Annotated in this window: 52 protein-coding genes and 1 pseudogene (2 of these 53 cut by a window edge); 18 read left to right on the forward strand and 35 right to left on the reverse strand. The window is 36.4% G+C overall.

What is annotated here, in order from left to right; all coding sequences use genetic code 11:
* Positions 1-394 carry the 5' portion of an aminomethyl-transferring glycine dehydrogenase gene (gene gcvP, locus B9Y84_RS14655; protein ID WP_085518142.1) on the reverse strand. Its footprint begins 2,519 nt before the window's first position, so only the first 394 of its 2,913 coding nucleotides appear in the window; it begins with the start codon at positions 392-394; its stop codon lies beyond the left edge, outside the window.
* A 137-nt stretch (positions 395-531) separates the two neighbouring features.
* Between gcvP and B9Y84_RS14660 the strand changes: the two genes are divergently transcribed.
* A complete protein-coding gene (locus B9Y84_RS14660; protein ID WP_085518143.1) occupies positions 532-1,998 on the forward strand; it encodes a M28 family peptidase in 1,467 nt (488 codons plus the stop codon).
* 7 nt (positions 1,999-2,005) lie between these two features.
* Positions 2,006-2,206: a hypothetical protein gene (locus B9Y84_RS20435; protein ID WP_139828051.1), complete on the forward strand. Its 201-nt coding sequence runs from the start codon at positions 2,006-2,008 to the stop codon at positions 2,204-2,206.
* 32 nt (positions 2,207-2,238) lie between these two features.
* Here the strand turns inward: B9Y84_RS20435 and B9Y84_RS14665 are convergent, their stop codons facing one another.
* The 14 genes from B9Y84_RS14665 to B9Y84_RS14730 form a co-directional block, all read right to left on the reverse strand.
* Positions 2,239-2,736 carry a hypothetical protein gene (locus B9Y84_RS14665; RefSeq protein WP_085518144.1) on the reverse strand — a complete coding sequence of 166 codons (498 nt, stop codon included), beginning with the start codon at positions 2,734-2,736 and terminating at the stop codon, positions 2,239-2,241.
* A gap of 103 nt (positions 2,737-2,839) precedes the next feature.
* Positions 2,840-3,349, reverse strand: coding sequence for a hypothetical protein (locus tag B9Y84_RS14670; protein ID WP_085518145.1), 510 nt, complete (start codon positions 3,347-3,349; stop codon positions 2,840-2,842).
* A gap of 44 nt (positions 3,350-3,393) precedes the next feature.
* Complete coding sequence (locus B9Y84_RS14675; protein ID WP_085518146.1) at positions 3,394-3,894, reverse strand: hypothetical protein; 501 nt, start codon at positions 3,892-3,894, stop codon at positions 3,394-3,396.
* Positions 3,876-4,676 (reverse strand): inositol monophosphatase family protein, encoded by an 801-nt coding sequence (locus B9Y84_RS14680; protein ID WP_085518147.1) that lies wholly within the window; start codon positions 4,674-4,676, stop codon positions 3,876-3,878. The genes B9Y84_RS14675 and B9Y84_RS14680 overlap by 19 nt, the downstream gene beginning before the upstream one ends.
* A 93-nt stretch (positions 4,677-4,769) precedes the next feature.
* Entirely contained in the window at positions 4,770-5,933 is a 1,164-nt protein-coding gene (locus tag B9Y84_RS14685; protein WP_085518148.1) for a lipoprotein N-acyltransferase Lnb domain-containing protein, read from the reverse strand.
* Complete coding sequence (gene rsmI, locus B9Y84_RS14690; RefSeq protein ID WP_085518149.1) at positions 5,930-6,613, reverse strand: 16S rRNA (cytidine(1402)-2'-O)-methyltransferase; 684 nt, start codon at positions 6,611-6,613, stop codon at positions 5,930-5,932. The genes B9Y84_RS14685 and rsmI overlap by 4 nt, the downstream gene beginning before the upstream one ends.
* Before the next feature lie 19 nt (positions 6,614-6,632).
* On the reverse strand, positions 6,633-6,863 hold the full coding sequence (locus B9Y84_RS14695) for a 4a-hydroxytetrahydrobiopterin dehydratase (protein ID WP_085518150.1): 231 nt from the start codon (positions 6,861-6,863) through the stop codon (positions 6,633-6,635).
* A 57-nt stretch (positions 6,864-6,920) separates the two neighbouring features.
* The gene (locus B9Y84_RS14700) at positions 6,921-7,187 is read right to left on the reverse strand and encodes a DUF493 domain-containing protein (protein ID WP_085518151.1); all 267 of its coding nucleotides are present in this window, start codon (positions 7,185-7,187) and stop codon (positions 6,921-6,923) included.
* 69 nt (positions 7,188-7,256) lie between these two features.
* The gene (locus B9Y84_RS14705) at positions 7,257-9,368 is read right to left on the reverse strand and encodes a peptidylprolyl isomerase (RefSeq protein ID WP_085518152.1); all 2,112 of its coding nucleotides are present in this window, start codon (positions 9,366-9,368) and stop codon (positions 7,257-7,259) included.
* 77 nt (positions 9,369-9,445) lie between these two features.
* Positions 9,446-10,720 carry a hemolysin family protein gene (locus tag B9Y84_RS14710; RefSeq protein ID WP_085518153.1) on the reverse strand — a complete coding sequence of 425 codons (1,275 nt, stop codon included), beginning with the start codon at positions 10,718-10,720 and terminating at the stop codon, positions 9,446-9,448.
* A gap of 211 nt (positions 10,721-10,931) precedes the next feature.
* Positions 10,932-11,585 carry an LPS export ABC transporter periplasmic protein LptC gene (gene lptC / locus B9Y84_RS14715; protein ID WP_085518154.1) on the reverse strand — a complete coding sequence of 218 codons (654 nt, stop codon included), beginning with the start codon at positions 11,583-11,585 and terminating at the stop codon, positions 10,932-10,934.
* 68 nt (positions 11,586-11,653) lie between these two features.
* Positions 11,654-12,958, reverse strand: a complete 1,305-nt coding sequence (locus tag B9Y84_RS14720) for a tetratricopeptide repeat protein (protein ID WP_085518155.1) — start codon at positions 12,956-12,958, stop codon at positions 11,654-11,656.
* Between the two features lie 12 nt (positions 12,959-12,970).
* Complete coding sequence (locus B9Y84_RS14725) at positions 12,971-14,266, reverse strand: BamG family beta-barrel-assembly machinery protein (RefSeq protein WP_085518156.1); 1,296 nt, start codon at positions 14,264-14,266, stop codon at positions 12,971-12,973.
* The gene (locus tag B9Y84_RS14730) at positions 14,253-14,969 is read right to left on the reverse strand and encodes a type III pantothenate kinase (protein ID WP_085518157.1); all 717 of its coding nucleotides are present in this window, start codon (positions 14,967-14,969) and stop codon (positions 14,253-14,255) included. Before B9Y84_RS14730 ends, B9Y84_RS14725 begins: the two co-directional genes overlap by 14 nt.
* 29 nt (positions 14,970-14,998) lie before the next feature.
* Here B9Y84_RS14730 and B9Y84_RS14735 point away from each other — a divergent pair, with 29 nt between their 5' ends.
* The 3 genes from B9Y84_RS14735 to B9Y84_RS14745 all read left to right on the forward strand — a co-directional run bounded on the left by B9Y84_RS14735 (position 14,999) and on the right by B9Y84_RS14745 (position 18,961).
* Positions 14,999-16,081 carry an anhydro-N-acetylmuramic acid kinase gene (locus B9Y84_RS14735; protein WP_085518158.1) on the forward strand — a complete coding sequence of 361 codons (1,083 nt, stop codon included), beginning with the start codon at positions 14,999-15,001 and terminating at the stop codon, positions 16,079-16,081.
* Positions 16,082-16,167: 86 nt separating this feature from the next.
* Entirely contained in the window at positions 16,168-17,394 is a 1,227-nt protein-coding gene (locus B9Y84_RS14740; RefSeq protein WP_085518159.1) for a Glu/Leu/Phe/Val dehydrogenase dimerization domain-containing protein, read from the forward strand.
* Between the two features lie 76 nt (positions 17,395-17,470).
* Complete coding sequence (locus B9Y84_RS14745; RefSeq protein WP_085518160.1) at positions 17,471-18,961, forward strand: sodium:proton antiporter; 1,491 nt, start codon at positions 17,471-17,473, stop codon at positions 18,959-18,961.
* Between the two features lie 50 nt (positions 18,962-19,011).
* Here B9Y84_RS14745 and hemE read toward each other — a convergent pair whose 3' ends face one another.
* Positions 19,012-20,043, reverse strand: coding sequence for a uroporphyrinogen decarboxylase (hemE, locus tag B9Y84_RS14750; RefSeq protein ID WP_085518161.1), 1,032 nt, complete (start codon positions 20,041-20,043; stop codon positions 19,012-19,014).
* A gap of 98 nt (positions 20,044-20,141) precedes the next feature.
* On the opposite strand from hemE, the gene sdaAA reads away from it, so the two are divergent.
* Entirely contained in the window at positions 20,142-21,050 is a 909-nt protein-coding gene (sdaAA, locus tag B9Y84_RS14755) for an L-serine ammonia-lyase, iron-sulfur-dependent, subunit alpha (protein ID WP_085518162.1), read from the forward strand.
* Positions 21,051-21,061: 11 nt separating this feature from the next.
* Here the strand turns inward: sdaAA and B9Y84_RS14760 are convergent, their stop codons facing one another.
* A complete protein-coding gene (locus tag B9Y84_RS14760) occupies positions 21,062-22,018 on the reverse strand; it encodes a calcium/sodium antiporter (RefSeq protein ID WP_085518163.1) in 957 nt (318 codons plus the stop codon).
* 8 nt (positions 22,019-22,026) lie between these two features.
* A complete protein-coding gene (upp, locus tag B9Y84_RS14765) occupies positions 22,027-22,677 on the reverse strand; it encodes a uracil phosphoribosyltransferase (protein ID WP_085518164.1) in 651 nt (216 codons plus the stop codon).
* A gap of 133 nt (positions 22,678-22,810) precedes the next feature.
* On the opposite strand from upp, the gene B9Y84_RS14770 reads away from it, so the two are divergent.
* The 3 genes from B9Y84_RS14770 to B9Y84_RS14780 all read left to right on the forward strand — a co-directional run bounded on the left by B9Y84_RS14770 (position 22,811) and on the right by B9Y84_RS14780 (position 24,997).
* Positions 22,811-23,731, forward strand: coding sequence for a M20/M25/M40 family metallo-hydrolase (locus tag B9Y84_RS14770; protein ID WP_085518165.1), 921 nt, complete (start codon positions 22,811-22,813; stop codon positions 23,729-23,731).
* Between the two features lie 2 nt (positions 23,732-23,733).
* Positions 23,734-24,261 (forward strand): hypoxanthine phosphoribosyltransferase, encoded by a 528-nt coding sequence (hpt, locus tag B9Y84_RS14775; RefSeq protein ID WP_085518166.1) that lies wholly within the window; start codon positions 23,734-23,736, stop codon positions 24,259-24,261.
* A gap of 157 nt (positions 24,262-24,418) precedes the next feature.
* A complete protein-coding gene (locus tag B9Y84_RS14780; RefSeq protein ID WP_085518167.1) occupies positions 24,419-24,997 on the forward strand; it encodes an adenylate kinase in 579 nt (192 codons plus the stop codon).
* A gap of 400 nt (positions 24,998-25,397) precedes the next feature.
* Here B9Y84_RS14780 and B9Y84_RS14785 read toward each other — a convergent pair whose 3' ends face one another.
* Positions 25,398-25,883, reverse strand: coding sequence for a hypothetical protein (locus tag B9Y84_RS14785; protein WP_085518168.1), 486 nt, complete (start codon positions 25,881-25,883; stop codon positions 25,398-25,400).
* Entirely contained in the window at positions 25,883-26,263 is a 381-nt protein-coding gene (locus tag B9Y84_RS14790; RefSeq protein WP_085518169.1) for a RidA family protein, read from the reverse strand. Before B9Y84_RS14790 ends, B9Y84_RS14785 begins: the two co-directional genes overlap by 1 nt.
* 49 nt (positions 26,264-26,312) lie before the next feature.
* Here B9Y84_RS14790 and B9Y84_RS14795 point away from each other — a divergent pair, with 49 nt between their 5' ends.
* Both B9Y84_RS14795 and B9Y84_RS14800 read left to right on the forward strand, forming a co-directional pair.
* A complete protein-coding gene (locus B9Y84_RS14795) occupies positions 26,313-26,981 on the forward strand; it encodes a 3-hydroxyacyl-CoA dehydrogenase family protein (RefSeq protein WP_085518170.1) in 669 nt (222 codons plus the stop codon).
* Between the two features lie 36 nt (positions 26,982-27,017).
* A complete protein-coding gene (locus B9Y84_RS14800; RefSeq protein WP_085518171.1) occupies positions 27,018-28,436 on the forward strand; it encodes a Glu/Leu/Phe/Val family dehydrogenase in 1,419 nt (472 codons plus the stop codon).
* A 110-nt stretch (positions 28,437-28,546) separates the two neighbouring features.
* Here B9Y84_RS14800 and B9Y84_RS14805 read toward each other — a convergent pair.
* From B9Y84_RS14805 to B9Y84_RS14830, 6 genes and pseudogenes are all read right to left on the reverse strand, one after another.
* Positions 28,547-30,127: pseudogene (locus tag B9Y84_RS14805) on the reverse strand (amidohydrolase family protein).
* A gap of 304 nt (positions 30,128-30,431) precedes the next feature.
* Entirely contained in the window at positions 30,432-32,246 is a 1,815-nt protein-coding gene (locus B9Y84_RS14810) for a MutS-related protein (protein ID WP_085518172.1), read from the reverse strand.
* A 144-nt stretch (positions 32,247-32,390) separates the two neighbouring features.
* Positions 32,391-33,311: a Brp/Blh family beta-carotene 15,15'-dioxygenase gene (locus B9Y84_RS14815; protein WP_085518173.1), complete on the reverse strand. Its 921-nt coding sequence runs from the start codon at positions 33,309-33,311 to the stop codon at positions 32,391-32,393.
* A gap of 41 nt (positions 33,312-33,352) precedes the next feature.
* Positions 33,353-33,796, reverse strand: a complete 444-nt coding sequence (locus B9Y84_RS14820; RefSeq protein ID WP_085518174.1) for a hypothetical protein — start codon at positions 33,794-33,796, stop codon at positions 33,353-33,355.
* A complete protein-coding gene (locus B9Y84_RS14825; RefSeq protein WP_085518175.1) occupies positions 33,793-34,464 on the reverse strand; it encodes a hypothetical protein in 672 nt (223 codons plus the stop codon). Before B9Y84_RS14825 ends, B9Y84_RS14820 begins: the two co-directional genes overlap by 4 nt.
* A 40-nt stretch (positions 34,465-34,504) precedes the next feature.
* Positions 34,505-35,458 carry a threonine ammonia-lyase gene (locus B9Y84_RS14830; protein WP_085518176.1) on the reverse strand — a complete coding sequence of 318 codons (954 nt, stop codon included), beginning with the start codon at positions 35,456-35,458 and terminating at the stop codon, positions 34,505-34,507.
* Positions 35,459-35,546: 88 nt separating this feature from the next.
* Here B9Y84_RS14830 and B9Y84_RS14835 point away from each other — a divergent pair, with 88 nt between their 5' ends.
* Positions 35,547-36,797, forward strand: coding sequence for a lipase family protein (locus tag B9Y84_RS14835; RefSeq protein ID WP_139828053.1), 1,251 nt, complete (start codon positions 35,547-35,549; stop codon positions 36,795-36,797).
* A gap of 36 nt (positions 36,798-36,833) precedes the next feature.
* Positions 36,834-37,235 carry a response regulator gene (locus B9Y84_RS14840; RefSeq protein WP_085518178.1) on the forward strand — a complete coding sequence of 134 codons (402 nt, stop codon included), beginning with the start codon at positions 36,834-36,836 and terminating at the stop codon, positions 37,233-37,235.
* Between the two features lie 6 nt (positions 37,236-37,241).
* On the opposite strand, the gene B9Y84_RS14845 is transcribed toward B9Y84_RS14840, so the two are convergent.
* The 3 genes from B9Y84_RS14845 to B9Y84_RS14855 all read right to left on the reverse strand — a co-directional run bounded on the left by B9Y84_RS14845 (position 37,242) and on the right by B9Y84_RS14855 (position 40,524).
* Entirely contained in the window at positions 37,242-37,901 is a 660-nt protein-coding gene (locus tag B9Y84_RS14845; RefSeq protein ID WP_085518179.1) for a Tll0287-like domain-containing protein, read from the reverse strand.
* A gap of 86 nt (positions 37,902-37,987) precedes the next feature.
* Positions 37,988-39,907, reverse strand: coding sequence for a GAF domain-containing protein (locus B9Y84_RS14850; protein ID WP_085518180.1), 1,920 nt, complete (start codon positions 39,905-39,907; stop codon positions 37,988-37,990).
* A gap of 98 nt (positions 39,908-40,005) precedes the next feature.
* A complete protein-coding gene (locus B9Y84_RS14855) occupies positions 40,006-40,524 on the reverse strand; it encodes a YfiR family protein (RefSeq protein ID WP_085518181.1) in 519 nt (172 codons plus the stop codon).
* Positions 40,525-40,779: 255 nt separating this feature from the next.
* On the opposite strand from B9Y84_RS14855, the gene prfA reads away from it, so the two are divergent.
* Together prfA and B9Y84_RS14865 are read left to right on the forward strand one after the other, a co-directional pair.
* Positions 40,780-41,850, forward strand: coding sequence for a peptide chain release factor 1 (prfA, locus tag B9Y84_RS14860; RefSeq protein ID WP_085518182.1), 1,071 nt, complete (start codon positions 40,780-40,782; stop codon positions 41,848-41,850).
* Positions 41,834-43,213, forward strand: coding sequence for a choice-of-anchor Q domain-containing protein (locus B9Y84_RS14865; RefSeq protein ID WP_139828054.1), 1,380 nt, complete (start codon positions 41,834-41,836; stop codon positions 43,211-43,213). The genes prfA and B9Y84_RS14865 overlap by 17 nt, the downstream gene beginning before the upstream one ends.
* A 91-nt stretch (positions 43,214-43,304) precedes the next feature.
* On the opposite strand, the gene B9Y84_RS14870 is transcribed toward B9Y84_RS14865, so the two are convergent.
* Together B9Y84_RS14870 and B9Y84_RS14875 are read right to left on the reverse strand one after the other, a co-directional pair.
* Positions 43,305-45,455, reverse strand: a complete 2,151-nt coding sequence (locus B9Y84_RS14870) for a glycoside hydrolase family 97 protein (RefSeq protein WP_221406434.1) — start codon at positions 45,453-45,455, stop codon at positions 43,305-43,307.
* 134 nt (positions 45,456-45,589) lie between these two features.
* On the reverse strand, positions 45,590-46,714 hold the full coding sequence (locus B9Y84_RS14875) for an NAD(P)/FAD-dependent oxidoreductase (RefSeq protein ID WP_085518184.1): 1,125 nt from the start codon (positions 46,712-46,714) through the stop codon (positions 45,590-45,592).
* 156 nt (positions 46,715-46,870) lie between these two features.
* Here B9Y84_RS14875 and B9Y84_RS14880 point away from each other — a divergent pair, with 156 nt between their 5' ends.
* The 3 genes from B9Y84_RS14880 to B9Y84_RS14890 are packed head-to-tail and all read left to right on the forward strand — an operon-like array spanning position 46,871 to position 53,276.
* The gene (locus B9Y84_RS14880; RefSeq protein WP_085518185.1) at positions 46,871-49,309 is read left to right on the forward strand and encodes an efflux RND transporter permease subunit; all 2,439 of its coding nucleotides are present in this window, start codon (positions 46,871-46,873) and stop codon (positions 49,307-49,309) included.
* Between the two features lie 2 nt (positions 49,310-49,311).
* Positions 49,312-52,674 carry an isoleucine--tRNA ligase gene (gene ileS, locus B9Y84_RS14885; RefSeq protein WP_085518186.1) on the forward strand — a complete coding sequence of 1,121 codons (3,363 nt, stop codon included), beginning with the start codon at positions 49,312-49,314 and terminating at the stop codon, positions 52,672-52,674.
* A 2-nt stretch (positions 52,675-52,676) separates the two neighbouring features.
* Complete coding sequence (locus tag B9Y84_RS14890) at positions 52,677-53,276, forward strand: lipoprotein signal peptidase (RefSeq protein ID WP_085518187.1); 600 nt, start codon at positions 52,677-52,679, stop codon at positions 53,274-53,276.
* A 63-nt stretch (positions 53,277-53,339) separates the two neighbouring features.
* On the opposite strand, the gene B9Y84_RS14895 is transcribed toward B9Y84_RS14890, so the two are convergent.
* The 4 genes from B9Y84_RS14895 to B9Y84_RS14910 form a co-directional block, all read right to left on the reverse strand.
* Positions 53,340-54,821 carry an aminotransferase class V-fold PLP-dependent enzyme gene (locus tag B9Y84_RS14895; protein WP_085518188.1) on the reverse strand — a complete coding sequence of 494 codons (1,482 nt, stop codon included), beginning with the start codon at positions 54,819-54,821 and terminating at the stop codon, positions 53,340-53,342.
* 348 nt (positions 54,822-55,169) lie between these two features.
* Positions 55,170-55,850 carry a tetratricopeptide repeat protein gene (locus tag B9Y84_RS14900; RefSeq protein ID WP_085518189.1) on the reverse strand — a complete coding sequence of 227 codons (681 nt, stop codon included), beginning with the start codon at positions 55,848-55,850 and terminating at the stop codon, positions 55,170-55,172.
* Positions 55,851-56,068: 218 nt separating this feature from the next.
* Positions 56,069-57,097, reverse strand: coding sequence for a carboxypeptidase-like regulatory domain-containing protein (locus B9Y84_RS14905; protein WP_085518190.1), 1,029 nt, complete (start codon positions 57,095-57,097; stop codon positions 56,069-56,071).
* Between the two features lie 253 nt (positions 57,098-57,350).
* Positions 57,351-57,671, reverse strand: partial view of a zinc-dependent peptidase gene (locus B9Y84_RS14910; protein ID WP_085518266.1) — the 3' portion only. 369 nt of this gene lie beyond the right edge of the window; 321 of the gene's 690 nt are visible here — the last part of the coding sequence; its start codon lies beyond the right edge, outside the window; the stop codon is at positions 57,351-57,353.

The following is a 57,671-nucleotide window of genomic DNA, read 5'->3' on the forward strand; positions in this document are numbered from 1 at the left end:
TTACCATGGTTTGGAAATTAACTAGAGCTTCTAATCTTCCTTGAGCAATCTCCGCCTGATAGGGGGTGTAAGCAGTATACCATCCTGGATTTTCTAATATATTTCTTTGAATAACACCAGGGGTATGCGTGTTATAATAACCTAATCCTATGTAAGATCTGAAAATCTGATTTTTATCAGCCATATCTCTAAAAGATTCTAAGAATTCAAATTCGGTTTGTTCCTCTGGGAGGTTCAAATCCTTCTTCAATTGAATGGCTTTCGGGATGGTCTCATCGATTAAATGCTCTAAAGAATCGGCCTTTACCGTTTTCAGCATCTCTGATATTTGCTGATTATCCGGTGCATTATGCCTCACATCAAATCTTTCTTGGTACAAAGGGTTTAATTTCATAATATTAGAAAGTATCTTTAATAAATATTTTAAATATTCATGGACTGTTTCGTGCCACAAAAGTACAATATATTATTTAGGAATTTTGTTCACATAACAGTAAAAAAATTAAATAAATTTACTTTAAACCTTTAATTATGAAGACATTTTTCTCAACTCTGTTTATGAGTTTTCTAGCTGTTAGCTTACTATCAGCTCAAGTAATGGAAAAGCAAGCAAGAAAGTATGCAAGTACTATTACTGATGATGACTTAACACGTCATTTAACATTATTAGCTTCTGATTCTCTAGAAGGAAGAGAAACTGGAAAAAAGGGTCAGAAAATGGCCGCTGAATATATTAAAAATCATTTTGAATCATTGGGACTCCAAGCTCCTGTTGATGGCTCGTATTTCCAGAAGTTTAATTTATATCAGACTTACCGAGGAGATGCAGAAATGGTCGTGAATGAGAAGACAGTCAAAAATCTTGATCAAATGGTCTATTGGGCAAATGTTCCTTTTGAAAAAGCCGACATTGAGATTGTTTATGTAAACAAAGCGCAGGAGGAAGATTTGAAGGCGATTGATGCAGAAGGCAAATTTTTAGCCTTTAAAGCAGAAGGTCAATTTACACCCACATTAAAAGTGCTAGAAGATATGGGCGCAAAGGGAGCGCTTGTTTTTGCTGAAGACAGTGGTAGAATGAATATGGTATTAAGGTACGGTCAATACTATGCTACACATGGTTCTTTATCTAGAACAGAACCTTCAAAAGACGGATTAGCCAGCGTGGTACTGTATCAGGAACTAGCAGAAGAAATATTTGGAAAGCCTCTTTCAGAATTGACTATAGGTGATAAGGCAACAGCCGAGCTTTTTGCAGAGATCAATACAGAAATAATGGAAACAGAGAATGTATTGGGTTATTTGGAAGGTACAGACAAAAAAGATGAACTCGTAATTTTAACAGCTCATTATGACCATGTGGGAGTGCAAGACGGAAAAGTATACAATGGCGCAGACGATGACGCTTCAGGCACTACGGCAGTACTAGAAATAGCGGAGGCTTTTGTAAAAGCAAAAAAAGATGGTAAAGGTCCAAAAAGAAGCATACTGTTTATGCCAGTAACTGGTGAAGAAAAAGGGCTACTAGGTTCCGCTCATTACGCTGACAATCCAGTATTTCCTTTAGAAAATACTGTCACTAATCTTAATATAGATATGATCGGGAGAGTAGATTCTGCTCACATGGACAACAGAGAATTTGTTTATTTAATAGGCTCTAACAGGATTTCAACCGAATTGCACGAAATCAGCGAGGCAATGAACGAGAATTATACTAAACTGGAACTTGACTATACTTACAATGCAGAAGATCATCCAGATAGAATTTATTATCGTTCTGATCATTGGAATTTTGCGAAAAATGGTGTTCCCATCATATTTTACTTTAATGGGACTCATCCTGATTATCATCAGCATACAGATACAGTGGAAAAGATTGAATTTGATGTCTTAAAGAAAAGAACTGATTTAGTTTTTTACACTGCTTGGGAAATAGCCAATAGAGATAATCGTTTGGCTATTGATGAAGTAGAAGAAACCGAGGAATCGGATAAATAAGAATAATATGAAAAAACTATCAACCCTTTTAATGATTTTAATGATTTCAGCATGCGGGCTTGTGGAAGTTTGCGTGGTGTGTACTGAAGCCAATACTGGCATTGAAGAAGATTTTTGTGGGTCGCCTGATGAAGTTCAGCAACATGAGGACGATCTAGAAAAGACTGGAAACCAATATGGGCAAGATTGGAATTGTGTTGGTGGGTAAAACTTTGAAAAGATAAGCTGATTTGAATTGGGTCAGCTTATCTTTTTAACTTCTATTCCTTTTGAAGCAGTTACCGCCTCAATGGTTCTTTTTGTCTGCTCTAAAGCAGATTTTTTTTGCATTTGGTGTTTGTAGTAAATTAAGCGTTGTGACTCTTTCATTTTTACTCCAATCTTTGTGCTACCCAATTCTATTTGTACTATCTCATCCCACGTAAAGAACTCAGCTTTACTAAAAACAGTTGTTTTGATTCCAAGTCCCTCTCCGTAAACCATTAAATGAGGCGCGTATTTTGATGTTGAGGACAGTTCAAACCTGTTTTTGAAAAAGAACAAAATTGCTGCTAATAAATGTGTTGCGCTGATTAAGAGATGTCTGGCTAATTCAGTTCCTTCTATATAGTAATCAATTAGATTAAATACTGCACCAAGCATAAAAAGCGCACTTGCAACATAAGTTAACCTTTTTGCACTAGTTCCTCCAGTGCTCAAATCAGTTGGACCCAAATTAATTCTTTGGATTTGTTCCATTTCCTTTCATGATTTGTTTTCGATTAAAGATAATAGCCCTTATCATACGAATTTAGTTATTGATGCATTAGCAAGAATATAAGTATTTTAAAAGGAGGCAGATTTATCTTTTCAATAGATTCTCTACTTCAATTCCTTTTTGTTCTACTACATCTTTAATAGCTCTTTTGATCTTTATCGATATTTCCTTTCGAGTATTGTAGCGATAATATTGTAATCCCATTTTATCTTTGATTCCGATCAAATAGTAACCCAACTCTATTTTTTTAACATTTTCCCAGCTGATGAATTCGGATTGTCCAAAAACGGATGTTTTTATTTTAAGGCCGTTTTTCGAAATAAGAAAATGGGGAGCATATTTTGAGGTGGTGGATAATTCAATCTGCGCTCTGAACAAAAATATACTGGCAGATAAGAAAAATGAAACGCCCGAAATGATTTTGTAATTAGAATCAGCTCCTTCAAATATGAAGCTAATGATATAGTACAATGAAGATATCATCATTAATCCCCCTGCTATGCAGTTTAATTTTCTAGCAGTTTTTTCGGACATACTAATGTCTCCTGATCCCAAAGTAAATCGTTGGCTTTGTTCTATTGACTCTGTTTTCATAGGTGTTTTATGGTTAAAATTTGATCAAGCTGAGGACTTAGCGACTATTTCTTTAATAGGTTTTCAACTTCTACCCCTTTTTGAGCTGCAATAGCCTCAATTAATCTTTTTAATTCAATAGAAGTTTCTTTTCTGGTCTGGTAAGTAAAATATTGCATCTCTCCTTTGTCCTTAATCCCAATTTTATAGTAACCTAACTCTATCTTCCTGATATTATTCCAGTTAATAAAGTTCGATTTTTTGAACACTCCTGTTTTAATTTTAAGCCCATGTTCAGAAATTACAAAATGTGGAGCGTATTTTGACGTTTGAGATAATTCTATTTGGGCTTTAAATAAGAATAAAAAGCCCGTAGAAAAATATAGTCCGCTCATTCCTATTTTCTCAAAAACACCGATGCTATCTCTGAATAGATAAAGAAGTGCCATAATCATAAACAAGGCACCTAAGAAATAATTAGATTTCCTGATGGTGCTTTCAGAAAATTTAACGTTTCCTGCTCCTAAATTGATTCTTTGACTCTGTTCTATTGACTGTGTTTCCATTGGTTCTGGAGGATGGTTAATAATTCTTCATAAATATCTGCTGAACAAGATAGTATTTCTCTACCAAAAATAAAATCGTTATCCCCGTTAAATCGGCTTACTTTACCCCCTGCTTGCTGCACTATAAACGCTCCTGCAGCTACATCCCAAGCATTAAGGTTATATTCAAAGTAGCCTTCATATCTGCCGCAAGCAACGTAAGATAAATCAACAGCAGCGCTGCCAAACCTTCTCAATCCATGGCTGTTTTGCATTAGATGTTTTAAAATAGATAAATAATCGTCCATTTTGTCAAAATCATTGTAGGGAAAACCAGTAGCTATCAAACTTTGTGCTAGATCAACCCCCTTTGAAACAGAGATTGGAGTACCATTTAATTGAGCTGGAGAGCCTTTCACTGCTTCAAAACATTCGTCTCGGTTGATCTCCAATACTATGCCTGAAACTATCTTATCGTCTTCTTGTAGCGCTACACTTATGGAGTAAATCGGTAGACCATGGACAAAATTAGTGGTACCGTCCAAAGGATCGATTATCCAGTTATAGACTTCACCTTTTTTGTTTGAAGTGCCTTCTTCAGCTATGAAGCCTGACTCAGGTAAAATATCTCCTAGACCTTCAACTAGACGCTTCTCTGCTTCTTTATCTACATAGCTTACTAAATCATTAAAGCCTTTATGTTCTACTTTTGCAGTAGTGAAGCTCTTAGATTCTTCCTTTATAAATTCGCCTACTTCCTTGACTAATTTGATGGCTTCTTGGTGGATTATATTTAATTTCATCAGTTTAAGTTTTGTCTTAAATATGTTCTGTGTGCTAGAAAATGTATTCTGCACACTTTGTCTCCTCAAATAAAAAGGGCGGGTTATAAACCATTAAACATTCATTTTTTTAGTCCTATATAAAAGATTGAAGGATTTAAATGCGAAATATAAAACAATGGGTAAAACGGCTGCATGCATGGCTTGGGGTAGGGTATAAAAGAAACCTAATAGCATAAATTGTATAATACCGAAAACGGCATAAAAAACTGTATGCCATTTTTTAGCAGGCTTTTTGAAAAGTAGAAAGGCCAGAATTAAATTTAAAGGAAATGCCCAGATTATATTCCAGTTATTAACTGTCACTACGTGATCGGATAGAAACCATAAAAAGAATATGAGGCAACCTACCAGTCCTGTAATCAAAAATAGTAATCGATTGAACCAAACATCACTTAATTTAGATTTATGATGCCTTACACTTAAAAAAATACCAAAAAGACAAAGAAACCAAGTGATGTACTCAGGGAGAATTTGAAAGCCAGCGGTTTCTTCATTTTCTTCTGCTTCATACAATATAATTTTATCCTCAACAATGGGTTTTCCGTTATAGGTAGCCTTGTCAAAATGCATCATTAATAAGTCAGGAAGAAACATTTCATTTCTTTTATCTGCCAAGTCATCTGTGGGTTGGCCTAAGGCAAGGTCAATCCCGAAATCTTGCCAAGGTTTATCTTCTAAGTAAATATCCAAAAATTCTCTAAAAGTATATCCTTCAGCTTTCTTTTCCCATACTAGTCCTTCTCCTAGAACGTCTTCTAATAAATCACGAAAACGAGTGGAGCAGTTATCAAAGAAAAAGTCATATTGGTAGAATCTATTTTCTGGTTTTATATTGTTTATTAGGAAATCGTAAATTTGGTTTTTCTGCTCAAGGGTTAACTGCAATTTCTGTTGAATGACAGTCCTTTTTTCCGCTTTGGCCGAATTGACTAGATAGGAAAGTCTACCTGCTGAAAGCATATAGTCGAGCTTTCCTCTCACAAACTTCATATAGAACCCAGGCGTTTCAAAATCAAAAGTACCGTAATTAAATACGACACTTAGTCCTTTACTTTGGTCTTCAACCCATAATGCGGAATGACCAAAGCCTGAGTAAAGTTCATCTCCAGGCGCAACAGTTATCAAACTCATTTCAGCCTTTTCTGACAACGACTTTTGCGCTGAAGCTTCAAAGAAAACAAATAATAATAATCCTAATAGTAGCTTTTTAATCATGATTTAGCATTTAATATCAATACTATTTCACCTTTTGGAGGTGTTTTTTCGAAATGTTCTATTAATTCCTTGAGCGTATCAGTGATCGTTTCCTCAAACAACTTAGTAAGCTCTCTGGAAACAGAAGCCAATCGGTCTTCGCCCATCACTTCTGCCAGTTGGTTCAGTGTTTTCAACAATCGATGAGGCGATTCATAAAAGATGATCGTTCGCTCTTCTTCCTTCAAATTTTCTATTCTGGTTTTTCGGCCTTTCTTGTGAGGTAAAAAGCCTTCAAATATAAAGCGGTCATTGGGAAAGCCAGATTTGATTAGAGCTGGTATTAAAGCAGTAGCACCAGGAAGTGATTCTAATTTTATGTTATGTTTAAGGGCTTCTCTAGCCAATAAAAAACCCGGATCAGATATTCCGGGTGTTCCAGCATCGGATATCAATGCGATTACTTTTCCAGCTTTTAAAGCCTCAATTACGTGCTCTACTTTTTTATGTTCATTATGAATATGAAAACTTTGGAGAGGCTTTTTAATATCATAATGCTTTAATAGCTTTCCAGAGGTTCTAGTGTCCTCTGCTAAAATTATATCTACACTATTAAGGACATTAACCGATCTATAGGTCATGTCCTCTAAATTGCCAATGGGGGTGGGCACCAAGTAAAGTTGAGTAACTGATTGCTCCATCCCCAAAAATAAAGATTTATTATACTAATTTACCAATTTCCTCTGCCAGCTTTCTATCTTTTTCTGTGATGGTGTTGCCTTCATCATGAGTGGTCAATTCAAAACTGACTTTATTATAGACATTTGACCAGTTAGGATGATGGCCCATTTTTTCAGCGATTATAGCTACTTGTGCCATAAAACCGAAAGCCTCAGTAAAATCTTTAAATTCAAATGTTCTTTTTAGCGTATTGTTTTCTTCTTTCCACATAATATTTTCCTTTTATGTTTTTAACCGCTCTGAATCTGATTTGTTACATTTCAGGGCCTACAATGCTATTACTCCTTTGACCTTATTCGTTTCTAAATACTTTTCAATAATCTGCTCAGCTGAATTGGCTAACATTTTAATAGTCAAGCTTACGTATTTCCCTTTGCTTGAGGGTTTAACAATTACTTCATGGTTTTCGAAGATCACTTTGATCTGGTCTTGCTTTTCTGCTTCAACAATAAACTTAAACATATAAAGGCTAGGCCATTCTGAAACCGCTTCCAGTTTTTCTCTGAAAGACGCTATGTCTTTTTCCGTACTCATCTTGTCATTTTTTTCTTTTCACAAAAAAAGGGGCTAAAAGCCCCCTTAACACATTAAGTATATAATAAATTAATAGAACTTATATCGCTCATCAACTATATCTGCTTTTTCTTCAATTGCCGATTTAATTTCAAAAGAAACATTGTTGCTTCTACTTTGTGCTAATTGATTCTTATAAGAGTTGTAATCAGCAACTTCTGGCGCTGGAGTTCTACTACGAACACTCACGATTACTATACCATTATTTGCCTTTAAAGGTTGCGATTGAGTATTCAATTCTATTCCGAATATAGTTCCTAATACTTCAGGAGCTTGTCCAACATTTGCTAATGAACTGGTAGATATCTTGACATCAGTAGTCGAGAATACGTTCGCATCTTTGCCATAGGCACTTGCAATCTCATTTAAACTTCCTGATAAATCTGCTAATTTATCTTTGATTACTTTGCCTTTCATTTCCTCTTTTAATGCTCTAGAAACCAGTGCCTTCACTTCATCAAAATCAGCAGTTCCCTTTTCAGTTTCATTAGTTAAAACCGCAACTACGAAATGTGAATCTGTTTCAAAAACTTCCGAAACTTTACCCATTGAAGCATCCGTAAACGCCCATCTAACTATTGGTCTGGCAGAGCCTAGTGTTCCAATCGTTCTTTGATTAGCGGACATCTTGCCAGAACTTCTCACATTATAGCTGCTTTCATTCGCAGCGGCTGTAAACTCTGTATAATTATTATTTGAAGCAGCAAATAAATCAGCCTTTCTGTATAAATTATCTCTAGTTGATTCTGTTGGGATTATATCTCTGTAGATAGTAGCGATTTTATATGTTTTCGCTGTTTTTTCTTCTGTTACTTTAATTACATGATAGCCATATTGTGTTTTTATCACATTGTTTATGACACCAGTACCTGATTTGGCAAAAACGGCTTCATTGAACTCATCGACCATCTGACCTTCTTTGAACCAACCTAAATCACCACCTCTTGTAGCAGAAGGTCCATTACTGTACTCTTTTGCAAGCTCAGCAAAATCCTGCCCACTTCTTGCCTTCTGTAAAACTTCTTGCGCTTCCTTTTTAGCATTTGCATCAGCTTCGTCACTATCGTCTTCCGCTTCAATCAAAATATGACTTGCTTTCACTGATGAAACAGTATCATCATAAATTTCTGAGGTTTTATAAAGAATATAGGCTCCTTCTTCAATGTACGGACCAATCACATCACCTTCTTTTAATATATTAGTGTTGGAAGCCAATATTTTAGGCAGCTGGGCAATCGGGTAGGTTCTGTAAGCATTACTTCTGTCTGAGTTTAAACGAGCAAAAGCTGAATCATCATCTACTTTCTGAAACTCTGCTTTCAATTCCTCTATTTCTTCTCTAATGAGAGTAGAGTCTTCTCCTGAAGGTAGTAACTCAAATGCTACATAACTTATTGTTCTTGTCGCATCCGTGTCATATTTCTCCTTGTTTTCATTATAGTAACTTCTTAATTCTGAATCAGAAGGATTAACCAATGAATCTTTTACTGAGTAATATGGAATATATAAATACTCAACTTCCGCAGATTCGTTCTCTTTTTGATATGCTCTTTGCGCTTCTGCAGTAGTAATGTATGTAGAGCTGGCTAATAGCTCATCGTACTTAGTCCTTGCTCTTGCAGGCACCAAAGATGATTCAAATGAATACCATTGTGCTTGTTGTTCTGCTGGAGCCTGAGCAATATTTCGAATGATATTAACAACCTGCTCTTTATTGAATTCCCCCGTTTCAGGATTTGTAAAATTTTGTCGTACAATTGGGCTTATATTATCACCCTGCACCATATCGACTAATTCTTGATTAGTTACTTCAAGGCCCAATTCATCGTACTGATCTTGAAATGCTTTTTCAATGATCAGAAAATCCCAAGCTTGTTGACGGATAGAAGACATTTCTTGATCGGAAGGAGCTCTACCATTTCCTGCTCTGAAATTATTTTTAAATTCTTCAACTTTACGCTGATACTCAGGCAGGTTGATTGTTTCTCCAGCTATTTCACCAACATCATTTGATCTTCCGCCACCTAGAAGCATTGAGTCTGGCCCAAGCAAATCAGTTAGCAAGAAAGCTAAAATGGATAATCCAATTAGGGCGATCAATACCGACCCCATTTTTACTCTTAATGTATTAAATACTCCCATGTTTGTTTATTTCAAAGATTCGCAAAATAATAGTATAAATGATTAATATCAAAGTGATTCCATTTATTACTTTTAGCTTAATTTTCGTTAGTGATAATTAGTTTGACTAGATTAATTCTATTTTCTTCCATACTTTCTATTACAAAACGGAAAGGAGGACTACTCACTTCTTCTTTTAGTTGTGGAAAGTTTTCTGTAATTGACAAAATAAAACCTCCCAAAGTGTCGTAATCTCCCTCAGGTAAGTTTAAGTAATACTTGTCGTTAATGTAATCAATTTCAAGTCTTGCACTGAATATAAAGGTATCAGAAGCTACTCTTTCTTCCACCAAATCTTCATCATCATGCTCATCCTGAATTTCTCCAAATATTTCCTCTATAATATCTTCTAAGCTCACAATTCCTGATGTACCCCCGAATTCATCGACTACTAAAGCCAAGCTTTTGTGTTCTTGAATAAATTGTATCATCAACTCATTTGCAGGCATGGTCTCCGGCACTATTATAATAGGAGTTAAAATTTCCTTAATGGTTATAGGCTTTTTAAAGAGTGCGAGGGAATGACAATAGCCTATTACATCATCAATTGTATCCTTATATATCAATACTTTAGAATGCCCACTGTCGTTAAACGCATCCTTAAGTTCCTCAATCGTGTCTTCAATATCTACGGCAATCACCTCGGTTCGAGGAATCATGCACTCCCTTACCTTTATGGTTTTGAACTCCAAAGCATTGTTAAAAATCTTTTTATCCAACTCTACTTTACTTTCTTGATGATCAAGTTGGACTGTATTTTTGACGAAATGATCTAAATCAGTTAAGCCAAAAACAGGCTTGTCTTCTTCGTAGTTCAAGCGTAATACGTATTTAATAAAAACTTTTGAGAGGCTCACTATAAAAAAAACGATGGGATAAGTGATATAGTAAATAAGCCAAAGGGGTACAGCAAAAAAGGATAATAAACCGTTTGGGTTCAGTAAAAATATACTTTTGGGTGTGAATTCAGCAACGAACAATACAAAAATGGTCGCAATAAATGTTTGCGCTAATAAAATAAACACGTCATTTTGGAAGAAAAGAGGAAGATTGGAGATCAAAAGAGGTTCTATCATTTTAGCCATATAGATGCCATAAACCACTAATGAAATGGTATTTCCAATCAGCATTGTCCCAATAAAAGAGGAAGGCCTCTCTAAAAATTTAGAAAGGATCTTACCTGATATGATACCTTGCTGACTTTGCAGTTCTATATGCAACTTATTAGAGGATATAAACGCAATTTCGGTTCCTGAAAAAAAAGCAGAAAAGAGTAGAGAAACGATAATATATATTAAGTAACTGCTATCCATCTTCTATTTTGAACTATCCTCCGTTTTGTTTTTCTGTCTTAGGTATCTATGTAAAAGTAACAGACTTATGGACAACATAAAAATCCAATACGAATATTCAAAGCCTACCGTCATGGATTGGTGAATACCAATAATAAATAAAGCGAAAGCTAATCCAATAATAATGAAATTAGTTTTGGGTTGGTTTGGCTTGGTGTTTTTTAGCTTTCTTTTACTGTTCTTGGGGCTCATTAGGTATTTTTACGGTCTTTTTAATTGACTTCTTTTTAACGGGAGATGGTTTAGGTTTCTCACGATTTTTCAGGGCTGGTGAAGGTTTTTCACTCTTATCAGTAGTTTCCTTTTCATCCAAATAGATTGTACCACTTGGTTTGAGTATTCTGTAACTTGAAAAATCCTGTTTTGCTCTAAGCCCCGTTCCAGTGGAGATTTGATCTTCAGATTGTATTCTTACAAAGGTGTCAGTATATATTTCTTCTTTTGTTGGCTCCCAATACAGTTCCTCTGAATTTAGCTTCTTAGGATCAATATATCCAATCACTTCCACATTCCCTTCCGCTTTATAAACATTAGTTTCTTTAGTGAAATAAGCTGAATTTGCCTCCAATGTAGAAGACATTGTTCCATCTGGCTCGTAGAATTCAATGAAAATATCATTGGGAAATTCTCTATCGCCATTTTCAAATTCATATTGCTTAGAAGCATTCACAATTACTCTAACCTTCGCAGAATCGGAATAAAGAATTTTAACCGTATCTGCTTCCATAATGGGTCCAGTATACTTCTCAAAAGTCTTATTTTCCTCTAGTCCTGAAGAACAGGCTACTATGAAGAGAATAAATACGAAGTTTAGAAAATGTTTCATATTACAAAAATAAAAAAAGCGGTCAAGATATTGAATTCTAGACCGCTTTTGATATCAGTATTTAAAATTTAGTCTCTTATTCGCACCTGAACTGTTTCACCTATCCAACAGCCAACTTTTACCTCATCACCCACTTCATAGTCATAGTTGAAGATATCTTCGTTAGAAGGGAATTGCTCTTTAGCCACACCCATTCTATTGGCATCGCCTCCTTTTTGGTACATCTCATAAGCCGCAATGTAAACTGCTCTGTCCTTTACAACATCCTCGCCTCCTTTGCAGTCAGGATAACTTTTAAGATACAAATCTCCTATCAAAGTATACGCCTCTTTTCTGGAAGGATCTGCATCTAAAGCGTTATAGGCATATGTTCTCGCCTGCGCTTTATTACCTTGTTTCGAAGCAATGTCAGTTAACTCAATGTAAACATCGGCTTTCTTAATATTGTCCTCTGTATATTTTAAAGCCTCCTGAAAATATTTATTAGCTTCATCCAAATTTCCATTAGATTTAGACTTTAAGGCTATCAATCTTGATAATCCAAACTCAGGAGTATTTTTTTGTACTACTTTAGCTGCATCAATGAATGAATCAGAACTTGTGCAACCTCCCGCTAAAGCAAATTTCACAATTCTTTCAGCGTCTTCTAATTGTTTGCCGTCTTCTATAAATTTCGGGTAAAATTGCTGATCGATAACATTACAATCAATCGTTACTGAAGCATTGAATAATTTTTCAATGTAATCTCTAGCTTTTTGAATTTTTTGCGCACTTTCACCACTGGCTTGCATTTCATCCAAAATATCTTGGACTTGATCATAGATAGCAATTATATCCAAATCAGTAAGCGGACCTCCAGTTAGTTTATACCTTCTTGCTGCATCCATATAATAAATAGTGTTGGATGAAAAGCTCTTAGCACCAAGCATTTCGATAGCTTCCTTTTCTATCTCATACAGCTCTTTGTACTTGTCTTTTCTTTCTTTCCACACATTATATGCATCATTTGCCTTCCTGTTGGTTACATTCTCAACATCATTGAAATACTTCATCCTCAAGTCATACAAAAGGACAACGGAGTCTTGCATATTTTTTTGTGCTTGACCCGTAGTGGTCTCTGCCAGATTTTCATAGACTTTTACACCCTGAATATAAATGGAAGGATTAAGGTCCGGAGTTTCTTTCAGTAACCAATCTAATGGTGGCTTTGCAGCTTCATATTTTTCAGCTGTAAGCATATCTGAATAAAGCGCATTTTTCTCCATCGCCTTTGATTTCATATCTGGGTCTTCTGGCCAGTTCCATCCATCTTGACCAAGCATAGTTGCTTGTAGACCTATTAATAATGCTAGTGTTAATAGAATTCTCTTCATCTTTTTTAATATTTAATCAAACTGTCTTCGTAAAAACCATCTATCGTTAAAAGTAAAACTCAAATTAAAATTTAAGTAATTTTCTTGTACTAAATTATCTAGTAAAGTTCCTCTTTGACCTACTTCAAACGCTAAATTAACATTTGATATATTACTTATAGGTAGGGAAGTACCAAAAGTTATGCCAAACGAATTTATCGAGTTACTATTTATAACAAGCGGACCATTAGAAATGTTAAGTCCTGCCCTGTAAGTCACTCTTTCAAAATATTTTGTCCCTGATGCCGCATTGGGTGTGAATTCCCCTCCAACATTTAATTTCAGTTGCTCCCCAAAATTATTGTCAGATACTCCAAAGCTATTGTAAGCAGACCAATCTTGGTAGGAGAAATCTGCCAATATTGCCCAAGCATTCTGTTTCATATAGCTCAAACCTGCACTTATTTTTTGAGGAACCACAGTAGTTCCTTCTCTATCAGACTCTAAAAATGAATTATCAGTAGCTTCGGCTCGTAATGGGGTCTCTGCTGCACTTAAAAGCTGTAAAAATGAATTCCTTGTGGTGCTTAAGTTTGCCTGAAGATCATAAGTTACTCCTAAAGACAAGAAATTTTCTCCTAGTTTTTTAGTGAAATTTGTTCCAAACACAAATGAAAAATCAGAGAAATTGTCAGTATACTGGGCTGAAATCAAATAAGGTATCTCTATAGTATCCCCTTCATTGATGATGTCTTCATAAATAGTTCGGTCAGTAAGATTGCCAAAATTGTAATTAGCTTCCACACCAACAGCAATGTTTTTTGTGATGTTCCAACCATTGGCTAAACTAAATTGCGAAATGGTCCCCTCTCCTTCAAATTTGGATGTAGCAGCTTGAGGATCCATTATTTGGGTTGAACTTCCTCTCGAAATATCATATTTTTTTGAAGAAAGCGGCCTCAAAGCAACGGAAATACCATATTTACCGGGAACTATAGGGAATGCTAATGCTGCATATTTTAATCCACCATTGATTTGTGTAAAACGAGTTACTTCATCACTAATGTTATTTTGAGAAACGCTTAGGCCTGCTTCAAATGAAGTAAACCGTTGGCCACCCAATAAAGCAGGGTTTAGAACTGGGATGAACCACGGGCTTTGGTAAGCTATTCCTGCATTTCCCATCCCGTTGTTAGACACATACCCTTTTTCAGATAAAATCCCTATTCCATAAGCTGAATATGGGGAAGACATCTCTTGCGAGAAGGATGAGGAAATAAATAATATGGAAAGAATACTGGCAAATAAGCCGGTCTTAAAGTGACGCATTATATCTTAAAATTGCATTTAAACCCATTAAAACTAATTCAGGGATTGCAAAGATGGGGGCTTTTATTTTAGATTCAAAGAATTTTGCATCTCCACCGGTAATTAATGTCGTGAGCGGTGAATATTTCCTTTTAACTTCTTGAATATAAGCCTCTATCTCTGCCTGAATTCCGAAAACAACACCGCTTTGCATAGCGTCTTGAGTATTATCTGCTATATAATTAGCTATTGTTTCAGGTTCTACCAACGGCAAACGCGCAGTAAAATTATGCATACTCTTAAATCTCATATATAAACCTGGGGAAATGGCGCCTCCGTGATAAGTTCTTCCGCCTTCCAGAAACTCGTAAGTTATGCAAGTACCCAAGTCAATTATCAACATGTTTTCGCTAGAATATAAGCTCTGAGCACCCGCCACCGCTGCTAATCTATCTAAACCAATGGTTGCTGATTTATATCGATTTTCAAAAGGCAATGGGGTTGTAGAACTCAATAATAATGGATTATCCAGATTCGGTAACCGATTCAAAATATCTTCATATTGAAGATTCACACTCGAAACCACCACGGAACTCAGTTCTTTCGTAGCCAAGTACCGATTCAGATCAGTAAATGATTCAAAAGTTTTGGTAATTTCTATTCGGTCTTCCTTAAAAAATCCGATTTTAGTTTTAGTATTGCCTACATCTATGACTAAGTTCATATTTCCTTTTCTCAAAATTAAATAAATTTATGCAAAATCATATTTACAATGCGATTGGCTTAATGTCAGGAACCTCCTTAGATGGATTGGATATAGCGTTTTGCAGGTTTGAACTTTTACAGGATCAAAAATGGGATTGGGAAGTGCTAAATTGTATGACCAGAACCTATCCCGTTGAACTAAAATCAAAATTAAGCAAATCTAAAGAGCTAAGTGGCTTAGAACTTCATCTTTTAGATTTAGAATTAGGGAAGTGGATGGGAGAGGTTGGAAAGGAGTTTATTAAGGATCATAAATTGAAAGTTGATTTCATTGCTTCTCACGGTCATACTGTCTTCCATATGCCTGAAAATCAACTAAGCCTTCAAATTGGTAATCCTAACTTTATTCATGCGTTTGCAGAATGTCCTGTGATTTCGGATTTCAGGACCCTAGACATGGCAAGAGGAGGACAAGGAGCACCACTTGTACCTATTGGCGATGCATTATTATTTCCGAATTATGATTTTTGCATCAATTTGGGCGGTATAGCAAATGTATCTTATGCAGATCAAAATAATAAAAGATTAGCCTATGATATATGTGCTTGTAATATTCTCTTAAACAGTTTAGCAAAACTAAAGGGTTTTGAATATGACGAGCATGGTTTATTGGCTAAATCAGGGAAGGAAATTCCAGAGCTTTTGAAAGAGTGGAACAACTTTCATTACCTCAATAAGACCCCCCCAAAGAGCCTCGGCATTGAGATGATTGAACCTGAAATCCTCTCCAAAATTGATGAAAGCAGATATAGTGCTGGTGACATGCTGAAAACTGCAGTAAGTCATATCGCCACTCAAATTTGCAATGCTGTAGTTTCAGCAAAGAAGGGCGGTAAAATTTTGTTAACAGGCGGAGGAGCTCTGAATTCGTATTTAGTAGAGAAAATAGAATCAAAGCTGAGTAAGAATTATGAGATTGTAGTTGCTGAACGAAAGATTGTAGATTTTAAAGAAGCTCTAATTTTTGCTTTCTTAGGAGTTTTAAATGTCAGAAATGAATGGAATACCTGGGCATCAGTTACCGGTGCTCATGCTAATAGTGTATCTGGTCAAAAGCTAGGCAACATTTGAATTTAATTTTTGTAGTTTTGGCGTTTTGGAAACATCGGTGAATTTTTTTCATCAAGACTTTTTAATAAACGACTAAATCAAAAAATATGAAGGAACTCTTAGAGAAATTTGAGAATAAACGACCTGAAGTGGTATTTGAATGGAAGGATTCTGAAACGGAAGCCGAAGGTTGGGTGGTCATCAATTCACTGAGAGGAGGAGCTGCTGGCGGAGGAACCCGAATGAGGCCTGGCTTGGACAAACGCGAGGTGGAATCCTTAGCAAAAACAATGGAAGTAAAGTTCACTGTTTCAGGTCCTGAAATTGGAGGAGCAAAGTCGGGAATCAATTTTGATCCGAATGATCCAAGAAAGAAAGGTGTATTGGAAAGATGGTATAAAGCTGTATTTCCTTTATTAAAAAATTATTACGGGACAGGCGGAGATTTAAATGTAGATGAAATCCATGAAGTCATTCCAATTACTGAAGAATATGGTTTATGGCATCCGCAAGAGGGGGTGGTAAATGGACACTATAATGCTACTGAACCTGAAAAAATCAAGAAACTTGGCCAATTACGCCAAGGTGTTATTAAAGTAATTGAAGCTCCTACTTACAGCCCAGATGTAAGAAGAAAATACACAGTAGCTGATATGGTTACGGGTTTCGGAGTAGCAAAATCAGTTGAGCATTACTATCACATTTGGGGTGGTAAATTACATAAGAAAAGGGCCATCATCCAGGGATGGGGAAACGTTGGTGCTTCCGCAGCCTTCTTCTTGGCGCAAGCAGGAGTTAATATTGTAGGAATTATTGATAGAAATGGAGGGTTAATCAACGAAAATGGATTTTCGTTGGAAGAGATTACACATTTATTCTTGAACAGGAAAGGGAATGAACTGACTGCTGATAACTTAATTCCTTTTGACGAAATCAACGAAAAGATATGGGCTTTGGAAGCAGAAGTCTTTATTCCTGCCGCTGCTTCAAGATTGATCACTAAGCAACATGTGGAAGAAATGATTGATTCAAAGTTAGAAGTAATAGCGGCAGGTGCGAACGTTCCATTTGCTGATAAAGAAATATTTTTTGGCCCGATAGCCGATTATGCAGACAGCAGAGTGGCTGTTGTTCCTGACTTTATTGCTAATTGCGGAATGGCTAGGGTCTTTGCTTACCTTATGACCACAAATGCAGAAATTACGGATGAAGCCATTTTTGAAGACACTTCCAGAACAATTGAAAGGGCGCTCCGTAAAACTTTTGAGGCTAGTAACTCTAAGGTTAGTATTTCAAAGACTTCTTTTGAAATCGCATTAAGTCAATTAATTTAACATTTAATTAATCAATTCCCCATAAGTATATTAGAAGGAAACTTCCTAAATTGGGGATTCTTGAAAAATCATTTGCATGAGAACATCGATATTTTCTATTTCAGCAATAATTTTGACCTTTTTATTTTCTGTAATCTATACTCCCAAGGTATTTTCTGAGGAAGTAGCGGTAGATACTGAAATTGTAGATGAAAGTAATCAAGACGAGCATTCTAATGAAGTAGAAAATGAAGAAGAAGGGCATCATTCTGCTCCTGCATGGACAGTTATCCCTTTTGTATTGCTATTGTTAATGATAGCAACTGGTCCGCTATTCTATGAGCATTTTTGGCATAAAAACTATCCTAAAATTGCCGTTATTTTAGCCGTATTGGTTGTGAGTTATTATTTGTTTGTAATTCACAATATGCATAGCCCTGTGCATGCGGCTTTTGAATACATACAGTTTATATCATTATTAGCATCTTTGTATATTGCCTCTGGCGGAATTGTTATTACGGTAAATAAAAAGTCAACACCACTAGTCAATGTTGTGATGCTTTTAATCGGAGCTGTTGTGGCGAACTTAATTGGTACCACAGGAGCTTCTATGCTGTTAATTAGGCCGTTTATTCGGTTGAATAAAAACAGGATAAAGGCATATCATATAATATTTTTCATTTTCATGGTCAGTAATATAGGAGGATCATTGACTCCAATTGGTGACCCGCCACTTTTCTTAGGGTTTCTGAAAGGAGTACCATTTTTCTGGACACTGCAGCACAATTGGCCAGCCTGGATTTTTGCACTTACCCTTCTAGCAGTAGCGTTTTATTTTATTGATAGACGAAATAAATCAGGAGCTGAAGAAGATGAAAAGGAGGTTTTTGATAATAAAATTAGCATCACAGGAAAACGAAATTTCCTTTGGTTAGCGATTATTATAATTTCAGTTTTTATAGATCCAAATGTGTTCTCATGGGTTCCAGGTATTACATATGATGGACAGGAATTTTCTTACATCAGAGAATTGATTATGTTAAGTGTAACGTATTTATCGTATAAGTTTGCTAAAGATAAAGTGCATGAGCTTAATGAATTCAGTTTTGAACCTATTCGGGAAGTAGCTTTCATTTTTATAGGTATTTTTGGAACTATGATGCCCGCTTTGGATTTGGTTGGGGATTTTGCAAAATCTGAAACAGGAGCAGCATTAATTACTCATAATACGCTTTATTGGGGTACTGGTCTACTTTCTGGATTTTTGGACAATGCTCCTACATATTTGAATTTCTTAGCTGCAGCAATGGCCTCTCAGGGAGGCAGTATTTCGGTGCTTGCTGAAGTAACCCAATTCGCAAACGGAGGGGTTTTTTATGATTCCGTAGCTGACTTAACAGCAATTTCGATTGCTGCTGTTTTCTTTGGCGCAATGACCTATATTGGAAATGGTCCAAACTTTATGGTGAAATCGATCGCAGAACAAGTGGGAATTAAAATGCCGTCTTTTTTCGGCTACATTATTCGATTTTCAATACCCTTCTTATTGCCACTCCTCATTCTGGTATGGCTGCTCTTCATTAGGTAAGAATTAAGAAGGCAAAATAGATTTTTGCCTTCTTACCAAATAGAAAGTTTTTACTTCTGGCTATATTCTTTTACAGCTTCTATAAAATATTTGACATGATCTGGATTAATGTCTGGATAAACACCATGCCCTAAATTGGCTATGTGTCGTTCAGTACCGAAATGTTGCAACATATTTCTTGTATGTACTCTAATAGTGTTTTTATCAGCATAGAGCACACAAGGATCAAGGTTTCCTTGGAGGGTTTTATTTGACCCTACGATCTTCCTAACTTCTCTTGGGTTCATTGTCCAGTCTAGTCCTATCGTTTGATAATCGAGCTTACTTAAATCTGCGAACGCAGCATGTGCATCTTTTGCAAAAATTGTTTTGGGAACCTCTTGAATAGCATCCGCAATCTTCTTTAAATAAGGGATTGCAAATTCTTTATATTGGTCATGAGATAGGATTCCAGCCCAACTATCAAAAACCTGCACTAAATCTGCACCAGCCGATATCTGTGCTTTCAAATAAGCAATTGTACTGTCCGTTATTTTGCTTAAGAGTTGATGAGACAATTCAGGATCGGTATAAAGCATTGCTTTCGCTTTCGAGAACGTTTTGCTTCCAGATCCTTCTACCATATAAGCAAATATGGTCCATGGAGCACCTGCAAAACCAATCAGTGGAACTCTGCCGTTCAATTCCTTTTTTGTAATTTCTATCGCTTTAGTCACATAAGAGAGGCTTTCTTCAACATCCGCGACCCTCATTTTATCAACATCCGCTTTCGATTTAATAGTTTCTGGAAAACGTGGCCCCTTTTTTTCTATCATTTCATACGGCAATCCCATCGCTTCTGGGATTACTAGAATATCGGAAAAAATAATAGCTGCATCAACGTCTAGAATATCGACTGGCTGAATGGTTACCTCAGCTGCCAATTCCGGAGTCTGAGCCAGTTCAATAAATCCACTCACACTCGCTCTCACTTTTCTATATTCTGGTAAAATTCTGCCTGCCTGTCTCATCAGCCATACAGGAGTTCTTTCTACCTTTTCGCCTTTTGCTGCTCTCAGCAGCAGATCGTTTTTTAATTCCATGCTGCAAATATACATTCATATTATGCTTATGAATTATAATAATGCTAAACTTTTATGTTTCTTTACCGATTAAATCATTAGGCTAAATTTATACTATTATGTCAATACTTTTTAGTGAATTCAAAGAATGGAAAGAATACTGTGAGGAAAAAGGGGTGAAGCTTTTTGAGCCAGTTTTGGAGTATGAAAAAGATCAGAAGGGTAAGGATGCGGATTTTGTCTGGGAGAATTTGCAAAAAGCTTATGACGTAATGCGAGATGCTGTTAAAACTGGATTAGAAGAAGATATGCAATCTAGATCCGGAATGATTAACAATGGGGCAAAGAAAGTATACCAAAATCCTTTAACAGTATTAGATCCTAATTTTCAGAAATTGATCGCAAGGGCACTGGCGGCAAAAGAGGTTAATTCTTGCATGGGAAGAGTAGTTGCTGCTCCTACTGCTGGGGCAAGTGGTATTTTACCTGGCACGATGTTCACCTTGCAAGAAATCCATGGGTTAGAGGATAGAAAAATATTAGAAGGACTTCTGGTTGGTGCCGGAATTGCTTTGATTATTGAACAAAAAGCATCTTTAGCCGGTGCTGTTGGTGGTTGTCAAGCTGAAACTGGTAGTGCTGCTGCCATGGCTTCAGGTGCAATAGTATATTGTCTTGGAGGAGATATCGACCAAGTGTTCAATGCGGTCGCCATCACGATTCAGTGCATGCTAGGTTTGGTTTGCGATCCTGTGGCAGGGCTGGTAGAGGTACCATGTGTCGTGAGAAATGCAAGTGCAGCTGCTATAGCTAACTCTTCCGCGCAAATTGCTCTATCGAATGTAAGTGGAGTGATTCCAGTTGATGAGTGCGTAGATGCATTGGGAGAAGTTGGACAAAGCATGGAAACGAAATACAAAGAGACGGCTATGGGAGGTTTAGCTATGACATTGACTGGACAAAGTATTTCTAAAAAAGTATTGATTCAAGATATAGAGATGTTAGAAGACGAAGATAATGGGGAGTAGCTTTTTTGTAATTATGAAATGACATTAATGGTGTAGAAAATATAAATACCTACTAATATCAATCCTTCATAGCGATCAACGATCCTATTAAGAGCCATAAATGGTAATATTAGCAGGGTGATCCCCATCATCCAGATCATATCAGAATTAATAATAACATCACTGACTTCTATGTCAGCTATTAGACTTGTTATTCCTAATATTGATAAGATGTTAAAAATATTGGATCCCATTAAATTGCCTAAGGCCATATCCGTTTCCTTTTTGAAAGCAGCCACAACAGAAGTAACTAATTCAGGTAAACTTGTGCCCAAAGCTACAACAGTAATTCCTACGATCCGCTCACTGATTCCCATATAAATAGCGAGGTCTTTTGCACTATTGACAAACCAATCAGACCCGAAATATAATCCTGCACCCCCAATTGCGATAAGTGAAATATCTTTGAGCATGTTCTTCTCTGAAGCTGTAGAAGGTTCTTCAACCTCAATTCCTAAATCAACAGGGCTTATATGGTTTTTTCTTGATCTGCGAATGATAAAAAACATATAAAGAAGCAAAAGGGCGATAAAACCTATTCCCTCATAATCATTCACATAACCTTCCTGAATTAGAAAGTACAGTAATATAGTACAACCCATAGTCATGGGCCAGTCAATTTTAATGGAATCGGAATTGACTGGAATCGGGGCTATCAAAGCAGTTACTCCTAAAACTAATGCTAGATTACATATATTGGAGCCTATGACATTGCCCATAGTAATATCAGGGCTACCTGCCAAAGCAGCCTGAATACTAATTAATAGCTCAGGGGCAGAAGTTCCAAACGCAACAATTGTTACCCCTACCACTAAAGGAGACATTTTAAGTCGTAAGGCAATTCTAGATGCACCTCTCACTAATAATTCACCACCCAAAATAAGGACGGCCAAACCGACTAAAAGTAATATAGTGTTAGATAGAGGCATCTATAGTTTTAATGTGTGTGTTTTTGTCCGTAACTTAAGTCTCCAGCGTCTCCAAGTCCGGGTAAAATGTAGGCCTTCTCATTTAATTCACGATCTAAAGAACCTAAATAAATATCCAAGTCTAGTTCTAATTGCTCTTCAATGTTTTGAATGCCCTCCGGGGTTCCAATAGCTGAAGCAATGATGAATTTTTCAGGCTTACCGATTTTGCTTATATGATTAACTGCTTTGATTAAAGATTTTCCTGTAGCTAGCATCGGATCAGCAAGTATCACTGTCCTACCAGATATTGGGGGAAGCGCTTCATAGCCCATCGCAATTTCAAACTCATCTCCTTCACCATGTTGTCGAAATGCTCCAATAAAGCCTGAATCTGAGTGATCAAAAATATTAAGAAACCCTTGATGAAAGGGTAATCCGGCTCTTAAAACACTTACAATTACAGGGAAGTCGTGCATTAAAGCCACAGAAGTTTTCTCCAATGGGGTTTGGATTTCTTTATTTTGGAAATACAAAGTTTTTGAAATCTCATAGGCTAGTAATTCCGCTATTCTCTCAAGATTTCTTCTAAATCTATAGCGATCTTTTTGAATATCGATTTCTCTCAATTCAGCTAGAAAATGGTTCGCAATGCTATTTTCTTTGTCTAAAATATACATTATTGGAAGTAGAGTGACATTTTACGGTGTCAAAACCTAAATATAATTTTATTTTTTAAGAAAAAAATTAAAAAATGGAAATATCCCCGTGAGATTCTCAGTTCTGCTCTTAAAAGATTTTAACTTTGTGCTAATGATAAATTATAAACTACTTCAGCAATTATGCAATATTCACTCTCCATCAGGAGAAGAATATATGATGAAGAATTTCTTACTTCAATATATCAAGAGTCAGGAGTCCACCTGGAAAGTAAAGCCAAAGCTTTATCATGGTGAAGAATTCCAAGATTGTTTGGTGCTCGTTTTTGGGAAGCCTACAACCGCAGTTTTTGCCCATACTGATTCAGTGGGCTTTACAGTACGTTATGAAAATCAGCTTGTCCCTATAGGAGGCCCAGAGGCCAAGACTGGCTACCGATTAAAAGGGGAAGACTCCCTCGGCCCAATAGCCTGCGAGCTGGAATTAAATGAACAAAATCAGACCTTATATAAATTTGGTCGCGGCATTGATAGAGGTTCCAGTTTAACTTTTGAATGTGATTTTCGAGAAACAGATGATTACGTGCAATCTTGTTATTTAGACAACAGATTAGGTGTATTCAATTGTTTGAAATTAGCAGAAACCTTAGAAAACGGAATGATTGTATTCTCGACTTACGAGGAACATGGTGGGGGTTCAGTACCTTTCTTGGCGAAGTTCATGGTGGAAAAATATAACATTCATCAAGCTTTAGTATCGGATATTACTTGGGTAACGGAAGGCGTTGAGCATGGTAAAGGTGTGGCTATTTCAATGAGAGATCGCAATGTACCAAGACAATCTTTCGTTCAAATGATTATCAATATGGCCGAGAATTCCGGTATTCCATATCAGCTAGAAGTGGAAGCGAGCGGAGGCAGTGACGGACGGGAATTGCAAGAATCACCTTATCCAATTGATTGGTGTTTTATTGGGGCACCGGAAGATCATGTTCATTCTCCTGATGAAAAAGTACACAAAAAAGATATAGAAGCAATGATAGCTTTGTACCAATTTTTAATGAGTGAATTATAGTAATGGTTAAGATCATAGATAAGGAATTTATTCCGTACATAACAGCCCAAGAAATTAGTAATAGAATAGCTGAAATGGGTATTGAAATTAGTGAGACGTATAGAAATGAGAAACCACTTTTAGTCAGCGTCTTAAATGGTTCCTTCATTTTCACCGCGGATTTGATCAGGAGAATTGATACTCCAGTTGAGGTAACATTTATACGTGTTGCTTCTTACGAGGCCTTAAAAACGACTGGAAAAGTAAGGGAGATTTTAGGCTTAAAAGAAAACGTTTTTGGACGAGACATCTTAATTTTGGAAGACATAGTTGATACTGGTACTACCTTGGAGCATCTTTTAGAAGCTTTTAGAGATTTAGGGACAAAGTCGATTAAAGTCGCAACTCTTCTCCATAAACCTGATGCTCAGGAAAAAGCTGATAAACCGCATTTTATTGGTTTCGAAATCCCTAATAAGTTCGTTGTGGGATATGGATTAGATTATCAGGGGATGGGCAGAGAACTGGACGAAATCTATCAATTAAGATAAATTTAACAATTTTAAACATAAATCTTTTATATTTGATTTTCTATCTTGTAGAATGTCTTGATTAATTTCACAAAAAAGTATCTTTAGATGCTTATTTTAAAATAGTTGTAAAGTTTACTCATGTAATAGCCTATTAGGCTTTATTTAAAATACAATCATGTTAAATATTATATTGTTTGGCCCTCCTGGAGCGGGAAAAGGCACTCAAAGCGAAAAAATAATTGATAAATATAAATTAACCCACATTGCCACTGGCGATTTGTTTCGAAAGCATTTGGGTGAAGGAACTGATTTAGGAAAATTAGCCCAAAAGTATATGGATGAGGGTAATCTGGTACCTGATGAAGTGGTGATTGGAATGGTAGATGAAAAAATCAAAGATACCCAGAGCAGCAGCAGTGGATATATCTTTGATGGCTTCCCAAGAACAGTTCCGCAAGCAAAAGCTTTAGATACCCTATTGGAAGAAAAAGGCGAAAAAATTGCTGGAATGATTGCTTTGGATGTTCCTGAGGAAGAGCTAAAGAGTCGAATTAAAGAGAGAGGAAAAACCTCTGGAAGAGCTGACGACCAGAATGAAGCTAAAATAGAAAACAGAATAAAAGTCTATAAAGACGAGACACTACCTGTTGCCAATTATTATGACGGTGAAAACAAGTATGTCAAAGTCCATGGAGTCGGTTCTATCGAAGAGATCTTTTCTAAAATCAGCGCTGAAATAGATCGATTAAAATAGAGTTATTAGGGCTAAACCTATGCGAGCCCTAAATTTTGAAAAAACACTACTATATAGATAGCACAAATCAGTTTCTTTGTGCTATTTTTTAGTTTTATAGATTTTGGTTTATAAACTATTTTTGAAGTAAATCTTTTAATAATTCCTTAAATGCCGTCATTCTTCGTCAAAAACTTGGCCCGATTGATTTTCTGTCTTTTTAAATTAGCATAGTTCTCCTAAGCTCTGTGTCTGTAAGCTCTCTTACTAACAATTTTATTCTGAAAACTCCTACTCGTTCTCCCACTTGCAACTTATAGTGCAAGGCCTTTTCAGGAGTGCTGATTTTCCATACTATATTTGATAAAATCGATTTTGGAGTAAGCTATTTTAAGATGGGAGATGAAATCACAATTAGAAATCACCCAATCAACCGCATCAATTCTTTTCGGCTTTTCTGATAGGCATCGTAAAATCGGGATATAATTAAAGCATAACTGGCAAATAGAATAATGAGCGGAAAGACGATAGTTAATAAATCGTCATTTTGCGCAATTGAAATAAAGGAAAATAACAGCATTAGGACTATCCAGAATATTAAGAAATATTTAATACTTGGAAATAAGCCAAATTCCAGGTGTACAAGACTGCCGCTTTCCCCACCTTCTATATTCCCTTTGATCAAAGGAAGGAAATTATTGGGTCTGCTGACGATTTGAGAGATTGCAAAACCGCCTTTACCAACATGGCCATTAAATAGAAAAGCTTCTTCTTCAAAATCACCTAGTGAGCGATTTTTGAAAGATTGAAACTTAACGGGTTTTACGGCCAGCTTCATCCGTCTAATAATTTCATCTTGCTTATGCGGACTCAGAAACATTTCCGATTTAGCTGGCCATAACTGCATTATTTTATAGCTATGCAGCTAATTTCTACATTAACATCCTTAGGCAAACGGGCTACCTCTACAGTTTCTCTGGCAGGAGGATTATCTTTAAAATACAGTCCGTAAGCTTCATTTATCGTAGAAAAATTACCCATATCTTTTACGAATATGCTACACTTCACAACGTCAGAAAAGCCCAAACCAGCAGCAGAAAGTATTGCTTCTAGATTTTTCATCACCTGATGGGTTTCTTCTGTGATATTTTCATTAATTAATTCCCCTGATTGCGCATCCAAAGCTATTTGTCCGGAAACATATAAGGTATTACCTGCTAAGATAGCCTGATTATAAGGACCGATTGGTGCTGGTGCTTCTTTTGTTTGAATGATTTGTTTACTCATCTCGCTTTTTATGATTAGTTCATTAACTTTGGTTCAAAACTAACAAATTATGAATATACTTGTTGTCGGAGACCCCAAAAACCAAGAGGAAATCACAGCAAAATTTGGTGAAAACCATCAAATCATTTCTTTTAATGATTTAACAGAGATTACAAAGGAGGCGTTCTTTGAAGCAGATGTGGTATTTGATTTTTTCATTGCAGAAGAACCTGAAGCACTTGAATTTTACGAACAGAGGCCCGATTTGACTATTTTTACTAATATGGCCTTGAGCTCCTTCGGCAATTTGCGAATCTTCCAAAATCCTACGCAAAATACGGTTTTCGGATTTAACGGACTTCTAACTTTCATCAATAGAGGTGTTTTAGAATGCACTGTGCAAAATGAAAAAGAGAAAGAAAAATTGAATCTACTGTGTGGGAAATTGGCTACTGAATTTGAATTAGTTGAAGATAGAGTAGGAATGGTGACACCTAGAATTATCTGCATGATCATCAATGAAGCGTACTACACCATTCAGGAAGGGACTGCCGAAAAAGAAGATATAGATTTAGGGATGAAATTAGGTACCAATTACCCCTTCGGTCCGTTTGAATGGTGTGATAAGATAGGACTTGATAAAGTTTATGAACTTTTGGAAGCCGTTTACGATGATACAAAAGAAGAAAGATATAAAATCTGTCCAAGCTTAAAGAAAGAGTATTTAGCTTTAGAGTAAACCTAGTTTTGCAATAACTTTTTAAAAACATACAACATGTCACAAAATCAAGAATATAGCCTTTTTGAAGACGTTTGCAGTTTCGTTGATGACGCAGCTCAACACATGGAACTTCATCCTGGACTTTTAGACCAAATCAAGCAATGTAATAGTATTTACAAATTCCATTTTCCAATCAGAATGGATGATGGATCCTATCAAGTAGTGAAAGGCTACAGAGTTCAACATTCACATCATAAACTACCAACCAAAGGCGGTATCCGATTTAGTGAAATGGTGAATGAGCAAGAAGTGATGGGTTTATCTGCTTTGATGACTTACAAATGTGCGATGGTTAATATTCCCTTCGGTGGTGCAAAAGGTGGTGTGAACATTGATCCACTAAAATATAATACTCGTCAATTAGAAAAAATAACCAGAAGATATACTTCTGAACTCATTAAGAAGAAATTTATTGGTCCAGCTATTGATGTTCCAGCTCCTGACTATGGAACTGGCGCAAGAGAGATGGCGTGGATTGTAGATACTTATGAAGCTTTCAATCCTGAAGCCATTAACGCAAAAGCATGCGTAACGGGCAAGCCTTTATCTCAGCATGGTATTGAAGGAAGAACTGAAGCCACCGGTATGGGGGTTTATATTGGAATCAGAGAAGCAGTTAGTGTTGAGGAAGATATGAAAACGCTCGGACTAACCACTGGTCTTAAAGGAAAGAAAATAATTATCCAAGGTTTAGGTAACGTTGGCTTTTATTCAGCCAAATATTTAACAGAAGCAGGCGCAAAGGTCATCGGGATTGCAGAATGGAATGGTGGAATTTGGGATGAAAATGGAATAGACATAGAGGCCCTTAAAAATCACCAAGTTGATAATAAAACACTAGAAGGTTACAGCAAGGGTAAGTTTATCAAAAATTCCATTGAAATTTTAGAGTATCCTTGTGATATATTGGTACCAGCTGCATTAGAAAATCAAATTACTGGTGATAATGCTCCAAAAATTCAAGCTAAACTCATTGGAGAGGCTGCCAATGGACCAATAACTAAAGAAGCTGAAAAAATTCTTCTGGACAGAGACATCATGGTTATTCCTGATATGTATTTGAATGCAGGTGGTGTTACTGTTTCTTATTTTGAGTGGTTGAAAAACCTCTCCAGGGTTTCTTTTGGTAAATTGGAGAAGCGCTATGATATGGAAAAATATAAGTTCTTGGTAGATAGTATTGAAAATGCCACAGGTGATGCCTTCAATCAGGAACAAAGAGATTCTATCATAAGAGGAGCAAGTGAAAGAGATTTGGTAATTTCTGGCCTGGAAGAAACTATGGTGACCGCTTATCACGATATGAACCAAAAAAGAAAAGAAAAGAAAATCAAGAGTCTAAGAACTGCTGCATTTATCTTAGCGATTGATAGAATCGCTATTAGTTACACAGATATGGGAATTTTCCCTTGATAAAATTCAAAAAGAAATTAAAAAAGACCGGTTAGTGCTACTAGCTGGTCTTTTTTTATGCTCATTTATTAGCTTTTTTTGTGTATGACTATTTCAGGACTAGACATTTCTTACTTCATTCCAGGCTGTTTGATTTCGTAGCCCGTTTTTTCTTTTTCTTTTGCTACCATATCTTTAACATCTTCCAATAATTTTTGAGCGTCATAAATAATACCATCTTTGATGGTGTATTTTACACCACCTACTCTTATTACCTCATTTTCTTCTGTTAATTTAATAGCTCCAGTTCCATAAAGTACTTTTAGATTTTCTAAAGGATTTTCCTCCACAATTACAAAATCTGCTAGTTTTCCTACCTCTACGGTTCCGATTTTGTCTTCTAGACCTAAAGCCTCCGCTCCATTTAAGGTAGACGACATCATAATTTCTAGAGGATGGAAACCTGCTTCTCGCAATAATTCCATCTCCCTTATGTAAGCAAAGCCGTAAAGCTGGAAAATGAAGCCTGAATCAGAACCTGTGGTAACTCTGCCTCCTCTGTTTTTATATTCATTTATGAAAGTCATCCAAAGTTCATAATTCTTTCTCCAAGCCGTTTCTTCTTCAGTACCCCAATAATGCCAGTAAGAACCATGAGAGACCTTACTAGGTTGATAAAACTCCCAAAGTGAGGGCAAAGTATAATCATCATGCCATTCGGCTCTGGATGTACGCATTAAATCACGACTCGCTTCGTAGATATTAAAAGTAGGATCAATAGTAAAATCTAGATCGATCAACTCATTCATCACCGCATTCCATTTATTTGAATAAGGCTCAGCGGCTTGTTCCCATAATTTACCCGCTTCTGAAAAGCGATGCTGCTCATTATTATAATTATAATCCAGTCTGTAATGTTGAACGGTTTTGTCCGTAAACATAGCTTCCGGTAAACCATACCAGTGCTCCATTTAAGTTAAACCTGCTCTTGCTGAGTTAAGGACATTCCATCTTGCCACATCAAGTTGAGCATGATGCATAGCGGAGCGTAAACCTAACTTCTTATTCTCTTCTAAGGCTGCCTGCATAATTTCAGGTGCAGCTCCAAAGAACTTAATTCCATCAGCGCCATTTTTTGCGTTTTGCTGCACCCATTCCCTTGCCATTGCTGGCGTGCTTATAGGGTCATCACTTCCCTGACCGAAGGCAGTATAAGCTAAAATTCTTGGTGCTGTAATTTCATTAGCAGCACTTTTTCTTTTATGTTCTAAGACCCAATCTAATCCGTTTCCAGCAGAAGGATCTCGAATGGTGGTGATCCCGTGTGTCATCCATAATTTAAATACATATTCGGCAGGAGTCCCTTGTGATTCTCCACCGATATGGCCATGCATGTCAATAAAACCTGGCATCAAATACATCCCTGAAGCATCTAACTCTTTACCTCCTTCTTTCATTTTAGGACGGTCTTCATCTTTAATTTCAACACCTGGATAACCGACCGTTTCTATTTTAACGATTTTGTTTTGTTCAACAACTATATCTACCGGTCCAAGTGGAGGTGCTCCATTTCCATTGATTAAAGTAACTCCTCTGATAATCAGTTGGGACCATGGCCCTTCTCCTTCTGTTCTTTCAGGAGCATCTTTTATTTGCGCCCAAACAGTAGTTTGAAGCAAAACTGTGATAAATACTAATAATGTCTTTCTCATAGTGATTCTTTTTGCTAAGAAATTAAAGATAGGAAAGAATGTTTGAAGGCTGGGTAGCTATTTGAAGAGTGGTTCAAAAATAATGGTCTGCTGTAATAAATTTCCAGCTTATTATTTTTAATCTCATTTGGCTCAAGCGGATGCTTGCGCCATTGCAGTCAATCTCAATTTAGCACTGGTTCAAGTGTCCACTTGGACCTATATCAGCTCGTCATCCTTAACAACTAGAATGCCTAAATTAATGCGTCCTTCAGGCGAATTTACGGTATATGAATTCTCACTTATAGCAACTCTTATAACAAGCTTAAGCACCCTTGATTATCTCAATCCCCATCTTCCGCATCAATGGCACTGCGTTAAAAGTGTGACAAGGACCATTATGGAGCTTATAATCGAATAGAATCTCTTCACCGCTAACGTCACTATTGAAACTGTAATTTTGGAAATTTTGTAATTCGTCTTCTAGCTTCGCCAATGATAAATCGTGGGTTGAAATCAATCCCATACTATTGGTTTTCATTAATTGTCGGATCAGGCTCTCCGCCCCAATATTTCGATCTTCTGAATTGGTGCCTTTTAAGATCTCATCAAGCAAATAGAAGATTGGCCTTTCCTGTGGCACTTTGGTCATGTCCACTAATTGCTTTAATCTCTTCAATTCCGCATAAAAAGAAGAAGTGTTTTCTTCCAAATTATCTTGCGTTCGCATGCTGGTAAATAATTGCAAAGGGCTTAATTCCAGACTTTCTACACAGCATACTGCCCCCATTTGTGCCAACACCATATTCACTCCTAATGATCGCTCAAAAGTACTTTTGCCACTCATGTTAGCGCCAGTGATAAGCGTAACAGATCCTTGACCAAGCATTTCGAAATCATTGCTTACTCTCTCCTTGTGCTGAAGTAATGGATGCCCTAAATTCTTAGCTTTTAAATCACATTTTGAATCCAAAATTGTAGCAACTTTGTAGTCTTCATGGGCAAAAGCAAAATCCGCCATACTCATAATTGCTTCCCAATCACCAATGGCCAAGAACCAATTTTCTATGGACTTTCCATATTGATTTTTCCACTGTACCACATTATTTAAAACCCAGTAGTCAATAAACAAAAAGGGATTAATAACCCAATACATCATTCCGGCACGAGAATGCATCCAGTTCAGAATTTTTGAGAGTCGATTTATTTTTTGAGAAGCTTTTGGGTTTTGAAAATTACTTTGCAACCCTTTCAGAAGAGCTGTTTCTACTTGCTTTTCTTCCGCCATCTTGAAAAGGTTTTTATGCTGCTCTAAATGAATTGCAATTTGTTCAGTTTCTGCCTGGAGTCGCATGATAGTCTTCTGAATAGGTAGTAGCAACAAAATATTGATAAAGAACCCTAAACCAACAAATGACCATGGTAAAAAACCTGAGATCGATAAGGCAATCCACACGATTAACTGAACAATGGCGATGTAAGGCACTACTTTCAAGATAGGTTTGATTCTTTCCTTCTCCGCATTAGAAAAATAATCAAACAAGCCTTTCAAGCTCAGGTCTTCATCTTTTCCCTCTTTCAGTCTGCTTTCCGCCCACCATTCTAATCGCCAGTCGAAATCACTTTTGATTTCCTCAACCGCTTCTTGCCTTGCTCTAATATCTTCTTTCTTGGCGGGAGATTTAAACCAATTGGCCAAGCTCTCCTGACCGAAGTTTAAGGCACTTCTATTCACCAAAGAGAAAACCGAATGTCTACCAAAAATATCCATATCGGCTACGTATTCATGTGATCCATCAGTAAAGCGTTCCCCTCCGGGCAGCTTATCCAGCTTTAAGTTCAATCTATCTATTTCTTCCTTTAGAATCAGGATTCTATTTCTACCCAATTCTAACAATCTCTTTTTAGATTTATGTCTATTGACCAACCAACCAAATAGTAAAGGAAATGGAACAAGTACAATTGTTGTAGCTAATCCATCTCTTTCGTTAATAAAATATACAGACAAAACAATGGTTGCCAGAAAATAGAGCACTCGGAAAGTACCGAACTGATTGGTAAGCTTTCTAAACTTTTCAACTTCAGAATCAAATTGATTTATCTTTTGGCTATAAAATTCTGCTTTATCAGCTATAGTCATATTAGTTGGCGTTTACATGAAGATGTAAAGGTAAGTGAAGAAGATTGTTAATAATGAAAAAAATAAAGAAGTTTCTCAGGCTGGAACCTGTAATGACAAACCCTATTTTCTGTGATTTACTTTGCTAGTAACCACAAAGCACTTTTATTTTTTCTGCAATTTTTGATACCAACTATCCATCACCACACTATGAGGAAGCGTAAGTACGGATAAAAAAATGATGGTAAGGAAGAAAGGAGATATGGCAAAATCATAATATGAAAAGGCCAATAATAACAACAAAACTCCAACTACACTAATTGATGTAAAAGGTAAAAGCTGTCTTATAAAGTGGTTTAAATTAAACTTTTTCCTTTTCATACCTAAATACTGATATTCCTCATATAGAACTTTTAAGGAGTGCCATACTGCGAAATATAAGGCAAAGGCTAGAAGAGGCGGAATGGTGAAAAATGCTAAATGAAGCAGAAAAAATACCCCAACTTCACTTAAAAATCTTTTTTTAGATTTAGACATTCTTAACAATATAAATGCCATTAAGAAAATTGTACCAACCGAACTTACTATAAAGAAATTGTACAGACTTGTAGGCGTTATGACTGTAGCAGTCTGATCAAAGTGAGGCGTTTCTAGAAAGAATTCAATTAGCTTATTGTAATGATGGTAAAACAAACCACTTATAATAGATCCGCCCCAAAGTAGGTAAAGCAACTTCTTACTTAAGCTTCGTTCATCAATATTGACATCGCTAAATTGCGATTGGCCAAAATGATAAAAAGAAATCAAAAAGAATATTACTAGACTGAAGTAGGGAAATAAAATCCAAGCTACTACATACAGTGCTATCAAACCTAGATAAAATACATAGAAACGAATTTGAGCCTTTGAGCTTTGCTGCTTCTTCTTTAACAATATATGATCAATTGCCCCGTGAGGAATTCCTAAAAGGAATATCAAAGCCAAGGTTATTTTTAATTGGATATCAAATGCTAGCGTTTCCAACCATGGGTAAACTGAAATAACCAAAATAGTGATAAAAACATGTAAGAAGTTGGTTTTAAGCATAACAAATTATAAAACCAAAATTCCATTGATTTGTTTATTACTCAATTCACCTCTTCGATTAAAATCTCTTTCCCGTTCCAATTTATTTTATCTCCTTCTTGTTTATTCATCATGAGCTGCGCAAGTGGTGTGACTGGTGAAACCAAAAAAACATCTATGTTTTGGACAGAAATCTTTCCATAGGAGATAGAAATAAAATATTGCGCAACAGAGGTTTTTACAAAAGCTCCAAAGTCAATGTTTACAAATTGCTTAGTTGTTTTGATTTGGTTTAAACTCTCCAGCTGACGGTCGATAACGCTCAATTGCGACTGTAGCTTATCTCTCTCTTGATTCATCATCTCCCTTCCTGTTTCGTACTTATCGCCTGCTGAGCTTTTGGTATCAGAGCCCATAGATTCCCTTACGGCCTCAATCTCCTGAGAGATAGTAAGCTTTTTCAACTTCAAATCTTCTTTGCACCGATCTATAATTTCTGACTTCATTTTTTCTGATTAATACGCTCAAATATATTCTCTAAATAGGGACGATTCATTCTTAATTCGCCTATGGTGCTTTCATAACTTTTCAGTGATAAAATATTAGGAAAGTTGAGTTCTCCTAAGGCAATTGAGTAACTAATGGTGATGGGTAAGTAATTAAAAATCATAATAACTTTCTGCAGGGTTTTGGTCCTGACCTTCTTGAATCCTAATTTTTCAGCCGTATGAGGATTTATAAAATAGGCATTTGCCTCTATCATAATATCATCGTGCTTCTGATCAAAGTGATCAAGCAAATTAATTAACCCCTCCATATAACTGTAAAGTATCGCCTTCTTATTTCGTTTTTCACTTTTATGTAGGCTTAGAGTATAATAATAATCGAATAAAGTGCCTCCATGCAATTGAATTTTATGGTCTTTGACTGCTGAAGCTAGTAATAGGGGTGAGTAATACACAATATTTCCGGTATTCCTTGCAGTAGGTACATCAATAAATGAAGCAAAAATAGATAACACAGGATGTACTAGAACTAAAAGAAGCCATAGTTTAGTACTCCAGGCCATAAATACAATAATTACAGTGATAATAAATAGATTCAAGATAAAAGACCAGAATTTCCTCTTTTGATCTCTCTTAGGTAAAATATAATAACGGTGGATAATCTTCATATATCATGAAACTAGAAACGGTTTTACAAAAATAAAAAAATCAGAATGGTAGTTTCTTTAAGTCAATATTTCCCCCACATAAAATTACACCCACTTTCTTGCCCTTAAATTGATCTTTAATCTTAATCATAGAGGCAAAAGGAACCGCTCCTGAAGGCTCTACCACCAATTTTAGGTAGTTGAAGATTAACCGCATAGCCTCAATGATTTCTTCATCACTTACGGTAATAATATCTTTTACATATTGCTGGATGATTGGAAAATTCCTCTCGCCCACAGAGGTCCTTAACCCATCTGCAATAGTGTCCGGGTGTTCCATAGGAATTATCTTTCCTGCCTTCCAAGACCGATATGCATCATCTGCCCCTGCAGGTTCAGCACCAATAACTGGCGTTTTATTCCCAAAATACTGAGACGACAGTAGTGTTCCAGCCATTAAGCCTCCTCCGCCAATTGGGGCAAAAAGAGCTTTCAAATGGTCGGTATCTTCCAGCATTTCCTTGGCGCAGGTCGCTTGCCCAGCTATGACATCATAATTATCATAAGGATGGATAAAGCTTGCGCCAGTTTTCTCCACCACTTCATTAAGCATTTCTTCTCTTGCGTTTAAATTTGATTCGCAATAAATAACCTCTGCACCGTACCTTCTTACGGCTTCCACTTTTACTTCAGGAGCATTATGAGGCATCACTATATATGCAGGAATCTTTGCCAACTTTGCTGTTAAAGCTACCGCTTGGGCATGATTACCAGAAGAGTGCGTAGCAACCCCCTTTTTCAATTGTGCTTTAGTCAAAGAAAGAATTGCGTTTGATGCTCCCCGCATCTTAAAAGCTCCTACTTTTTGCAAATTCTCACATTTAAAATATACATGCACGCCTAAAATCTCATTCAGTTGGTTGGATGTAAATACGGGAGTTCTGTGCACATAATTATGTATCCTTTTTTCCGCAGAAAGTATATCATCTTTTTTGGGTATTTCTTGAAGGAGCATAAGGTTTAGTTAGTTTTATTTTAATATATTGCTTCACAATTTTTGCTGATATAAATCATGCATCTCAAATAAACAACAATATCTACATATGCAATCTAATAAGATTCTTCGATTATTTTTCTTCCTTTTGCTACCAGTTTTCTTTTTTGCTTGTAATAATTCGGAAGATGAATTAGAAAACGAATTTGATTTTCAACATGTGGTAAGCTATCAATTTTTGGATTCTATTTCTACTGATGATATTGCAGCACGCTTTGGAGGGAACAATTTAGTTTCTGGTTTTGTAAATTTTGACATTACCGCTCACAAAATCACCTATATGACTGAAAACTTTGATGGTACAGAAGTAGAAGCCTCTGGGTTAGTATTAATTCCACTAGTTAGAGGATCTGCTAAATTAACTAGTTTTCAACACAGCACTTTGGCAAAAGATCCAAACCCTGCAATAGACCAAGAAAACAGAGCACCGTCTTATCTACCTGAAAATAATGCTGAAATCCATTTATCTGCTGCGCTTTTTGCGTCAAATGGATATATGATTTCTGCTCCTGACTATATTGGATATGGAAGTACTGGCGATATGTTTCACCCATATGAACATGCCCAAACAACAGCTACTACCAGCTACGATATGTTAGTAGCGGCTAGAGAATATGCAGAGTCTTTGGGAGTTAATATGAGAACAGAAGGTGAAACTGAGGTAGAAGAGTTGCATTTACTAGGTTACTCTCAAGGAGGAAATTCGACAATGGCATTACATAAATACATCCAGGAAAACCACACCGAAGAATTCAACATAGTACGTAGCGCAATGGGAGCTGGTGCATACCACAAAACAGCTGTGGGAGATTATATCTTTAATTTTGAAGGTGAATTAGGCTTCTCAATCAGTTTATACCTCTGGGTGATGCATACTTATGACAGAGTATATTCACAAAAAGGCTTAGGTTATTATTTAAAGGAACCTTACGCCACTGAAGTAAGTGAAAATGGATACTATGCCATCTCTAACACTAATCCTCAAGAAATTTTTACAGATCAATTTATTGCAGAAGTAAATGATCCTAATAGCGAATTTAGTGCTGCTTTAGCAGATAATAATGTGCACGACTGGAGAGCGGAAGCTCCAATCAAACTTTATCATAGTAGAGAAGATGGCTTAGTGCCCTACTTCAATTCAGTCGATGCTTTTGAAAACTTAACAGCAAACGGAAGTGAAGAGGTTCTATTTGAAACTTACGAATTCGGAAGTGATGTTCCAGTTGAAGATATACATGGTGCTGGTGGAGGTAGGTTCTTCTCAGATGTGATATCAAGATACTTTGCTTCGGGAATTTAACTTTTAGAAATATTACGTTTAACATAAATACCGTTTATGTCATTACCTAAAGAAAATTTAGAGGTACTAATCGTAGATGATGATGATATGACTGTTTTCTTGCATGAAGTCCATGTAAAAGAAAACAACTTCCATCCTTCGCCAAAAAGCTTTTATAATGGTAGAGATGTTGTAGATTATTTGAATACCTATTTCAATATCGCTCAATCTTACTGTATTTTATTAGATATTAACATGCCAATTTTGGATGGCTGGGAAGTTATGGATGAAATTATAAAAAATGGCATGGACAAGAATGTCTTTGTTATAATCCTTACTTCATCTATCAATAAAGCGGATAGAATTAAAGCGGAAAAATACAATATGGTGATCGACTATGTAGAAAAGCCCTTAAGTTTAGAGCATCTCAATAAGATAAAAATTCCAAATAGAAATTAAAGGAAACTATAATCCTTGGACAATCTCCTTTTTCAAAAACTTAAGGCTCCACATCCCTCTTAAGTCACCTACTTTATATCCTGTGGCCAAGTCTTGCGGATATTCCTCCTTCAAAATAGTCTTTATTTCGTCAGAAATTTGGCTTGGACTTCCATGGCAATTGAGGCAAAGCTCGGAAGGTATTCGAATTGGTTTATTGTAAAGAATTGTATCCCCTGGACGAATGAATTGAACATTTGAACCGATTTCATCATCTTGTTCAACTGAATATTCATAAGCATCGAGGACCTGCCGCTCTAGATCAGAGGGCGCGTTATTAGGGTTTCTGTATTTGCTACTTACCCTTTTTAGAAATACTTTGTACTCTTTAGCTAAACTATCAGTAAGCGGGTAAGCATTCATACTACAATATTCGGCTGCACCCTTATAGCCGTCTTCTGAAAACTTCTCTGAGGTCTTACCCATAAAAACCGAAGCCGCTATTTGAGTAATAGAGTCTCCAAGTTTAGTAGTTTTGTTGATAATATCAGCCTCTGAAACTTTTTTAACTGCACGCTGCTGCTGCGTATCTTCTATTTGCTTAGGTCTTCTCTTTTCGGTCGAAAACCCACATGCCCAAACTACCATCATGACAATAGCAATCGATAATTTTGTGGAATGTGACATAATATCGTGTATCCTTTATTATAAATTAGAGCGGCTTAAAATCACGCAAAGTTTTTTTGAACTGCTACTTTAGCTCACATCATATTTTAAATCATCTCTTCATTTGATACTACTGCTCCTATCAGAAGATATTTGCTTCCGCCAGAATCTTGACCACTCAATGGTCCAGAAGAAAATTGTACATTTACAGTTTCTTCTGATTTGTTTTTTAGCTTAATGACTCCTGACCAAGTTCTACCTGCTTCTAAGGAGGTCTTCATAGATTTCAGCGTATCTTTCGACTCCACAATTTTGGACAATTCTGACCCATTTAAATCCGATGAGGAGTAGCCTAATTTATCAGAAGTAATATTATTGATGCTGTTGATGTAAAAAGAACCATCTAATTCTACCATCATATTAGTATAGTTGATGATTTTCTCCTTGTCTTCGCGTTCACGCTGCGAGCGCTCCATTTCCTCTTGAGTAGCCTGAAGCTCTTCCATATTTTGGCGCATCTCCTCCTCTTGTGATCTCATCTGCTCAGTCATTTCTCGAGACTCTTCCAACAATTTCGAAGTCCTTTCATTAATTTTCACAGATGAAATAGTAGAGGCAATATTTTCAGCAATCTTTTCTACAAATTCCCTTTCATGCTCAGCGAAATCATTAAATGAAGCTAGCTCAATTATGCCATAAATTTCCTCATTGACTTTCAAGGGAACTATCAAAATACTATTTGGATTTGCTTCACCTAAGCCGGAAGTAATCATTACATAGTCTTGTGGGACTTCTGTCATATAGATCGTTTCACTTTCCAACCATGCTTGACCAGTCAATCCTTCTCCCTCATATATTTTTTGCTCTAAGTACTTCTTCTTATCCCAAGCATAACAAGCCGTCAATTCTAGAAATGGATCGTCATCATCTTCCCTGTTAATAACAAAAATACCACCTTGATTAGACTTCGTATATTTTACCAAATTGGAAATAATGTCATCCGATAGTAATGAAATATTATCATTATTTTTTCTCAGAATATCTCCGAACATAGCTAGACCTTCAGTCGACCAATTTCTCTTTTTATCTTCCTCAGCGACCTTCTGTAAGTTGCCCCTCATATTGATCAAAGCATTTCCCAAAACATCTTCTTCACTTAATGGCTGATAATCAGAGTCATATTTTCCGTTACCAATATTTTCGGCAAAGTAAGATGTATCTTTTAGTCCATCCACCAACTGACCAACGGCCACAGCCATTTCACCAATCTCATCATTACCAAATTTCCTATCGTTATTTTCCGGTAAAATCCCTTTACCTAGTTTCACTATAATATCCTTAATATAATTTACAGGCTTAGTTATAGAAGAAGCTAACCAAAATGCACCAATCAATCCTAAAACAACAAATACTACACCTAAAATAATAGATGTATTTCTTAAGCTGTTGGAAGATTCCAATACTTCCGCCTCGTATTGCTCAGATTCCTGCTGCTTTTCAACTAAAATATTATTCAAATGAGCAATAACCGTATCTGTTCTTGGAATTACTTCTCTTTCGATAGATTCCGAAGCCATGAACTTTACAATAGGATCCTCATAATCTTCAAATGTCACTAGACTACCCATTATTTCTTTTTGCACTTCCATCAGATTTTCGAATTCAGTAAAAACCGTATCCATCTCTAATTTCTGCTCTTCATCGTCCCAGTTTTCCTTCAAGGCCGAAATTTCTTCTTTCATCGCAGGATACTCCTCCTCGTGGATAGCTTTCAGACTTTCTTTGTCCGTTTCATTGCTTTGGAGATATACCCAATTCGTCACCAACATTTTAGAACGAATGATCAAAAGATTAAAATCTTTTATCCCTGTTAAAGAAGGCTTTATTACATTGGAGTTGGTTTCAGTTAAATTACTGTTTTGAGAAACAGTAAAAATAGTGATGCCCGCATACACTATGAAAATCAAAATAAGGGTGATAAACCCGCCTAGTATTTTATTACCAATCGTAAATCGAAAGTTTTTCATCTTTTGGCCTTTAAAAAATTTTTCTTTTTTAAACTTAATGAAATTTATTGAATTATAAATTTAATCCAATAAATCTGCATCTTCTATAATGTACTATATTAATTTATTTCTTCTCCAAAACGAGTGAGCTCCTGAGACATCTTCAAGCCTGAGCTTTCCAATGTTTTGGTGTTTACTTCAAATCGTAATTTACCACCAACATCTTTAAAATTGATCATTGACCCATTTCTTGCCATCCCGGCAGATTCAGTTACTAGCAAGCAAGGTTGATTACTTACGGCATTTTTCAATCCGCCAAATTTTTGATTTTGGTCCGAAGGCACAAATAAAATATGATAAAAATCTCCTTTTTTAACATTATCCAATTGAACTACCTTGATATTCCTATCCCCAACTTTCTTAATTTCAGCCATCTCTTCCAACAACGGGATAATCTCAGAACCACCTACTACTGCTATAACAAAATCACCCGTTTTCCTTTCTTCAGGCCATTCAATATATTTCGTAAAACTATAGAAAAACACTTTGTGAAATCTGTAATTTTTTTCCTGTGCCACGCTGTCTTTTGCAATGAAAATAAAAACAAAAAAAAGGGCAACAATTTTCAAGTGACGCATCTGTAAATAAATTTCCTTATGTCTTAGTATTTAATGAAAGTTATAGTTACAAAAGTAAGTTAACTCCCTGCTATTTTATTATAAAGTGAAAAAGTAGTCATTTTTCACTGAAAAAAGAAGTATTAATCGCTGAACCCCATTGAAAAATCTTTGAATTAACAACACATCTACTATCAAACATTAAATATCATCAATTTTGCGCTTTAATCTATTCATTAATATTTAGTAGTTTTGCATCTACAAACAGATTCCTAGATGTTAGACAGATTAGAACGTATGAAAGAGCGCTTTCAGGAAGTGGGCCAATTAATGGTTCAACCTGATGCTATGGCGGACATGAAAAAGTTTACTGAGCTCAGTAAAGAATATGCTGATTTAGAAAAAGTGGTGGAAGTATATGATGCTTTCACTAAAACGCTGGACGATATTCAACAAGCCAAAAACATCTTGGAAAATGAAAAAGAGCCCGAATTTAGGGAAATGGCCAAGATAGAATGGGAAGAATTAAAACCAGAAAAAGAGCGATTAGAAGACGAATTGAAAAAAATGCTCATTCCAAAAGATCCCAATGATTCTAAAAATGCTGTCTTAGAAATTCGCGCCGGAACTGGAGGGGATGAAGCGGCAATCTTTGCGGGCGATCTCTTTAAAATGTATCAGCGATACTGCGATAAAAATGGCTTAAACTTAACGGTCTTGGATTTGACTTTTGGAACTGCTGGTGGTTATAAAGAAATCATCAGCACCGTGACCGGCAAAAATGCTTACGGAACTCTTAAATATGAGTCTGGTGTACACAGGGTCCAGAGAGTTCCAGCTACTGAAACGCAAGGAAGGGTTCATACGTCAGCGGCAACCGTTGCAGTTTTACCTGAAATTGATGATGTGGAAGTAGAAATTGATATGAATGATGTTAGAAAAGACACCTATTGTTCATCTGGACCTGGTGGTCAGTCAGTGAATACAACCTACTCTGCTGTGCGTTTGACCCACGAACCTACTGGTTTGGTGGTGACCTGTCAAGATCAGAAATCTCAGCTTAAAAACTTTGATAAAGCACTAAGAGTATTACGTTCTCGTTTATATGAAATAGAATTAGCGAAACAAAATGAGGAGGTGGGTGCCCAAAGGAGAAGCATAGTTCGTAGTGGAGACAGATCTGATAAAATCAGGACTTATAACTACCCGCAAGGAAGAGTAACTGATCATAGAATAAACTATACAGTTCATAATTTACCGAATATCATGAATGGTGAAATTGAAGACCTTATCGAAAATTTACAAATTGCCGAAAATGCCAGCAAATTGGATGAAACAGCTGATTAGGTTATTCATTGCAACTTTTTTGGGTTTATTATTCTTCAGCTTTGCTTCGTGCTCTTATGAACCGGAGCCAATTTCTGAACCAACAAACCTTGTTTTTTCCACTGATACACTTCAATTCGACACTTTGTTCTCTGAAAGGCTGAGTATTACAAAGCGTTTAAAAATTAAAAACCCTAGCGGCAATGCGGTAAATATTTCATCAATTGGATTGAGAAATCAAAGCCAAGCTTTCCAGTTAACCTTAAACGGCAGAACTCAAGCGACTTTCTCGGATCAATTACTTCTAGCAGAAGATAGTTTGCTTTTGTTAGTGTCCGCCAACATCGATCAAGGGGATAAAAATAATCCATTTGTCGTTAGAGATTACTTGGAAGTTATCAATCAAAGTAACTCTCAATCCGTTGTGTTTGAAGCCTGGGGTCAAAATGCTAATTATGTTTCGGATTCAATCCTAGCGTGCAACACACGCTGGAATTCGGATAAACCTTATGTCTTATCAGGCAGCATTCAAGTAGATTCTTCTTGCGTTTTAAGCATTGAACCAGGGACTAGAATATACAGCGCCACGGAAACTTTTTTAATTATTAATGGCAGCTTACAGGCAGAGGGAAATCTTGAAAACCCCATAATATTCACAAATGACCGGCTAGATGAGCCTTTTGCCAGTTCACCCGGCCAATGGGGTGGCATCGTGTTTTTAGAAAATAGCAAAGACAATTACCTAAAACATGTGACAATCAAGAATGCTCTTTTCGGACTAAACCTCAACATATTTAATCCGGATAATGAAGCAGACTTGTCATTAGAAAACTGTTTTGTCGGGAACATGGCTATTTCTTCAGTGATTTCTCTGAATAGTGATTTTTCAGCAGTAAATTCTGTTTTTTACAATACTGCTTCTGGCACTGTATCTCATACTGGAGGGGGAAGTGCCCGATATTCGCACTGCACAATTGCAAACTATTTTAATACTACTCGCGAAAATCCAGCCGCTTTCTTTTCTGATTTAGCTGTGGATAATAATGAAAACGAAGTTCTGGCTCCGATGGATGTTCAATTATTAAACACTATTATTTATGGCAGAATTACTGATGAAATCCAATTTTTTGAGCAGACCCAGGGCAATCTTAGCTTGTCATTTTCACACAATTTATTTAAGAGCAGCATTGAAATTCTAAGTGAAAATAACTCTATCAGAAATCAAGATCCGCTATTTGAAGCCACTGGAAATGATGATTTTAACTTAACGCAAGATTCTCCAGCAATTGATGCCGGAATACAAACTGAGATTTCTAAGGACATAAGAGAAAAAAGTAGAGAACAATCACCTGATATTGGAGCCTATGAATTCATCGAAGAATAATTCTTCGTTATTCAGTTTATCTGTGTAAACAAGCATAAAAGGGCCAACACACGTTTACCAAAGTATTCTATCCAAAGCACTTGAACAAAATCTATAGCTTTTTTAACCCCTTAAGCTCACCTTTTTCGGCCTCCATAAGACTAATAGCATAACCGCCACCGGGCACACAATCTATTGATATTTTCGACTTACTATTTACCCTATACTTATTGATTTCATAAGCCTTAGGATTTGTCTCCCAGTGAGCACCTTTTCCGTCCTTATAAACAATGGCCAAATACTCTTTCCCTTTTTCCAAGAAATCGAAATATATAGCGGAAGTACGTTCTTCTTCATCGTTGGTCCTGCCCACAAACCAATTGTTGCTGTTTTTATCTTTACGTGCGTAGGTTATAAAATCTCCAGGTTCTGCTTCTAAAACCAGTGTTTCAGACCAATCAACAGGTACATCCTTGATGAATTGAAAAGCATCCAAATATTTGTTATAAGTTTCCGGCAAATCTGCTGCCATCTGCAGTGGGCTATACATGGTGACATATAAAGCCAACTGTCTCGCAATTGTAGTTCTTACCCGCGAGCCATTATTAGGATTATACTGACTGACATCAGTTTCGAAAATACCTGGCGTATAGTCCATCGGCCCACCAATTTGACGAGTAAATGGTAAAATTGTGGTGTGATCTACATTATTTCCACCAAATGCTTCATACTCGGTTCCTCTAGCAGATTCGTTAGCTAATAAGTTAGGATAAGTTCTACGCAAGCCTGTCGGACGAACGGCTTCGTGTGCATTGACCATCACACCATATTCAGCTGCCTTTTTTACAGCGTATAAATAATGGTTAACTGCCCACTGTCCATAATGATGTTCTCCTCTAGGAATTATATCGCCTACATAGCCGCTTTTGACTGAATTGTAATTATGGTCTACCATAAATTGGTATGCTTTATCCATATGACGTTCATAATTTCGAATAGATCCAGAAGTCTCATGGTGCATCATTAATTTTACCCCTTTCGATTTTGCATAATCCCTTAATGCTTCTACATCAAAATCAGGATATGGAGTCAGGAAATCAAAAACATAATCTTTTGATTTATCAAACCAATCTTCCCAGCCTTCATTCCAGCCTTCAACCAAAACTTGGTCAAACCCGTGCTCAGCAGCAAAATCAATATACCTTTTCACTTTGGTATTATTAGCAGCATGTTTGCCATTAGGTTCCACTTTGGTGTAATCTGTCTCACCTAATTTAACACTCGGCAAATCAGCGTAAGCCCAAGAGCTTTTACCAGTAATCATTTCCCACCATACTCCAATATATTTTACAGGCTTGATCCAGCTAACATCCTCGTAAGCCACTGGCTCATTGAGGTTTAATGTCATATTAGAAAGAAGAATATCTCCTGCCTTTTCAGAGGCAATTATAGTTCTCCAAGGTGTCTGCGTTGGAGCTTGCATATAGGCCTTATTCCCGATTGCATCAGGTGTTAGATGAGAAGTAAAAACCATATTCTCATCGTCTAACTCTAAATGCATAGCCGAATAACCTACTAAAGCAGCCTCATGCAAATTGATATAAAGCCCTTTTTCTGACTTCATCATTAAGGCGGTTTGAACACCTGTTTCAGAAAATGGTGCTTGAGAAACATTTGGGGTTACCGCTTTCTCCATCAAACCTCTAATTTCAGACAGTTTCGAGCTAGTATAATCATATTCCTGCGTATCGTAATCACCAGCTATCCACCAAGCCTTATGGTCTCCAGTCATTGCAAACTGCGTTTTTTCTTCTTTAATAGTAAAATAAGTTAGATGCTCCTGTTGCGGAAATTCATAGCGAAACCCTAAGCCTTCGTTAAATAGACGAAATCTAATATTCATTAGACGATTGGTTTCTATTTGCTTAAGTGATACTACCAGCTCATTATAGTAATTACGGATAGTGGAAGTTTCTCCCCATACTGGAGTCCATGTTTCGTCAAAAGTAGCCGTCTCTGAAGCAATTATTTCAAAGTTTTCTGAAAGATTTTCCTCTTCTACCAAGCCCAACCCTAAACTACTAGGCTTAATGATAGCTATTTGTTTATAATTAAGTTGGTAAGTAGGTTTACCTTCTTCTAAACTAAATTTCAATTCAAAGTTTCCGTTTGGCGAATTCAAATCTTGAGCCATTACGAAAGATGGTAAAAACAACAGAATTATTAAGATATAGCGCATCATAGTTTTCATAGGTTTTTGCATTAGAGAGTAAAATTAGTAAATGTTCATTTGCAAAACAGGTATTAGTGTCCTTTTTACACTAAGTTGTAGCATAAATCTTTACTGGCCTAGAATAGCTTTTCTATGAAGGTATGAGATATAATATTATGCCACTCTCAAAAAACTTCACCATGTGTCTGCTTTATCAGTTTTTTAGCCAAAGAAGGGAATTTATTTACAAATTGTATGGATAGACCTGCTCTTAGTTGATTACCAAATAAATTTTGTGTTTTTCTTCCTACCCAAAGTCTTTTCGAAAAATTATGTTGCCATACTTTATCATACTCAGATTCCACACTCTCTCGATTCAACTCGCCATGGTAGAAATCAACAATGATTGAACTTGCTAAGTAACCACTATGAATTGCCATTGCCATTCCGTTTCCACAGAGCGGAGTGATCAGCCCGGCGGTATCTCCGGCCATGAGCATATGATTTTCAACGGAGGCTTTTTTTTCAAATGAAATCTCATTGATGACTTCAGGCTTTTCTAAAAGCATCTCCGCATTGAGTAGTAATTCTTTGAGAAGTGGGTTTTCGTACAGTACCGCCTCTTCCATTGCCACTATATCTCCATACTTCTTTAGATTTTCTCTTCTACTCAAATAGCATATATTAACTTTATCATCCTCTACATGACTAACTCCACAATAGCCCCCTTTAAAATTATAAAGGCCAATCACATCCTTTGGAAAATCAATTTTCGCATGATATTTCACACCCAAGAAAGGTGATTTCTTTTTAATAAAATTGCGTTCAAAGGTCTTATCAAGTTTTGACCTTTTTCCGTAAGCATTAATGACAAAATCAGCATTTAATTTCTGCCCCCCTTTGAGGCTTACCGTGAACTCGTTTTCAGCAAACGCAGTATCAATTACCTCTGTTTTAATTTTGACTTCTACACCTGCTTCTCGAGCCTTTTGATACAAAAACTCATCAAATTGGTATCGACTAATTCCAAAACCGCCTAAAGGCAAATCCAATTCTGCCAAATTTCCCTTTATATCTGATAAATTAAAGCGAGTAAGATCGGATGGATTTAAATGTTCAGGAAATAAATCCATTCTTTTGAGGAATGGTTTTACTTCATTCGAAATGTACTCCCCACAGACTCTATGAAAAGGATATGTCTTCTTTTCAATCAGAACGGTGTTTATTCCTGATCTCTGTAAAAAAATGGAAGAAATTAGTCCCGCCAAACCTCCACCGACAACTATTACCTGCTTCTTATTTTTATCCAAAATACTGTTTTTATATAACTCTTAAACACTCTCTTCGTCAAGTAGTTTTGTATTATAAAATTAAAATTCATAAAAATACTACATTCAAGCTGAAAAGCATGGTTTTTGGAGTGCCACGACTGGAAAAATCATTACCTTTGTGGCTTGTTTAAAAATATGTGGACAAAACTAGCGCATAACGTAATAAAATATAGATTGCCTCTGATTATCATTTTGGCCTTGGTGACCATCTTTATGGGTTATCGTGCTCGAAATGTTGAGCTTGATTATGACTTGGCAAAACTGGTTCCAGAGACTGATGAAGATTATAAAGCTCTAAAAGAATTTGAGAAAAATTTTGGAGTAGACGATAATATCTTAGCACTTGGTATTAAAGATAGTTCTCTTTATACTCCGCAGTCATTTGCGCGACTTCAGTATTTCTCTAATGCGTTAAAAGACGTAAAAGGGGTTAATAACATTCTCTCTATTGGGAACTTACAAAAGCTTCAAAAAAATACTGAAGAACGGAAATTCGAAATGCAACCGCTAATTACGAGTTTACCGGAAGATCAAGGCACACTGGACAGTCTACTTCAAGAAATAAAAAATCAAAAGTTCTTCTCTTCGCAATTGCTTAATGCTGAAAATGGTGCTACAGCAATTATTATAACCTTAGATGAAAATATCTTTAACTCCCCGGAACGAGAAAGATTAATGTCCGACATTACTCAACTAGGTGATGCTTTTGAAGAAACAACAGGTATCGAACTGCACTATGCTGGATTACCTTTTGTGAGATCCACCATGATGAGCAAGGTTCGTCAAGAAATAATCCAATTACTGGTTTTATCGGTTATTGTAACTGCAATTATCTTATTAGCCTTTTTCCGCTCTTGGGATGCTGTATTATTTCCGTTACTGGTCATTTTCTCCGTAGTAATATGGTCAGTGGGAACGCTAGATTTATTAGGCTACAAAATCACAATACTGACAAGTCTAATCCCTACCATTATAGTCGTCATAGGGATACCTAATAGTATTTATTTATTGAATAAATACCATCAGGAATTTGAGGAACATGGTAACAAAATAAAAGCGATCAGCACCATTACCAGAAAAATTGGTATCGTTACGCTAATCACTAACTTTACTACAGCAGTAGGATTTTTAGTGTTAGCTTTTACTGACATCAAGCTTTTAACAGAATTTGGTATAGTGGCCGGAATAAACATATTTGCCACATTTATAGTCAGTATCATTTTAATTCCAGCAGTATTTTCCTACTTGCCTGAGCCTGGCAGAAAGCAATTGAAGCACATGAACTTCAAAATGACCGACTATGCTTTGCGATGGCTGAATAAGTCGGTTCATTATCACCGAACTATTATTTACTTTATTACCTCTATCATCATAATCTTTGCATTCATTGGAGGATTTCAACTGAATTCTATTAGCCACATGGTGGATGATTTACCTAAGGATGGAAAAACAATCCAAGACTTAAGATTCTTTGAAAATAATTTTAGCGGCATTATGCCATTGGAAATAGTTATTGACACCAAGAATAAGAGAGGAATCATTCAAAGAAACACCTTAAGAAAAGTTGACCAATTTCAACAATTTCTAGACAGTATTCCATCAATTAGCCAACCTATTTCGGTAGTTAACATGGTGAAAGCTGCTAGACAGGCTTATTACAATGGAAATCCTACCTTCTATGATTTGCCGACTTCAAGAGATTATAATTTTATCATGCGTTATCTTCAGCAAGATGAAGATGATATATCTGTGATGAATAATTTCACAGACGAGGAACTCTCAACTATGAGAATTTCTCTGAAAATTGCAGACATTGGTTCCGACAAAATGAATACGCTCTTGGAGGAGTCTATTAAGCCCAGAATGAACGAAATTTTTGCGGGGGAAGACTTTGATATATCTATCACAGGAACAACTCCTATTTTCATCAAAGGGAATGAATACTTGGTAGAAAATTTGAGGTTTAGCCTTCTAATAGCGTTTGCCATTATTGCGATCGTAATGGGTATTCTATTCCAGAATCTCCGAATGATCATCATTTCATTAGTCCCTAACGTCATTCCACTACTGATCACAGGTGGATTAATGGGTTATTTGGGTGTTCCGCTAAAGCCAAGTACAGTATTAGTATTTAGTATTGCATTTGGTATATCCGTTGATGATACCATTCACTTTTTAGCGAAATACAGACAGGAATTATTTGCCAATAATTTCTTTGTGCCATTAGCTGTAACGAAGACTTTAAAAGAAACTGGAAAGAGTATGATTTACACTTCTATCGTGCTTTTTGCAGGTTTTATTATTTTTATCACCTCAAGCTTTGGAGGCACAGTAGCATTGGGAGCATTAACTTCCACTACATTATTAGTGGCCATGCTAACCAATTTACTAGTGTTGCCTTCTCTCTTGCTCACTTTCGATGACGGGAAACGTAATAAAGGAAGCCACCCATTGATTGAGCAATATGATGAGGACTTCTATATGGAAGAAGAAGATGAAGAAATTAATATTAAGAGAATTAAAAAAGCAGAACCTAGAGCTCCTTTCAAACCGGAAGGACAGAAAAATTCATAAAAATGGGTCAATATAAAGAATACAAAAACCTCAACTATGCCGAGCTGGCAGATGAAGTCTTAGACTTTTGGAACAAGAATGATATTTTCCAAAAATCGATGAGCACACGAGAAGGGAAACCCACTTTTACTTTTTATGAAGGACCTCCTTCAGCAAACGGTACTCCGGGCATTCATCACGTAATGGCTCGTGCTGTAAAGGATATTTTCTGTCGGTATAAAACATTGAAAGGTTTCCAGGTTAAAAGAAAAGGTGGATGGGATACTCATGGTTTACCCGTTGAACTGCAGGTGGAAAAGGAATTAGGCATTACCAAAGAAGATATTGGCAAGAAGATTTCAGTGGCTGAGTACAATGACAGATGTAAAAAAGCTGTTATGAAATTTAAAGGCGAATGGGATGATTTAACCCGAAAGATGGGCTACTGGGTTGATTTAGATGATCCGTACATCACCTTCGATCGTAAATACATGGAAACCCTTTGGCATTTGCTAAAGAAATTCTACGATAAAGACTTATTATATAAAGGCTACACCGTTCAACCTTACTCACCAGCTGCTGGAACAGGCTTAAGTTCACATGAGTTAAACCAGCCTGGGTGCTACCGTGATGTAAAAGATACGTCCATCACTGCACAGTTTAAGTTAAAAAAAGACGACAGGTCGGCTTTCCTTTTTGAAGAAGAAAATGAGGATGTTCGCTTTATCGCTTGGACTACAACACCTTGGACTTTACCTTCCAACTGTGCATTGGCTGTAGGGGAAAAGATAGACTACGTGAAAGTGAAAACTTTCAATCAATATACTTTTAAGCCAGTATCAGTGGTGATGGCAAAAGATTTGGTAAACAGCCATTTCAAAGCGAAAGCCAAAGATTTGAAATTGAAAGATTATAAGGAAGGTGATAAACTAATTCCTTTCGAAATAGCTCAAACTTTTAAAGGCAAAGATATAGTGGAATGCCGCTATGAGCAGCTGATGAAATATGTTACAAATGATGCCCTAGAAAAGAGCGCATTTAGAGTGATCCCGGGTGATTTTGTAACCACAGAAGACGGTACGGGTATTGTGCATACTGCTTCAGTTTTTGGTGCTGATGATTTCAAAGTAGCCCAACAAAATAATGTACCGGCGGTTATGGTTAAGGATGACCAAGGTAAAGATGTTCCACTTGTTGACAAGCAGGGACGATTTGTAACTGAGGTAACAGATTTTGCAGGTAAATTTGTAAAGGAAGAGTATTATGATGATGAAACACGTAAAGATGCAGACTTCAAACCAACAGATGTTTTAATTGCAATCAAATTAAAAGAAGATAATAAAGCTTTTAAAGTAGAAAAATACGAACACAGTTACCCTCATTGCTGGAGAACTGATAAGCCAATATTATACTATCCATTAGATTCTTGGTTCATCAAAACTACCGCCATGAAAGATCGATTGGTGGAATTGAACAAAACCATCAATTGGAAGCCTGCTTCGACAGGAGAAGGTAGATTTGGGAACTGGCTAGAGAATTTAGTAGACTGGAATTTAAGTAGATCGAGATATTGGGGAACCCCTTTGCCAATTTGGGTCACAGAAGACCGAAAGGAACAGATATGTATTGGTTCTTTGGAGGAGTTAAGAAATGAAGTAAATAGATCTGTGGAAGCAGGTTTTATGAAAGAAGAATTGGCAGAGGATTTTGATTTGCATCGTCCTTATGTGGATGATGTAATTCTAACTAGTTCTTCTGGTCAAAAAATGTTTCGTGAACCGGATCTAATCGATGTTTGGTTTGATTCTGGCGCTATGCCATTTGCACAATGGCATTATCCATTTGAGAATAATGAAACTTTTGAGAAAAACTATCCTGCTGACTTTATTGCCGAAGGAGTAGACCAAACACGTGGTTGGTTCTTTACTCTGCATGCTATTTCAGGAATGCTGTTTGACTCGGTAGCCTATAAAAATGTTATTGCAAACGGTTTAGTATTAGATAAAGAGGGCAATAAAATGTCCAAAAGATTGGGTAATGCCATCAACCCATTCGAAACTTTAAAGAAGTATGGTCCCGATGCCACGCGTTGGTACATGATCGCCAATGCCAATCCATGGGATAATTTGAAATTCAATTTGCAGGGAGTAGAAGAAGTGCAACGTAAGTTCTTTGGCACACTGCAGAACACCTATAATTTCTTTGCTCTATATGCTAACTTAGATGGCTTCACTTTTGAAGATAAAAGCATTCCCTTAGAAAAGCGTACTGAAAGTGACCGTTGGATTTTATCCAAACTCAATTCATTGAAGAAAGCAGTAGATGCTGCTTACGATGATTATGAGCCTACCCGCACTGCTCGTTTAATTCAGGATTTTGTTCAGGATGATGTTAGCAACTGGTATGTTAGACTAAACCGTAAAAGATTCTGGAAAGGGGAATACAATGAAGATAAAAAGGCTGCTTACCAGTCTTTATATGAATGTTTGGAGAGTATTGCCATATTGAGTGCTCCAATTGCACCCTTTTACATGGATAATTTATTCCAAAGCTTAAATACAATAAGCGGAAGAATGAAAGAAGAATCTGTTCACTTGGTAGATTTTCCGATAGCGGATGAAAGTATTATCGACAAGGATTTGGAAGAGCGCATGTTCTTGGCTCAGCATATCAGTTCCTTAACGCATAGCATCCGTAAGGCACAGAAAATAAAAGTGAGACAACCACTTCATAAAATTTTGGTACCAGTACTAAGCGCCAAAAATCGTCAGCAAATTGAAGCTGTGGAGGATTTAATTATCTCTGAGGTGAATGTGAAATCTATCGAATATATCGATGATGCTTCTGGTGTTTTGGTGAAAAATGTTAAACCGAACTTCCGTAAATTGGGTCAGCATTTTGGTCCAAAAATGAAGGCAGTTACCCAAATTATCAATCAATGGGGACAAGAGGAAATTGCTAAAATTGAGCAAAATAATGCTTTCGAAATACAAGTAGATGGAGAAAATCATACGCTGACTTTGGAAGATGTGGAAATCAGCTCTCAGGATATTCCAGGCTGGTCTGTTGCTTCTGAAGCGGGAATTACTGTTGCTCTGGATATTAGTTTGGATGATGATTTAAAAAGAGAAGGCTTTGCCAGAGATTTGGTTAACCGCATCCAAAACCTAAGAAAAGAAAAAGGCTTGGAGGTACAAGACAAGATCGCAGTAGCCGTAAAAAAAGGAAATGATTTAGTAGATACAGCCATTTCGCAAAACAAAGATTACATTTGTTCCGAAACTCAGGCAGTTTCATTAGATTTAGCTGAAAATTTAACCGAAACCACTACATTAGAAATAGACGATTTAATTGTTGAATTGTCATTAGTGGTGAAAAACCAATAACAGTGAAGTACACAAAATATTTTTTACTGACATTCTTTTTAATAGCCCTTGACCAAGTTGTAAAGCTTTGGGTTCATTTTAATATGGAAATGGGTATTGCTGGTCAAATCGAGGTCTTTGGCGAATGGTTTAAATTATACTATACGCTGAATCCGGGAATGGCTTTCGGAATGCAGTTTGGTTCTGAATATGGAAAGCTAGGGTTAAGTTTGTTCCGCTTAGTAGCTATGTTTTTCATTGCTTATTACCTATATAAACTAGCAAAAGAGAAGACCCATCCGGGAGTTTTATGGAGTATGGCTGCAGTTTTAGCAGGAGCTATAGGAAATTTAATTGACAGTATTTTTTATGGCGTCTGGTTTGACAATGCCCCTTATAATGCCATTTCCCCATGGTTTCATGGGCAAGTTGTCGACATGTTTTATATTGACATCTGGGAAGGGAGAGTAGCAGATTGGATACCATTATGGGGAGGAGATTACATTTCCCTTTGGCCAATCTTCAATGTAGCAGATGCTTGTATTTTTTGTGGTGTGACAGTGATCTTAGTCTTCCAAAAGAAGTTCTTCAAGGCGGTAAAGAATGAGGTCAGCGAAAGCTAAAAGTAAATAATACCAGATTAAATAGAAATCAATAGCGCTATAGATATCGTAGACATACTTTTGTTAGGCAAAGCTTTCATCAAAAAAATTGTCTAAGCTTTTTTTCAGTTCGAGACTAGAGTCCTTATTTGAATGAGTGATAGTACCAGCTACTTTATCAAAATCGTAATCTTTACTCCAGTTTTCATGATTCTCAGCCAATTCCTGTATAGCCCTAAGGATAAAATTTATTTCAGAATCGGTATGAGTAGGATGAATGGATAATCGAATCCAACCGGGTTTGGAAGAATAGTCTCCATAATTGATCTTGTCAGTAATACTCTTGGAGTTTTCTTGCGTGACATGAAGTAAATAATGCCCATACGTCCCAGCACAAGAGCAACCACCCCTTGTTTGAATTCCATATCTATCATTGAGCATTTTTACTGCTAAATTGTAATGGAGATCATCTATATAGAAAGAAATGACTCCTAATCTATCTTTTTGATCAGCTGCTAAAAGATGCAGATTAGGAATACTTTTAAGCTTAGGCCATATGAGATCTATAATTTCTTTCTCTCTTTTTTTAATGTTATCAACTCCCATCTCATCTTTCAACTGCATGCACATTGCAGCCTTTATGGTTTGAAGAAAAGCCGGAGTTCCACCATCCTCTCTGGCCTCAATATTTTCTAGATATTTATGTTCTCCCCAAGGATTCGTCCAATCTACAGTCCCACCGCCTGGATTATCAGGAACAGCATTTGAATACAAATGCTTATTGAAGAGGAGTATCCCTGTTGTTCCAGGACCTCCTAGAAATTTATGAGGAGAGAAATAAATAGCATCAAGGTACCCGTTTACAAACGAGTCAGGATGCATATTAATTTCTACATAGGGTGCAGAGCAAGCAAAATCTACAAAACACAGTCCATGGTACTCATGAATTAACTCTGCAATCTGCGTATATGGAGTCATTATTCCTGTCACGTTTGAGCAAGAAGTTATGGCAGCAATTTTCAATTTACGGTGATCATACTCTTCAATTTTCTCTCTAAAATTCTTTAGGGAAATTAAACCATCCTCATCTGGCGGAACAATCACTACATCAGCAATGGTTTCTATCCAACTAGTTTGATTGGAGTGATGTTCCATGTGTGTTATGAATATTACAGGTCTATCCACATCCTCAATTTCAATAGCATTTTTAAAAGATTCATGGATTCTTAAACCTAATATTCGCTGGAATTTATTGACAACCCCGGTCATTCCAGAATCTGAAGAGATAAGAATATCATCTTTACCAGCACCCACATGCGACTTAATTATGTCTTGAGCTTTATGGTAAGCAAAAGTCATCATAGAACCAGTAAAATTGGTGTCCGTATGGGTGTTAGCAACGAAAGGCATAAGGTTTTGCTGGATTCTTTCTTCGATTGGCAAGTACAAACGGCCGCTAGCAGTCCAATCTGCATAGACAAGAGGGATAGCACTATGAAGAGGTGTATTGATAACACTATCATAACCAATTATTCCTTTGCGGTATTTTGAAAAGTATTTTTCCATACTACTATCACATAAGCAAAATGCTGATGCACTGCATTTTTAGCAATTTGTTCACTTAACGAACAAGATATGGCTTTTCCAAATCATTCACAATCGATTGAAATGCCTATTCGTTAAAAAACAGCAAACTATTTCTTTATTTTCTCTTATTTAAAAAGCCAGATATATTGAAATACCAAACTTCACTGATCACTTTAATCATCGATCGGAGCTTTACAAAAAGTAGATGCAAGAGAACAAAATTACAAAATGAAACTAGCGCTACAGGAATACTTTAATACTAGTTGTTATCAATCATAAATCGCAAAAACCTCTGGATTCAGCTTGAATATTTTTGAACCAATTATACTATTCAGTGAATTTTTCCAACTGCTTAATACATTTTTTTTGAGCCTTAAGGATATCTTTATAGATATTCTTATCCTGCTCTGATTCATCAGCAGCTTCATATTCATTCACTGCTTTTAGGTAATACATTTTGGCGTTTAGCGCCTGCTCTACCATCATATTTACCTCCGCTAAAACAAAATATTCTTTGTAAGAAGGGTTTTCTTTTTGTTCTACTAACTCAATCACCTTCAATAAACAGGTTTCCGCTTTGACCCTATGCTTATCAGCAAATTTTATAGGTAAATCAAAATCTTTGAAAAGTAGCAAATGAGTAGTCGCTTTACTTTTTAGGCACAGCAAATTCTCTGGGTCTATCTCTAGGGCTGTATTGAAGTTCTTTACCGCTTCTTGTTCTTTTCCCTTTACAAACTGAAGTGCCACACCTTTGTAATAATAGCCATCTGAAGTCTCAGGAGATAATTTAATTAATGCATCTGCATAAGTGGCTAAACGATCAAAATCTTTTGCTCTTTCAAGAACTTGACAAGCTAAAAGCGTTAAATCCAAGTTTTTAGGTTCCTCTTCTAATGCAGGAATTATCTTGTTAAGCGAAGGCTTTACCTTCCCTGAATAATATAAAGTTTTAAGTGATTCGTAGGTATTATTGTTTCCCTCTTTCTTGTTCTCCGCTGTGCCCATTATTATCTCTGCTTAAATTTATTCAGACTCTATATCCTGAGTTATATTTCTGTATCTGAAATACAAAGTTACGAAACCTATGACTTATCAAAAATATATAGTGAATTCTATTAATAATTCTTTTGCCTGACAGCTCGCTTTAGGACTCTACATATTGCAAATAGAACTATAGTAGGCTTTTGGAAAGCTAACTGCTACGAACAATTGAAAATCAGGACTTATAGACTATAGTCAGCCGGTAAAATCATTGCCATCTTTTTTTCTGAAATTGCTCCAGAAAACAATATTTTATCGAAGTTTGAGTACAATCCGTAAGCATCAATCCTAAAATCAGTTGTGTAAAAGCTTATTGAAGATCTTTTCTTACCCTTATAAAGAATATCGAAGCCCCCCACATATTCTTTAGGATTGAACCCTCTCTTTTGCTGTTTTACCGTAACTTCCATCAACGGTCCCACGAGTTGGAAATCCATAAGACTGTCTTCGCTTGTGCGGTAACCTTTATAATAAAGATGAAATCCATTTTGCTCTAACCGACCAGTTTTTAATGCTCTGAAAAAAGATAAAGAAGAATTTTGATAAGCTTCGTGTCTTCTCTCCTCAATCTCTTCAGTCGATTTCATTGATTTAAATTGAGTAGTTCCGGAAAATACACTCGATTTAATGAGAGTTTCCATCAATGAAAAGTCTCTATATTGCACTTCAAATTTGATAAGGTTGTAGGTAATATCATAACCCAAATAATAGTTTTCGATTTCTAGTGCTTTGTCTGAAATAGCCGAAAAAGTTAACGACTTAGGGTCATATTTAAACCTAATGTCTTCCTCATTCTTTATAATACATTTCTTCTGAAGTCTCTTGTTTCCTATAAACTGCTCCTTAAAAGCCTTCAAAAGCTGCTTTCGTGAAAAGGGATTATTAAAAACAACAACTTCCCCCATGACTGATACATCTTCTTCTAACTTGAATAAGTAGGGTTTACCAGTTGAAGGACTTTCCAGATAGCGTGTTTTATATCCAACATAACTTACGATCAAAATAGCATTGATTTCAGCTTTTACTTCAAAGCTAAAAGAACCCTTTGCATCAGTTACATCACCGATAGTGGTTCCATCAAAATATACTGATGCCCCTATTAACGGATCGCCTTCAATATTCAGAACTCTTCCGGAAATTTCTTGCGAGAGAAGTGAAGACGGTAAAAATATTGTAGAGAAAAAAAGTAAAATCAGCGATTTTTTAGTCATGATATTAGCTACTGGGAAGAATGCATTAAAAAGAAAACATAGCGATCAATAATAATGCCAGTTCCATATAAAAACCAAAGGTTGGACTGACGTATTTCTTATCTAAACGTACTACCATAAAATTAGCTTGCAGCCAAAAAAAGATTGAAGGAGTAACAAAACAGAATGATTATTCCAATTGTCCGGGGCCATCCTGTTTGTGCTACCTTCCTAGGTTTAATTTATTTCCTAGACATTAAATTTATACTTGAAGTTATAACTTTAACGGATCCTGTTTCAATAAGAATGTGGTGCATTCATACAAATGCGAACTATAGTTTTTTAATTGCTTAGGCTTTTCAAAGAAGTTTTCGATTAGCACAGCAAAAAACTCATAATGGTCAATTGCAGCAGCATTACGAAAAAAAGAAGATTCTCCATTCTCTATTTTAGTCATTTCGTAAGCTGCTAAATCAGAATAATCTAACCATACTTTATTATCTAAAAAGCCGTATTCAGCATTTTTAATTCTATTTTCCAGGTGGATAGCATGTGCTAATTCATGCAAGCCTAAGTTAATACCATCACTTTCATA

It is taken from the genome of Marivirga sericea (genome assembly GCF_900177665.1).
Taxonomy (GTDB): Bacteria; Bacteroidota; Bacteroidia; order Cytophagales; family Cyclobacteriaceae; genus Marivirga; species Marivirga sericea.

What these genes read in the sequence shown, in the direction of transcription:
- B9Y84_RS14660 (WP_085518143.1), top strand. Translation starts at nt 532, where the DNA reads ATGAAGACATTTTTCTCAACTCTGTTTATGAGTTTTCTAGCTGTTAGC.
- B9Y84_RS20435 (WP_139828051.1), top strand. Translation starts at nt 2,006, where the DNA reads ATGAAAAAACTATCAACCCTTTTAATGATTTTAATGATTTCAGCATGC.
- B9Y84_RS14665 (WP_085518144.1), bottom strand. Translation starts at nt 2,736, where the DNA reads ATGGAACAAATCCAAAGAATTAATTTGGGTCCAACTGATTTGAGCACT.
- B9Y84_RS14670 (WP_085518145.1), bottom strand. Translation starts at nt 3,349, where the DNA reads ATGAAAACAGAGTCAATAGAACAAAGCCAACGATTTACTTTGGGATCA.
- B9Y84_RS14675 (WP_085518146.1), bottom strand. Translation starts at nt 3,894, where the DNA reads ATGGAAACACAGTCAATAGAACAGAGTCAAAGAATCAATTTAGGAGCA.
- B9Y84_RS14680 (WP_085518147.1), bottom strand. Translation starts at nt 4,676, where the DNA reads ATGAAATTAAATATAATCCACCAAGAAGCCATCAAATTAGTCAAGGAA.
- B9Y84_RS14685 (WP_085518148.1), bottom strand. Translation starts at nt 5,933, where the DNA reads ATGATTAAAAAGCTACTATTAGGATTATTATTATTTGTTTTCTTTGAA.
- rsmI (WP_085518149.1), bottom strand. Translation starts at nt 6,613, where the DNA reads ATGGAGCAATCAGTTACTCAACTTTACTTGGTGCCCACCCCCATTGGC.
- B9Y84_RS14695 (WP_085518150.1), bottom strand. Translation starts at nt 6,863, where the DNA reads ATGTGGAAAGAAGAAAACAATACGCTAAAAAGAACATTTGAATTTAAA.
- B9Y84_RS14700 (WP_085518151.1), bottom strand. Translation starts at nt 7,187, where the DNA reads ATGAGTACGGAAAAAGACATAGCGTCTTTCAGAGAAAAACTGGAAGCG.
- B9Y84_RS14705 (WP_085518152.1), bottom strand. Translation starts at nt 9,368, where the DNA reads ATGGGAGTATTTAATACATTAAGAGTAAAAATGGGGTCGGTATTGATC.
- B9Y84_RS14710 (WP_085518153.1), bottom strand. Translation starts at nt 10,720, where the DNA reads ATGGATAGCAGTTACTTAATATATATTATCGTTTCTCTACTCTTTTCT.
- lptC (WP_085518154.1), bottom strand. Translation starts at nt 11,585, where the DNA reads ATGAAACATTTTCTAAACTTCGTATTTATTCTCTTCATAGTAGCCTGT.
- B9Y84_RS14720 (WP_085518155.1), bottom strand. Translation starts at nt 12,958, where the DNA reads ATGAAGAGAATTCTATTAACACTAGCATTATTAATAGGTCTACAAGCA.
- B9Y84_RS14725 (WP_085518156.1), bottom strand. Translation starts at nt 14,266, where the DNA reads ATGCGTCACTTTAAGACCGGCTTATTTGCCAGTATTCTTTCCATATTA.
- B9Y84_RS14730 (WP_085518157.1), bottom strand. Translation starts at nt 14,969, where the DNA reads ATGAACTTAGTCATAGATGTAGGCAATACTAAAACTAAAATCGGATTT.
- B9Y84_RS14735 (WP_085518158.1), top strand. Translation starts at nt 14,999, where the DNA reads ATGCAAAATCATATTTACAATGCGATTGGCTTAATGTCAGGAACCTCC.
- B9Y84_RS14740 (WP_085518159.1), top strand. Translation starts at nt 16,168, where the DNA reads ATGAAGGAACTCTTAGAGAAATTTGAGAATAAACGACCTGAAGTGGTA.
- B9Y84_RS14745 (WP_085518160.1), top strand. Translation starts at nt 17,471, where the DNA reads ATGAGAACATCGATATTTTCTATTTCAGCAATAATTTTGACCTTTTTA.
- hemE (WP_085518161.1), bottom strand. Translation starts at nt 20,043, where the DNA reads ATGGAATTAAAAAACGATCTGCTGCTGAGAGCAGCAAAAGGCGAAAAG.
- sdaAA (WP_085518162.1), top strand. Translation starts at nt 20,142, where the DNA reads ATGTCAATACTTTTTAGTGAATTCAAAGAATGGAAAGAATACTGTGAG.
- B9Y84_RS14760 (WP_085518163.1), bottom strand. Translation starts at nt 22,018, where the DNA reads ATGCCTCTATCTAACACTATATTACTTTTAGTCGGTTTGGCCGTCCTT.
- upp (WP_085518164.1), bottom strand. Translation starts at nt 22,677, where the DNA reads ATGTATATTTTAGACAAAGAAAATAGCATTGCGAACCATTTTCTAGCT.
- B9Y84_RS14770 (WP_085518165.1), top strand. Translation starts at nt 22,811, where the DNA reads ATGATAAATTATAAACTACTTCAGCAATTATGCAATATTCACTCTCCA.
- hpt (WP_085518166.1), top strand. Translation starts at nt 23,734, where the DNA reads ATGGTTAAGATCATAGATAAGGAATTTATTCCGTACATAACAGCCCAA.
- B9Y84_RS14780 (WP_085518167.1), top strand. Translation starts at nt 24,419, where the DNA reads ATGTTAAATATTATATTGTTTGGCCCTCCTGGAGCGGGAAAAGGCACT.
- B9Y84_RS14785 (WP_085518168.1), bottom strand. Translation starts at nt 25,883, where the DNA reads ATGCAGTTATGGCCAGCTAAATCGGAAATGTTTCTGAGTCCGCATAAG.
- B9Y84_RS14790 (WP_085518169.1), bottom strand. Translation starts at nt 26,263, where the DNA reads ATGAGTAAACAAATCATTCAAACAAAAGAAGCACCAGCACCAATCGGT.
- B9Y84_RS14795 (WP_085518170.1), top strand. Translation starts at nt 26,313, where the DNA reads ATGAATATACTTGTTGTCGGAGACCCCAAAAACCAAGAGGAAATCACA.
- B9Y84_RS14800 (WP_085518171.1), top strand. Translation starts at nt 27,018, where the DNA reads ATGTCACAAAATCAAGAATATAGCCTTTTTGAAGACGTTTGCAGTTTC.
- B9Y84_RS14810 (WP_085518172.1), bottom strand. Translation starts at nt 32,246, where the DNA reads ATGACTATAGCTGATAAAGCAGAATTTTATAGCCAAAAGATAAATCAA.
- B9Y84_RS14815 (WP_085518173.1), bottom strand. Translation starts at nt 33,311, where the DNA reads ATGCTTAAAACCAACTTCTTACATGTTTTTATCACTATTTTGGTTATT.
- B9Y84_RS14820 (WP_085518174.1), bottom strand. Translation starts at nt 33,796, where the DNA reads ATGAAGTCAGAAATTATAGATCGGTGCAAAGAAGATTTGAAGTTGAAA.
- B9Y84_RS14825 (WP_085518175.1), bottom strand. Translation starts at nt 34,464, where the DNA reads ATGAAGATTATCCACCGTTATTATATTTTACCTAAGAGAGATCAAAAG.
- B9Y84_RS14830 (WP_085518176.1), bottom strand. Translation starts at nt 35,458, where the DNA reads ATGCTCCTTCAAGAAATACCCAAAAAAGATGATATACTTTCTGCGGAA.
- B9Y84_RS14835 (WP_139828053.1), top strand. Translation starts at nt 35,547, where the DNA reads ATGCAATCTAATAAGATTCTTCGATTATTTTTCTTCCTTTTGCTACCA.
- B9Y84_RS14840 (WP_085518178.1), top strand. Translation starts at nt 36,834, where the DNA reads ATGTCATTACCTAAAGAAAATTTAGAGGTACTAATCGTAGATGATGAT.
- B9Y84_RS14845 (WP_085518179.1), bottom strand. Translation starts at nt 37,901, where the DNA reads ATGTCACATTCCACAAAATTATCGATTGCTATTGTCATGATGGTAGTT.
- B9Y84_RS14850 (WP_085518180.1), bottom strand. Translation starts at nt 39,907, where the DNA reads ATGAAAAACTTTCGATTTACGATTGGTAATAAAATACTAGGCGGGTTT.
- B9Y84_RS14855 (WP_085518181.1), bottom strand. Translation starts at nt 40,524, where the DNA reads ATGCGTCACTTGAAAATTGTTGCCCTTTTTTTTGTTTTTATTTTCATT.
- prfA (WP_085518182.1), top strand. Translation starts at nt 40,780, where the DNA reads ATGTTAGACAGATTAGAACGTATGAAAGAGCGCTTTCAGGAAGTGGGC.
- B9Y84_RS14865 (WP_139828054.1), top strand. Translation starts at nt 41,834, where the DNA reads ATGAAACAGCTGATTAGGTTATTCATTGCAACTTTTTTGGGTTTATTA.
- B9Y84_RS14870 (WP_221406434.1), bottom strand. Translation starts at nt 45,455, where the DNA reads ATGCAAAAACCTATGAAAACTATGATGCGCTATATCTTAATAATTCTG.
- B9Y84_RS14880 (WP_085518185.1), top strand. Translation starts at nt 46,871, where the DNA reads ATGTGGACAAAACTAGCGCATAACGTAATAAAATATAGATTGCCTCTG.
- ileS (WP_085518186.1), top strand. Translation starts at nt 49,312, where the DNA reads ATGGGTCAATATAAAGAATACAAAAACCTCAACTATGCCGAGCTGGCA.
- B9Y84_RS14895 (WP_085518188.1), bottom strand. Translation starts at nt 54,821, where the DNA reads ATGGAAAAATACTTTTCAAAATACCGCAAAGGAATAATTGGTTATGAT.
- B9Y84_RS14900 (WP_085518189.1), bottom strand. Translation starts at nt 55,850, where the DNA reads ATGGGCACAGCGGAGAACAAGAAAGAGGGAAACAATAATACCTACGAA.
- B9Y84_RS14905 (WP_085518190.1), bottom strand. Translation starts at nt 57,097, where the DNA reads ATGACTAAAAAATCGCTGATTTTACTTTTTTTCTCTACAATATTTTTA.